The organism is Micromonospora sp. DSM 43699, from assembly GCF_055517075.1.
Map to the genome: position 1 here is coordinate 1 of NZ_JBTMMT010000056.1, position 43,867 is coordinate 43,867.

Here is a 43,867-nt window from a genome sequence, read left to right on the forward strand (position 1 = left end):
GGGTGGGGTATGCGTGGTGGGTGCGGGTGGTGGTGGTCGGTGGGGGGTTCTCGGGGCTCGCTGCTGCGGCGGCGTTGTGCCGGGGTGGGGCGCGGGTGCGGGTGCTGGAGGCGCGGGGGCGGGTCGGTGGGCGGGTGCTCACCCGGCGGCTGGACGACGGCACCGCGCTGGATCTGGGTGCGCAGTGGATCGGGCCGACCCAGGAGCGGATGGCCGCGCTGGTGGCCGGGCACGGGCTGACCACCTTCCCCTCGGCGGCACGCGGCCGGCCGGCGGTGCGCTGGGACGGACGGCTGCGGGAGGCCCCGCCGGAGTCGGTGTGGCGGACCGTGGAGCTGCTGGACGGCTTCGCCGCCGCTGTGGATCCGGCTGCGCCGTGGCGGGCGGCGCGGGCGGACGAGTGGGATCGACTCACCCTCGGCGCGTGGTTGACAAGCGCCGCGCCCGATCCGGTGACCGCCCGGTACGTGGGTCGGCTGCTCGCCGGTGGACTGCTGGCGGCAGACCCGGACGAGGTGTCGCTGTTGCAGATGCTGTTCTACCTGCGCAGCGGGGGTGGCAGCGGGTTGCTGCTGGGGATGGCCGGCGGTGCCCAGCAGGATCGGATCGTGGGCGGGCCGGCGGCTCTGGCCGAGCGGATGGCGGCGGCGCTGCCAGCGGGGACCGTGCTGTCCGGGGCACCGGTGCGGGCGATCCACCAGGACGATCTCGGCGTGGTGGCGTACACCGACGAGGGGGCGCACCGGGCGGACGCCGTGGTGGTGGCGGTGGCCCCGGCGCTGGCGGGCCGGATCACGTACTCCCCGGCGTTGCCCGCCCTGCGCGACGGGCTGACCCAGCGGATGCCGATGGGGGTGGCGCTGAAACTGCACGCGGTCTACCCGACGCCGTTCTGGCGGGCCGACGGGCGCTCCGGGGTGACCACGTCGGCCGACGGGCCGGTGACGGAGACGGTGGACAACTCCACCCCGGACTCGTCGCGCGGGGTGCTGACCGCGTTCAGCTACGGTCGACAGGCCCGTGAACTGCGCCGACTGTCGCCGGGCCAACGGCGGGCGGCGGTGCTGGCCGCGCTGGTGGAGTTGGTCGGCCCGGCCGCCGCCGCGCCCGACGACCTCGTCGAGTACGACTGGTCGGCCGACGAGTGGACCCGGGGTTGCTTCTGCGGGGCGCTGACACCCGGCTCGTGGCGAGACTACGGTCCCGCGCTGCGGCAGCCGGTGGGGCGGGTGCACTGGGCTGGCACCGAGACGGCGACCCCCTGGGCCGGTTACCTGGAGGGCGCGGTGCTGGCCGGCGAGCGGGCGGCGGCCGAGATCCTCGCCCACCCCACCACCTGAACCCCACCCCGCCGCCCGAAACCCGACCCACCACCTGCACCCCCGCGCGAGCCCCTGAATCCCGCCCCACTGCCTGAACCCCACCGGACCGGCCGGGTTCCGCCCCGCCACAACCTCGGCCGGCCCGGTCTGGGCGGATGTCGACCGTTGCGCCCTGCGCCGATCCACCAACCGGCACATATCGACAATCTTAAGTACAGCTATTGAAAGCTTTCTCCGTTCGTGACCTAATACCTGACAGTTCCTTTCGTCGCTCCCGCCGCACCCACACGGCATCCCCCAGGGAGGAAAGATGAACCGTCTCCGCACGGTCACGGGTACGCTGCTGGCGACCGCCACCATGGTCGCCAGCGCCACGCTCGGCGTCGTCACCCCGGCCGCCGCCGCCCCCGCCGGGCTGCCCGGCATGGACGTCTCCAGTTACCAGGGCAACGTCAACTGGTCCGCCGCCTGGAACAACGGCGCCCGGTTCGCCTACGTCAAGGCCACCGAGGGCACCTACTACACCAACGCGTACTTCGCCCAGCAGTACAACGGGTCGTACAACGTCGGGATGATCCGGGGCGCGTACCACTTCGCCCGGCCGGACACCACGACCGGTGCCACCCAGGCCAACTACTTCGTCGACCACGGCGGCGGCTGGTCGAAGGACGGCCGGACGCTGCCCGGCGCGCTCGACATCGAGTACAACCCGTACGGCGCGACGTGTTACGGGCTGAGCCAGAGCGCCATGCGCAGCTGGATCGCGTCCTTCGTCAACCAGTACCACTCCCGCACCGGGCGCTGGGCGACGATCTACACCACCACCGACTGGTGGACCACCTGCACCGGCAACTACAGCGGTTTCGCCGCCAACAACCCGCTCTGGATCGCCCGCTACGCCGGCACGGTGGGCACCCTGCCGGCCGGCTGGTCCACGTACTCCTTCTGGCAGTGGGCGTCGTCGGGCACCTTCCCGGGCGACCAGAACGTCTGGAACGGCACCCTCGACCGGCTCCGGGTGCTGGCCTGCAACGGCCCCTGCTGACCCACCCATCCTGATCAGCCCGAGCACCACCGACGCCGCAGCCGCCCCGCCCGCCGGCCGTGGGCCCACCAGGTCCGCGGCCGGCACCTCCCGTCACCCCGAGGAGCCCGCCATGTCCGTACCCGTGTCGCGGCGCAGTGTGCTGCGCGGCGCGGTCCTGCTCGGTGTAGCCGCCGGAGCGACCACGTCGCCCCCGACCGGCGGACCCGCCGCCCACGCCGCCACCACCACCCAGGTCGGCGGCCCGGCCGTCATCGGCGCCGCCGCCGGCCTTGTCGACCAGCCGGTCATCGCCAACTGCGCCACCTGGGGGGCCCGGCCGCCGTCGTCGCCGGTGGGCGTGGTGGAGAGCCGACCCAACAAGATCATCGTGCACCACACGGCGTTTCCCAACTCGACCGACTACAGCCTGGCCCACGCGTACGCCAACTCACGCGAGATCCAGGACCTGCACATGGACGGCAACGGTTGGCTCGACTCCGGGCAGCACTTCACCAACAGCCGGGGCGGCCAGCTCACCGAGGGCCGGCACGGAAGCCTGTACGCGCTGCTGCACGGACGGACCATGGTGCAGGGTGCGCACTGCGTGGGGCAGAACAGTCAGGCCATCGGCATCGAGAACGACGGCATCTACCTCGACGTGCAACCGCCGCAGGCGCTCTGGGACAGCCTGGTGGTCTTCTGTGCGTTCACCTGCCAGCAGTACGGCATCCCGGCCAGCCAGATCTACGGCCACAAGGATTTCGCCAGCACCCAGTGCCCCGGCCTGCTGCACGACCGGCTGCCCGAACTGCGGGCCGCCGTCGCCGCCCGACTCGGGTGATTGCTTATATAAGCCGTGGCTGATACAAAGGGCACCGTGCACGCCTTCGACGTCCTCGGCGACCCGGTACGCCGGCGCATCCTCGAACTGCTCGCGCAGGGCGAGCGGAGCGCCGGCGGGGTCTGCGCGGTCATCCAGGAGGAGTTCGGGATCACCCAGCCCGCCGTCTCGCAGCACCTCAAGGTGCTGCGGGACAACGGCTTCGCCACCGTCCGCCCGCAGGGCGCCCGGCGGCTCTACGCGGTCGACCCCGCCCCACTGCGCGAGGTGGACCAGTGGCTGGAGGGGTTCCGCCGGTTCTGGACGCCCGCGCTGGACGCCCTGGCCACCGAGCTCGCCCGAGGTCGGCGCGAACGGCTGTCGCACACCACGACGGACGACCCGACCGAGCACCGGAGCACCTCATGATCGAGACCACGCACCAGATCAGCGCCGTACGGCGGACCGTGGGCAGCCGCACCCTGGAGGCGGGCGAGGCACGCGTGCTGACCATCAGCCAGACGTACCGGGCCACGCTGGACGACCTCTGGGACGCCTGCACCAACGTCGACCGGATCCCCCGCTGGTTCCTGCCGATCTCCGGCGACCTGCGCCTGCACGGCCGCTACCAGTTCGAGGGCAACGCCGGTGGCGTGGTGGAACGCTGCGACCCGCCGAAGAGTTTCGCCGCCACCTGGGAGATGGGCGGCGAGGTCAGCTGGATCGAGGTGCGCCTCACCCCGGAAGGCGAGGATCGGACCCGGTTCACCCTGGAACACGTCGCCCACGTCGACGACGAGCGGTGGACCGAGTACGGCCCCGGGGCGGTCGGCGTCGGCTGGGACTCCGGCCTGCTCGGCCTCGCCGGTCACCTGGACCCCGACGGCGGGGGGATCACCCCCGAGCAGGCCGTCACCTGGATCGGCTCCGAGGACGGGCGGCGCTTCATGACGCTCAGCGGCGATGCCTGGGCCGAGGCCGACATCGCCGGTGGCACCGACCCGCAGGCCGCAAGAGCCGCCGCCGCCCGTACCATCGCCGCCTACACCGGCGCACCGCCGGCCTGACCCACCCCACGGGCGTCCCGGTCCGGCGGAAATCCGGGCGCGCGTTGTCGGTGCCGGCGGGGACACTGTGCGGCATGCCGATGCGCCGCGCCGAAGACGTCCTCGCCCTGCACCGCGCCGGGCGTCCGGTGAAGTACCTCTGCTTCTGGGGTCACCGGCCCCGGCGGGACGGCACCGTCGGCCAGAGCTGCCTGAGCCAGTGGTGGCCGGCCCCGTTCACCGTCGACGGGCGGCACTTCCCCACCGCCGAGCACTGGATGATGTGGCGCAAGGCGCTGCTCTTCGGCGACACCGAGGCCGGTGAGCGGGTGCTCGCCGCCGCCCACCCGCACCGGGCCAAGGCGATCGGCCGGGAGGTCCGGCACTTCGACCCGGCGGTGTGGGAGGCCGAGCGCTACGCCATCGTGCTGGCCGGCAGCCTGGCCAAGTTCGGCCAGCACGCCGACCTGCGGGCGTACCTGCTGGGCACCGGGGAGCGGGTGCTGGTAGAGGCCAGTCCGGTCGACCGGGTGTGGGGGGTCGGTCTGGCCGCCGACGACCCGCGCGCCGAGGATCCGGCCCGCTGGCGCGGGCTCAACCTGCTCGGCTTCGCCCTGATGGAGGCCCGTGGGGTCCTACGCGACGACCGACCGGCCCGCCCCGACCGGGTCGGCGACCAATCGGAGGCCCTGCCCTGCCCTGACCGAGCAAGCCGGGGCCGAGCCGAGCCGGTCGACCTGACCTGAGCGGGGCCCGCCCGGGGCGGTAACGTGCGGCGGCATGACCGTCCTGCCGTACGCGCACTGCCACTACTGCGGCGCGGCCTATCCGGCGGACGCCGGCTGGCCCCGTCTCTGCCCGGCCTGTGGGGAGACGGTGTGGCGCAATCCCACCCCGGTCGCGGTGGCGCTGCTGCCGGTCCGTACCGACACCGGCCTCGGCCTGGTGGTGGTCCGCCGGGACATCGAGCCGGCCCGGGGCCTGCTCGCCCTGCCCGGCGGCTTCGTCGAGTACGGCGAGGAGTGGTCCGAGGCGTTGGTCCGGGAACTGCGCGAGGAGACCGGGCTGGTGGACGAGGCGCAGCGGGCGCGACTGTTCGCGGTGCACGGCGCTCCGCACGGCGGCACCATGATGGTCTTCGGGGTGCTGCCGGAGCGGCCGGCGGCGGAGCTACCTGCGTCGACGCCCACCGAGGAGGCCACCGAGTGGCTGGTCCTCACCGAGCCGGTCGAGCTGGCCTTCTCCACCCACACCCGGGTGCTGGCCGACTTCCTCGCCGGCCAGCGGTGACCCACCGCTCCACCCGTCGGTCCGCTGATCCATCGGTCCGCTGACCCATCGGTCCGCTGACTCGCCAGTCCGCTGACTCGCTGCTGTACCGCCGATCCCCGCCGGGCGACGATGCTTCGACCGCACAGTCACGCACCGTAATTTCTATCGCTCCCCCTCACCACTCCACTGCGCGAGGTAGTTGGGGGTGGCGAGGCACGGAAGGAAAACACCTGCTCAGGGCGGTTCGGCCGCGATTCACCTGCCAGGATGCAGTGGAGCGACGGTTACGACGTTCACTGTGAGTAATGGATGGAGCCGATCAGGGCGGCAACACCGTGAGTCACGGAAGGGCAGTGGGTCAGACCCGGGCAGGCTGGGGAGCGAAGGGAGCGCTGGCCGCCAGGTCGGGGGCCGGGTCACCGGCAGGGTGCCGCCACAACCCCCGGGACCGCAGGATCGGCAGCACCCCCTCGCCGAACCAGTACGCCTCTTCCAGGTGCGGGTGGCCGGAGAGGACGAACTCGTCGATGCCCAACGCGTGGTACTCGGCGATCCGGTCGGCGACCTCGGTGTGGCTGCCCACCAGAGCGGTGCCCGCACCACCACGGACCAGCCCGACCCCGGCCCAGAGGTTGGGGGCGACCTCCAGCCCGTCCCGGCTGCCGCCGTGCAGGGCGAGCATCCGCCGCTGCCCCTCGGACTCGCTGCGCCGCAACCCCTCCTGGGCGGCCCGGACGTCGTCCTCGTCGATGCCGTCGAGCAGCCGGCCCGCCTGCGCCCATGCCTGATCGGCAGTGTCCCGGGCGATGACGTGCAGCCGGATGCCGAAGCGCGGCGTCCGACCGGCGTCGGTGGCGAGGGCCCGGATCCGGTCTAGTTTCTCAGCCACCTGGGCGGGCGGTTCACCCCAGGTCAGGTAGACGTCGCTGTGTCGGGCGGCGACCGGGCCGGCGGCGGTGGACGAGCCGCCGAAGTAGATCGGGGGCACTGGTTCGGGCAGTCGGGAAAGGCGGGCGCCCTCGACCCGCAGGTGCTCCCCGGTGTGGTCGACGGTCTCCCCCCGCCAGAGCGCCCGGACGACCCTCAGGAACTCGTCGGCGCGGGCGTAGCGGGCGTCCTTGTCGAGGAAGTCCCCGTAGGAGCGCTGTTCGGCGGATTCCCCACCGGTGACCACGTTGAGCAGCAGCCGGCCGCCGGAGAGCCGCTGGAAGGTGGCGGCCATCTGGGCGGCGAGGGTGGGTGAGAGCAGGCCGGGACGGAACGCCACCAGGAACTTCAGCCGTTCGGTGACCTGGGAGAGCATCGCGGTGGTCAGCCAGGCGTCCTCGCACCACGCCCCGGTCGGAGTGAGCGCGCCGACGAAGCCGAGTTGCTCGGCGGTACGGGCGATCTGCCCGAGGTAGGCGACGGTGGCGGGCCGGGCGCCGCCGGCGGTGCCGACCGCGACACCGTGACCACCGCCGACGATGTCGCGGCTGTCGCCGTAGGTGGGCAGGAACCAGTGGAAGGTCAGCGGCATCGGGGGTCCTCCTGAGGGATGGGACGGCGACCACGACAGGCTACCCATAAAACCTATCGGCTTGGTAGGTTACTGCCCGCCGCCGATCCCCGTCGGTGCGACCGCACCGTCCACCCCCCGAGGAGCCGACATGCCCACCCCGCCGAGGAGCGTGCGCCGCCTGGCCACCGCCCTGTTCACCGCCCTGTCGCTGGTCGCCGTCGGCGGGGTCACCGGCTGTGCCGACGACGCCGCCGACGCGGGCTCAGGTACCGGCCCGCTGCGCATCGGCTACCAGCGCTTCGGCGGCCTGAGCCTGGTCAAGGCCCGCAACGCCGCGCCGGACGCCCAGTGGTCACTGTTCGAGAGCGGTCCCGCCCTCACCGAGGCACTCAAGGCCGGTTCGATCGACATCGGGCAGGTCGGCGAGGCGCCCCCGGTCTTCGCCGCCGCCGCGAAGATCCCCTTCTCGGTGATCGGCACCTCGGCCCCGATCCCCCAGGGTGAGGCGGTGCTGGTCAAGGAGAGCAGCGGCCTGAAGACCTTCGCCGACCTGCGCGGTCGGACGGTGGCGCTGAACAAGGGCAGCAACGTCCACTGGCTGCTGGTCCGCCTGCTGGAGGCGAACAAGATGACACTCAGGGACGTCGACGTCAAGTACCTCAAGCCGGCCGAGGGACGACCGGCGTTCGACAACGGACAGGTCGACGCCTGGATCATCTGGGACCCGTACTTCGCCCTCGCCGAGCAGCCCGGGGTGAAGGTCCTCGCCGACGCCACCGGCCTGGCCAGCAACCGGGAGTACGTGCTGGCCGCTCCCGGGGTGGTGCGGGACCGCACCGACGACGTCCGCGCCTTCCTCAAGACGTACCGGGAGGTCACCGACTGGGGGATCGCGCACCCGCAGGAGCGCGCCGCGGTGCTCGCACCCGAGCTGAAGATCCCGCTGGACGTCACCACCCGGGCGTTGGCCCGCAGCGCCCGGCCGCTGGCCCCGGTCTCCCCCGCCGTCGGGGCCGAACTCCAGGCCATCGCGGACGGCTTCACCACCCTCGAACTGGTCCCCGGCCCGGTCGACATCTCCGGTCGGGTCGACGACCGGTTCAGCGCGGTGTTCCAGTGAGCAGCACCGTGCTGGTCACCGCGCCGCCGACCGCCGTCGCGGCCCCACCCGACGCCGGCCCGCGCCGCCGGCCCGGGGTCCGCTGGTGGCGGCTGGTCAGCCCGGTCGTGCTCGTCGCCGGTTGGGAGGCCGCCGCCCGCGCCGGACTGCTGGCCCCGGAGAAGCTGCCGGCACCGAGCCGGGTCCTCACCACCGGCGTACGGCTGGCCGGCGACGGCACCCTCGGCGTCCACCTGCTCGACTCGCTCACCCGGGCCGGTGTCGGGCTGCTCGTGGGCGGGGTGCTGGCGCTGGTGCTCGGGGCCGCCGCCGGTCTGCTGCGGCTCGGCGACGACCTGGTCGACCCGCCGGTGCAGATGGCCCGGATGCTGCCCCACCTGGGGCTCGTCCCGCTGCTGATCATCTGGGTGGGGATCGGTGAGTCGTTGAAGATCACCCTGGTCGCGCTCGGTGTCTTCTTCCCGATCTACTTCAACACCTACGCCGGCATCCGGGACATCGACGAACGGCTGGTCGAGGCGGCCCGCACCTGCGGACTCGGCCCCGCCGCCCGGCTACGGCACGTGGTGCTGCCCGGGGCGCTGCCGTCGCTGTTCCTCGGATTGCGGCTGGCGATCGGGGCGGCCTGGCTCAGCCTCGTCGTCGGCGAACAGGTCAACGCCCAGACCGGCGTCGGCTTCCTGATGATGGAGGCCCGCGAGTTCAGCCAGACCGACGTGGTGGTGCTGGGCCTGGTCATCTACGCACTGCTCGGGCTGGCGTCCGACGTCGCCCTGCGGGTGCTGGAGAGGAGGACGCTGACATGGCGGCGCGGACTACGGGCGACCTGACGGGCGCCACCGGCAGGGCGACCGGCCCGGCGGGCGAGGCCGACAGCCCGGCGGCCGAAGCGACCGGCCCGGCGGGCGAGGCGACCGGCCCGGCGGGCGAGGCGACCGGCCCGGCGGGCGAGGCGACCGGCGAGGGGGCGGTGCTCACCGCGCACGCGGTGCGGCGGGCCTTCGACGGGCGACCGGTGCTCGCCGGGGTCGACCTGACCATCGCCGCCGGTGAGGTGGTGGCGCTGCTCGGTGGCAGTGGCTCCGGCAAGAGCACCCTGCTGCGGGTCCTCGCCGGCCTGGACGCCGAGGCCACCGGCCGGACCGGACTGCGCGGCACCGCCGCGGTGGTCTTCCAGGAACACCGGCTGCTGCCCTGGAAGCGGGTCGGCGACAACGTCGCGCTGGGGTTGACCGGCCCCGACGTGCGCGCCCGGGTGGACCGGGCGCTGACCGAGGTGGGGCTGGCCGACCGGCACCGCGCCTGGCCGGCCGAACTCTCCGGCGGGCAGGCGCAACGGGTCGCGGTGGCCCGTGCCCTGGTACGCGAGCCGGACCTGCTCCTGCTCGACGAGCCGTTCGGGGCGCTCGACGCGCTGACCCGGCTGCGGATGCAGTCCCTGCTGCGCCGGCTGCGCGCCGAGCACGGCTTCGCCGCCCTGCTGGTCACCCACGACGTCGACGAGGCACTGCTGCTGGCCGACCGGATCCTGCTGCTCGACGACGGCGTCATCGCCGAGGAGATCCCCGTCGACCTGGGCCCCACCCCGCTGACTCCACGCCCCGGCGACCGCCCCGGCGACCGGCCCGCCGACCAGCCCGCCAACCGTCCCGCAGACCGGCCCGCCCGGTCCCCCGACCATCCCGCCTTCGGCGCGCTGCGCCGCCGCCTCCTCGACCGCCTCGGCGTACCCGCCGTCTGACCACCGGAGACCCGATGACCCGCTGGACACCCGACCCGAGCTTCTACCCCTCGCCCCGCGAGGCGGCCACCGCGCCCGCCGAGAAGCTGGCCTACGTCGCCGCGTTCGACCGTACGGCGCAGCGGCCCGACGCGATCGCCGTGCTCGACACCGATCCGGAGTCCGCCGACTACGGGCGGGTGGTCGGCTGGACCGACCTGCCGTACACCGGCGACGAACTGCACCACTTCGGGTGGAACGCGTGCAGCAGCGCGCTCTGCCCGACCGCCCCGCACCCGCACGTCGAGCGGCGTTACCTGATCGTGCCGGGGCTGCGGTCGTCGCGGATCCACGTCTTCGACACCCGGCCGGATCCGCGCGCCCCGCACCTGGTCAAGGTGATCGGCGCGGAGGAGTTGGCCGAGAAGGCCGGCTACTCCCGCCCGCACACCGTGCACTGTGGCCCGGACGGCATCTACCTGTCGGCACTCGGCGGTGTCGACGGCGCACAGGGCCCCGGCGGCATCGCCGTGCTCGACCACACCACCTTCGGAGTCCGCGGAGCCTGGGAGGCCGACCGGGGTCCACAGTTCCTGGCGTACGACGTGTGGTGGCACCTCACCCAGGACGTCCTGGTCACCAGCGAGTGGGGCACCCCGTCGATGATCGAGGACGGCATCGTCGGCGAGCTGCTGCTGGGGCGGAGATACGGGCACGCGATCCACTTCTGGGACCTCGCCACGCGCCGGCACGTGCAACGGGTCGACCTGGGCGACCAGTACCAGATGCCGCTGGAGCTGCGTCCCGCGCACGACCCGACGCAGTCGTACGGCTTCGTCGGGGTGGTGATCAGCGTCGAGGACCTGTCCGCGTCGGTCTGGTTGTGGCACCGCGACGGCACCGGGGCGGACGCCCCGTGGGCGGTGACCCGGGTGATCGACATCCCCGCCGAACCGGCCGATCCGGCTGACCTTCCCGACCTGCTCAAGCCGTTCGGCGCGGTCCCACCGCTGGTCACCGACATCGACCTGTCGGTGGACGACCGGTTCCTCTACGTCTCCTGCTGGGGCACCGGCGAGCTGCGCCAGTACGACGTCAGCGACCCGTTCCACCCGGTGCTGGTCGGCTCGGTGCTGCTCGGTGGCATCGTGGCGCGCACCGCCCACCCGGCCGCGCCGGACGAGCCGCTGGCAGGTGGCCCGCAGATGGTGGAGATCAGTCGGGACGGCCGGCGGGTCTACGTCAGCAACTCGCTCTACGGCTCCTGGGACGACCAGTTCTACCCCGACGGGGTGGGCGCCTGGCTGGCCAAGCTGGACGTCGACCCGGAACACGGCGGGCTCACCCCCGACGAGCGGTTCTTCCCGCACGGGGAGGAGTTCCGTGGGCTGCGGGTGCACCAGACCCGGTTGCAGGGCGGTGACGCCAGCTCCGACTCGTACTGCTTCCCGTGACCGGGCGGACCCTGCTGGCGCTGGCGGCGCTCGGCGCGTTCCACGGGCTGAACCCGGCGATGGGCTGGCTCCTCGCGGTCGCCCGGGGGTTGCAGCAGCGCCGCCGGGCGGCGCTGCTGGCCGCGCTGCCGCCGATCGCGGCGGGGCACCTGGCCTCGGTGGCGGTGGTCGCCGCGCTGGTCACCGCCACCCGGTCGGTCACCGCCAGCACCGCGCTGACGGTGACCGGCGGGGTGGTGCTTGTCGGTTTCGGGCTGTGGCGGCTGTTGTCGCAGCGGCACTTCCGCTGGGCCGGGATGCGACTGTCGGCGGCGCAGCTCGCGGGCTGGTCGTTCCTGATGTCGTCGGCGCACGGCGCCGGGCTGATGCTGCTGCCGGTGCTGCTGGCCGACCCGCCGTCGACCGGCGGGCACGCCGGGCACCTGGCGGCGGCGTCGGCCGGCGCGCTGCCCGGGCTGGTCGCGGCCGGGGTGCACACGCTGGCCATGCTGGGCGTCGCGCTGACCGTCGCGCTTGTGGTGTACGAGGTGCTCGGCGTCGGGGTGCTGCGCCGGGCCTGGTTCAACGTGGACCGGCTCTGGGCCGGGGCGCTTGTCGCCGCCGGTGTGGTGACGTTGGCCGCCGCGATCTGACCGAACGGCCGACCAGCGTCCACCGGCGGCCCTGCCCGACGGCAACTCCTACTGATTGAATAGGACTTGCCGTCGAGTCGAAGGAGTTCCGGTGTCGTCCACCCTGTCGTACGACGAGGCCGACCACGACGCCCGCCGGGCCCGGCAGTGGCTGGCCGGCCAGGCCCGGGGGGACGGAATGTCCCGCACCGAACTGATCGAACTGGGTACGGCGATGAGCGCCCTCGCCGCCGCAGCCGACGAACGGGGGCCGGTCGCCCTCGCCGCCGAGCCAGTCGGGGTGGACCCGGGCATCGTCAAGCCACTCGCTCCCGCACTGCTCACCCCCCTGGAGAGCAACGCCGAGATGCGCTGGGAGGCGATGGCCGGGCAGGGGTACGTGGTGCCGAACGACCGGTTCTTCGTCCGCAACCACACCCACACCCCCCGGCTCGACGTCGACAGCTGGCGGTTGCGGCTGTTCGGCGACGGCCTGCGCGGCGCACCGACCCGGGACGCCCCGGTCGAGTTCGACCATGCCGACCTGCGGGCGATGCCCGCCGTCGAGATCCCCGCCCTGGTCGAGTGCGCCGGCAACGGGAGGCACTTCTTCGCCGCCCAGCAGGACACCCCGGCCCCGGGGGTGCAGTGGCGGCTCGGCGGTGTCGGGGTGGCCCGTTGGCGGGGCGTGCCGCTGGCCACCGTGCTGCGTCACGCCGGGCTGACCGCCGACGCGGTGGACGTGATGCCGGAGGGCCTTGACCCGGCATACGTCACCGGGGGTGTCGACCTGGGCCGGGTTCGTCGTCCGCTGCCGATCGGCAAGGCCCTCGACGACGTGCTGCTGGCGTACGAGATGAACGGTGCGCCGCTGCCGCTGGACCACGGTTTCCCGGTCCGGGTGGTGGTGCCCGGCTGGATCGGCATCTCCTCGGTGAAGTGGGTCGGCGCGGTCGAGGTCTCCACCACCCCGCTGTTCTCCCCGTGGAACACCAGCCTCTACCGGATGCTCGGCCCCGGGCACCCGACCGGCGGTGGGCCGGTCGACACCCAGTCGGTCAAGAGCGCGTTCGAGCTGCCCTGGGACGCCCGGCTGGCGGCCGGAGTCGAGATCACGGTGACCGGTCGCTCCTGGTCCGGGGCCGGCCCGATCGACCGGGTCGAGGTGGACACGGGCGACGGGTGGCACCCCGCCACCCTGGTCGGGGCGGACCGGGGCGGGCCCTGGCAGCGGTGGTCGACGCGGTGGTGTCCGCCGACCGCCGGCCGGTGGACGTTGCGGGCCCGCGCGGTGGACGTGACAGGTCGGGGCCAGCCCGACCGGGCCGCGCGCAACGACCTCGGGTACCTCTTCGACGGGGTGGTCCGACACCCGGTGAAGGCGGTCTGACCCGCGCGTCGGCCGCCCGGGTGCGACGGGCGGCCGCCGTCGTCTCCGGGGTCGTCCCCCGCCGGGGCCTGGCGACGCCGGAGCCGCCACTACTCGGAGGCGGCGAGGTAGCCGCTCGCCTGGAGGTCGAACAACTCCCGGTAGGGTCCATCGGCGGCCATCAACGTGTCGTGGTCACCCTGCTGCATCAGGCGACCGTGGTCCATCACGAAGATCTGGTCGGCGTGCCGGACGTTGGCCAGCCGGTGGGTGATCAGCACGACCGTCCGGTCGGGACGCCGCCGCAGGTGTGCGAAGAGCGCGTGTTCGGCGCGGGCGTCGAGGGCCGCCGACGGCTCGTCGCAGATCAACAGTCGGGCGTCCCGGTAGAGGCCCCGGGCAGCCACCAGCCGCTGCCACTGCCCGCCGGAGAGGTCGTGACCGTTCTTGAACTCCCGGGCCAGCAGGGTGTCGTAGCCGAACGGCAGCCCGGCGATCATGTCGTGCGCGGCGGCCGACCGGGCGGCGTCCTCGACGGTGGGCCCGGCCGCGCCCGGGGCCCGGTCGTGCCGGCCGATGCGGATGTTCTGCCCGGCGGTGAACGGGAACCTCCACCAGTCCTGCGTCATCACCGCCACCTGGGCGGCGGTCGCCGCCGGGTCCAACTCCGCCACGTCGACCCCGTCCCACCGGATCACCCCGCCGGTGGGCCGGTAGAGCCCGGCGATCAGCTTGGCCAGGGTGGTCTTGCCGGAGCCATTCTCGCCGACCAGGGCGACCACCTCACCCCGGCGGACGGTGAGGCTGACCTCGTCCACCGCCGGGGCGTCGGTGTCCGGGTAGCGGAGGCTGACCCGGTCCAGCTCGATGGCGTCGAAGCCGGCGACGGGCCGCCCCTGCGCGGTGGCGGTACGGCTGTCGGCGCGGTCGAGGAAGTCCCGGTAGTCCTGGTAGTAGAGGGCGTCCTCGTAGAGGTTGTTGGTGGCGTAGACGGCGAGCGCGAGGCTGCTGCGCGCCGACTGGAGGGCGAGCAGGGCGGTCGCCGCCGCCGCCAACGCGACCATGCCGGTGAGCAGCAGCCCGCCGAGGACCGCGTAGACCGCGAAGGCGGCGATCCCGCCGACGGACATCCCGACCGCCCGGGTCCGGCTCTGCGCCCGGGCCAACCGGAGCAGCGCGGCGGTCTCCACGGTCATCATCCGGCGGAACTCGGCGAGCAGGAAGCCACGCATCTGGTAGGCCCGGACCTCGGCGGCGGTGTGTCGGTTGGCCATCAGGTGGGCCAGCATCCACATCCGCCGACGACGGTTGATCCGGGCCAGCATGTCCAGGTACTGCCGGCGGGCCATCCGCACCGCGGTCACCGCCTCCGGCACGGCGGCGAGCAGCAGGCAGGGCAGCAGCACCGGTTGGATCACGGTCACCGCGGCGGCGGTGGCCAGCACGCCCACCACCCCGGTGATCAGGTTGACGGTGTGGTCCACGATGGACGCCGCCTCGGCCATCCCCCGGTCCCGGACCCGGTCCATCTCCTCGGCGAAACCGGCGTCGTCGAAGGCGGCCAGCTCGACCGCCGTGGTGGTCTCGAACAGCCGCAACTCCACCGCATAGTTGATCTGCGGGATCAGCCGGGCCTGCGCCCAGCCGGCGGTGACGGTCAACGCACCCTTGGCGGCCACCGCCGCCGCGGCCAGGACCAGCGCGGGCAGCGCGGCGCGGACCCGGTCCGGGGTCGGGCCGGCGGCGAACAACTCCCGCAGTACGCCGGTGGTGGCGAGCAGGCCGAGCGTGGTCATCACCCCGGCGGCGAGATTCAGGCCGATCGCGACCAGGGTGTCCCGGCGGTTGGTCGACCAGGCCAGCGCGACGGCCTCGCGGACCAGCCGGGGCAGCCGGCGGGCCACCGCCTGGAAACTGGTGTGCGCGAACTCGGTGGCGTGGTGCATCCAGTCACCGTCGGCCAGCTCCGGCAGATCCAACCCGGCGGTGTCGGCGGACCCACCGGGCTCGCCGGGCTCGCCGGCAGTTGTCGAACGGCGGGGGCCGGTCACCGTCGCCATGGGTCCTCCCGGGCCGAAGGGGGGCGGGGCAGGGCGAGCCTACTGTCAGCGACGGCGCGGTGTCGTCACGTGTCCGGCGTGTCGTACACCTGTCGCATTGGCGTGTCGTCGACCCCGGTCGACCGCCGGCTGCGCCGGGTCGCGTCGCGTGGTCGCGCCCCGGGTGGCAGGCTGGAGGCGAACCGTCGGCGCACCGCGCGGGACGCCGACGACCGTCGTGAAGGAGAAGATCGACCCGATGGCTGCGAGTGTGACCACCACCGACGAATGGCAGGCGCTGCGCAAGCACGCCGAGACGATGCGCGGCACCCACCTGCGGGAGCTGTTCGCGGCCGACCGGCAACGGGGTGAGCGGCTCACCGGCGAGGTCGCCGACCTGCACGTCGACTACAGCAAGAACCTCGTCACCGACGAGACGATCGGGCTGCTCACCGCGCTGGCCGGGCGGGTCGGGCTGACCGACCGGGTCGCCGCCATGTTCGCCGGGGAGCACATCAACTCCACCGAGGACCGGGCGGTGCTGCACACCGCGTTGCGGCTGCCGCGCGACGCCGCGCTGACCGTGGACGGTCAGGACGTGGTGGCCGACGTGCACCGGGTGCTGGGCCGGATGGCCGCGTTCAGCGAGCGGGTCCGCTCCGGGCAGTGGCGCGGGCACACCGGCGAGCGGATCCGCACGGTGGTCAACATCGGCATCGGCGGCTCCGACCTCGGGCCGGTGATGGCGTACGAGGCACTCAAGGCGTACCGGGACGCGGGGATCACCTGCCGGTTCGTCTCGAACATCGACCCGACCGACATCCACGACAAGACCCACGACCTGGACCCGGCGAGCACCCTGTTCGTGGTGGTGTCGAAGACCTTCTCCACCCAGGAGACGCTTGCCAACGCCGAGCAGGCCAAGACCTGGCTGCTGTCGGGCCTCGACGCCGACGACGACGCGGCCATCGCGAAGCACTTCGTGGCGGTGAGCACCAACGCCGGCCGGGTCGCCGACTTCGGCATCGACCCGGAGAACATGTTCGGTTTCTGGGACTGGGTGGGTGGCCGGTACTCGCTGCCGTCGGCGGTCGGGCTGTCGGTGATGCTGGCGGTCGGGCCGGACCGGTTCCGCGAGCTGCTGGCCGGTTACCACGCCGTCGACGAGCACTTCCGCACCGCGCCGGTGGAGCGGAACCTGCCGGCGCTGCTGGGCCTGCTCAACGTCTGGTACGTCGACTTCCTCGGCGCGCAGACCCACGCCGTGCTGCCGTACTCGCAGTACCTGCACCGGTTCCCGGCGTACCTGCAACAGCTCACCATGGAGAGCAACGGCAAGTCGGTGACCCTGGACGGCACGCCTGTCGACCACCCGACCGGGGAGATCTTCTGGGGTGAGCCGGGCACCAACGGCCAGCACGCCTTCTACCAGCTGATCCACCAGGGCACCCTGCTGATCCCGGCGGACTTCATCGCGTTCAGCCAGCCCAACCACGACCTGGGCGAGATGCACGACCTGTTCATGTCGAACTTCTTCGCGCAGACCGCCGCGCTGGCCTTCGGCCGGACGAAGGAGCAGGTCGAGGCGGAGGGCACCCCGGCCGACGTGGTGCCGCACCGGGTGATGCCGGGCAACCACCCGACCACCTCGATCATCGCGCCGAAGCTCACCCCGTCGACGCTGGGCCAGCTCATCGCGCTCTACGAGCACATCGTGTTCACCTGCGGCGCGGTCTGGGACATCAACCCGTTCGACCAGTGGGGCGTGGAGCTGGGCAAGGTGATGGCCAACCAGCTCGCGCCGAAGCTGACCGGTGACGCGCCGGACCTGTCCGACGTCGACTCCTCCACCGCGGCGCTGATCCGCCGCTACCGTCGGGAGCGCGGCCGGGCCTGAGGTCCGCGCGGCTGTTCCCGGGCACCCCGGCAACGGCCATCGCCGAGATCCGTCGGGACGGCGGCCTGGTCACCCGACCCGGCCGCCGTTTCTTTCGGTACGGCTGGTCCAACCAGTTGACGGGTTGATGGGTACGCCGGCACACTGCTGCCGTGGCCTTCGTCCCCGTGCCCCGCAGCTCCGTTTCCGACCACGTCTTCGCCCAGCTCCGCGACGGCATCGTCAGCGGGGCGCACCAGCCGGGCGACCCGCTGCCCGGTGAACGCGAGCTGGCCGCCGCGTTCGCCGTCAACCGGCACGCCGTGCGGGAGGCGCTGCGCCGGCTCCAACAGCTCGGGCTGGTGCGGGTCAGCCAGGGCGGCGTCACCCGGGTGCTGGACTGGCGGGTGCACGCCGGCCTCGACCTGGCCCTGTCCCTCGCCCAGTCCGGCGACGTGCTGCCGGTGGAGAACCTGGTCCGGGACATGCTGGAGATGCGCGCCTGCGTCGGGGTCGACGCGGCCCGGTGCTGCGCCGCCCGGGCCACCGGGGCGGTACGACGGGTCGTGGTCGACACCGTGGAGGGCTTCGCCGCGCTCGCCCCGGACCTGTCCGCGATGGCCGAGGCGAACATCGCACTGTGGCGGCACATCGTCACCGGCAGCGGCAACACCGCCTACCTGCTCTCCTTCAACAGCCTGGTGGCCGGGGCGCTGGCCGTCGGCGAGGTGCCGCCGGCCCGACGCGCGACCGAACTGCTGGACGTCGCCGGGCACCGCCGGCTGGCCGCCGCGATCGCCGACGGCCGGGGCGACGACGCCGCCACCGAGGCACACACCCTGCTCACCGCGTCCCTCACCAGCCCGACCGGCTGACCGTCGGTCCCCCCACCGGTCGACCCGCACCACCCCCCCACCCGCCGACCCGTCCCGGGCGTCCACCCCCGCCGCCCGTCCCCCGGAAGGGAACGTCGCGCATGATCCCCGCCGTGCTCTACGCCGTACCGGCGTTCCTGCTGCTCATCGCCATCGAGGCGTGGTCGTACCGGTTCGCGCCGGACGACGACGAACGCGGCTACGAGCTGCGGGACACCACCACCAGCCTCACCATGGGCGCCGGCAGCCAACTGATCGGCTTCCCGTGGAAACTGCTCACCATCGGCCTCTACGTCGCGTTGTGGACCGTCGCTCCGGTACAGCTCTCCCCCACCAGCGTCGGGACCTGGGTGCTGCTGTTCCTCGCCGACGACCTGGCGTACTACTGGTTCCACCGCACCCACCACGAGGTACGCCTGTTCTGGGCCAGCCACGTGGTGCACCACTCCAGCACCCACTTCAACCTCTCCACCGCGCTGCGGCAGAGCTGGACGCCGATGACCTCGCTGCCGTTCTGGCTGCCGCTGGCGCTGCTCGGCATCCCACCCTGGATGATCTTCCTCCAGCAGTCGGTCAGCCTGCTGTACCAGTTCTTCCTGCACACCGAGCGGATCGACCGGCTGCCCCGACCGGTCGAGTGGGTCTTCAACACCCCGTCGCACCACCGGGTGCACCACGGCGCGAACCGCGAGTACCTGGACCGCAACTACGGCGGCATCCTGATCGTCTGGGACCGGCTCTTCGGCAGCTTCGCCCGGGAGGACACCGCCGTGCGGTACGGGCTGACGACGAACATCGGCACCTACAACCCGCTGCGGGTGGCCACCCACGAGTACGCCGCGATCTGGGCCGACGTCCGGCGGGCCGGTTCGTGGCGGCACCGGCTCGGGCACGTCCTCGGCCGCCCCGGCTGGCAGCCCGTCCGATGAGCCGCGCCCGCACCACCCGGCGGCCCGCCCGGGGCGGGCCGGCGTCCGGCGTGGCCGGTCGGTGGTGGCTGGGGGCGTTCGGGCTGGCCGCCGTCGTCGAGCTGACCGGGGTCGCCCTCGACGCGCCGGCCGTGCAGTGGGCGGCCAAGCCACTGCTCGCCCCGCTGCTGCTCGGCTGGCTGCTCGCCGCACGCCGGCGGTGGGACCCGGTGGCGACCGGGCTGGTCTGCGCGACCGCCGGTGACGTGGCGCTGCTGGTGCCCGGCACCACCGCGTTCCTGCTCGGGATGGGGTGCTTCCTCGGCACCCAGCTGGCTTTCCTGACCGCGTTCCTGCGCCACCGGCGACCACCGGCGGTGTCCGTCGCCGGCTGTCTCGCGCTGTGGGCCGCGGGCAACGCGCTGCTCTGGGGCCGGCTGGGTGACCTGCGGCTACCGGTACTCGGCTACAGCCTGGCGTTGACCCTGATGGCCGCCGCCGGCTGGGGGGTGTCCCGGCGGGTGGCCGCCGGTGGCGCGCTGTTCCTCCTGTCCGACCTGCTGATCGGGGTCGAGGCGACGGGCATCCGGCTGCCCGGCCACGGGCTGTGGGTGATGACCACCTACCTCGCCGCCCTGCTGCTGATCACCACCGGCTGGGCGGGCCGCCCACCGGCCGCCGACGCCCCCCGGGTCGGGCCCCGCGCCGACCCGGCTCAGCCGAGGGCGGCGACCAGGGCCTCCGGGGCCATCGTGGACGGGCGGTCGCTGACCTGACCGTCGCCGATCTCCACCAGCCGCCACCGGCCGTCGGCCCGCCACGCCAGGTCGGCGGTGACGAAGGGCAGGTCGAGCGCCGTCACCACGGCGGCCAGCGGCCCGAGGTCCACCGGCACGTCGGGCAGTTCCGTCGGGGTGTCCGGATGCGGGCCGGTGAGCACGCAGCGACCACCCACCCACCAGGTGCGGATCTCGACGCCGGACAGGGGTTCGAAGCGGCGCAGCACGAAACCACCGGCAACGTCGTCGTCGCGCAGTTCGCGTAGCCGGGTCGCGACCCGCCAGGCGGCCTCACCGTCGGCCAACTCCGGCACGAAACACGCCTCGTGCCAGTGGTGCTTGGCGGATTTGGTCCAGTCCCGCAGCACCGCCGGGCCGCTGCCCAACCCGGTACGGATGCGGTCGAAGTCGGCCCGGTCGACGCCGACCGTCCAGCGGGACTCCGGGGTGAGCGCCGCCGCCGTGGCGTACCACCCGGGCAGTTCGTGGGCCCGGCGGTACCGGTCGGCGTCGGTGCGCAGGGTGACCTGCCGGGCGCGCAGCGCCCCGGCGAAACCCGCGTAGCCGGTGGCGGAGAGCATCCAGCCCCGGTAGACCGCGTCGTCGGCGGCGGGCACGCCGGCGACCGCCCGGGTGACGTCCCGCCCCGCCGCGAGGGCGTCGTGGTCGACGACGGCGACCGGGTGACCGGCCTCCCGCGCGGCCTGCGCCTCCGCCACGAAGTGCGGGTCCGGTCGACGGGGACGCAGCGGGTCGGCGGGGACGATCAACAGCATCCCCGCATCCTCCCCCGGCCGACCCGCCCGCAACCACCGTCTTTTCCCGCGAACGCGGCACACGGATTTACCCGGAATGGGGGCACGAACGGTCACGCTGTCGGACAGTTCCGCAGCGTGGCGGTGGTCATCCCCACCCCGGGCGGTTGGTTTCGCTTGCGTGTGGGGTGGAGACTCTTCTTCGGTACCGACAAAGGGGGAGACCGTGTCCGACACCGACCGCCCGCAGCGACATACCCGAGCCGCCGTTCCCGCCGGGGTGACCGATCCGCTCCTGTGGCGGATGGCCCTCGATGTGATCGACGCGCACCATCCCGACCAGGGCGGGCGTTGCGACAACCTGCTGTGCGAACACCAGGAGTGGCCCTGCGACGCCACGCGCAACGCCCACCGGGCGCTGACCATGGCCGGCGACGTGACGACCGGCGTCGTCGACGACCGACGCACCGTACGGGAGCAGCCCGTTCGGCCCGCGCGGCGCGCGCGTACCGTCGAGGCGGCCTGAGCCGTCGACCGCCGTCCCCCTCGCCCCCGGCGGCTGGCGCACCGGACCGGTGAGGGGGACGCGACCTGCCTTCTCCCTGTCTCGCCCCCGGACCGCGCCGGTGGGCTGCCGAAGACCTGACCCGGCAGTCAGCCGAGGCGCTTGGCGGAGCGGATCGCGGTGGCCAGGTTCTCCAGCAGGGGCGCCGCCCCGGCGTACGAGAAGCGGGGCACCGCGTCCCACGGGGTCACCTGGCCGGCCTTGACGGCGGGTAGCTGCGCCCAGGTGGGCTTGGCCGCGAGGTCCTTGGCCTGCAACGCGGTGGAGCGGTTGTCCAGCAGGATCAGATCGGCCGGGAACTTACCGGCGTTCTCCCAGCTCAACGCCTCGAAGTAGTCGCCTGCTTCGAGCTTGGTGGGCACCACGATCTCGACGCCCAGCTCGGCGAAGTACATCAGGTCGGTGCTGACCTTGGGGTTGGAGACGTAGAACAGGTCGGGGCTGCCGGAGGAGGCCATCACCCGGATGCCCGGGTTGGCCTTGACCGCCGCCCGGACCTGCTCGGCGGCGGCCTCGAACCGGGCCTTGGCGTCGGTGACCTTCTTGGCCGAGAGGTCCGCCCCGAGCGAGCGGGCCAGTTCGGCGTAGCCCTCGATGGGCCGGGTCATCGGGGTACGGGCGGTGGTGATCGCCACGCTCGGCGCGAGCTGGAGAATCTTGTCCCGGCTCTCGTCCGGGACGTACCAGAGGGCGTCCGGGTCGTACATGTGGGTGACGAGCAGCTCGGGGCGCAGCGCGGCGTACTTCTCCACGTTGAACTCACCCCAGACGTTGCCCAGCACGGTGACCTTGTCGACGTCGAGATCCCCGGCCTGCGGGTCACGGGAACCGTCGGTGCGGGTGGTCTCGCCGAACACCCCGACGAGCTGGGAGTCGAGTCCGAAATCGACAAGCGCCGCGGCGACCCCGGTGAAGGCGACCACCCGGGTCGGCGCGGTGGCCGCGTCGACCTTGCGTCGGCGATCGTCGGTGAAGCTCCATGGGCCGGCAGAGCCGTTGGCAGCGGGCTTCGCCGGGTCGTCACCCCCGCCGCAGGCGGCGAGGAGGGCAGTCAGGGCGGCACCGCCACCGGCGGCGAGCAGGCCCCGGCGGGAGAGTCGGGGTGAGGACGAGGAAGGCAGCATGTGACGTCTTTCGATCAGGCCCGGACCGCGATGATCCGCGACGGCACGGTTAGGTTAACCTAACCTAAATCGCTGTCAACCGGCGGCGCGCGCCGCTCTCGTCCACCCGGAGCCGACCCTGTCCGTCACCCTCTCCACACCCACCGCCCCACCGGGGGTGGTGCCGTCCCGCCGGCGCAACGGGGTCCGGGCCGCCGGGCTCGGCCTCGGTCTGCTGCTGCTCGTCGCCGTGGCGGTGCTCAGCATCGCCGTCGGCGCGAAACAGCTCACCCTCGTCGAGGTCTGGCAGGGGCTGGTCACCACCACCTCCCCCGAGCACGCGGTGGTCCGGCAGATGCGGTTGCCCCGTACGCTGCTCGGTCTGCTCGCCGGCGCGGCCCTCGGGGTGGCCGGGGCGCTCATGCAGGCGCTCACCCGCAACCCGCTGGCCGACCCGGGCCTGCTCGGCATCAACGCCGGCGCCTCCGCCGCCGTGGCCACCGCCACCGCACTGTTCGGCGTCGCCACGGTGCGGGGGTGGATCTGGTTCGCCCTGCTCGGGGCGGTGGTCGTCACCGTGGCGGTGCACGCCGTCGGCGGCGGCCGGCAGGCCACCCCGGAACGGCTGGCGCTGGCCGGGGCAGCCCTCAACGCGGTGCTCTACTCGTACGTCAGCGCGATGATGCTGCTCGACGCGGCCTCGCTGGACCGGCTGCGGTTCTGGACGGTCGGCTCGCTGGCCGTCGCGGACTTCACCACCGTCGCCACGGTGGCACCGTTCATCCTGGCCGGCCTGCTGGTCGGGTTGGCCGGGGCCCGCCCACTCAACGCCCTCGCCCTCGGCGACGACGCGGCCCGCGCACTCGGCGCCCGACCCGCCCTGGTCCGGGCCGGCACGGTCACCGCGGTCACCCTGCTCTGTGGCGCGGCCACCGCCGCCTGCGGCCCGATCGTCTTCGTCGGCCTGCTCGTCCCCCACCTGGTACGCGCACTGACCGGCCCGGACCTGCGCTGGCTGCTGCCCTACGCGGCGGTGCTCGCCCCGGTGCTGCTGCTCGGCGCCGACGTGCTCGGCCGGGTTCTCGGCCGACCCGGTGAACTCCAGGTCGGCCTGGTCACGGCCGTGCTCGGCGGGCCGCTGTTCCTGCGTCTGGTGGCCCGCCGATGAAGAGCGCGCGACTCACCGCACCACCGGCCGGCACCCGCCCACCGGTCCGGGTGCTCCGGCTCGGCAACCGCTCGGTACGGTGGCACGGCCGGTCCCTGGCGGTCGGGTCGGGTGTCACCGCCCTGGCCGTCGTCCTCGGGGTGCTCGCGATCGGCGGCGGCGACTACCCGATGAGCCCCGCGGACGTGCTGCGCACCCTCACCGGCGGCGGCACCCCCGCCGAGGACTTCATCGTCGGCGAGCTGCGGCTGCCCCGGCTGGTCACCGCGCTCGGCGTCGGGGCCGCCCTGGCGCTCTCCGGCGCGATCCTGCAGTCCCTGGTCCGCAACCCGCTGGGCAGCCCCGACGTACTCGGCGTCACCCAGGGCGCGGCGACCGGCGCGCTGGTCGTGGTGGTGGCCGGCGGCGGCACCCTGCTGCTCTCCGGCGCGGCCCTGCTCGGCGGGCTCGGCACCGGCCTGCTGCTCTGGGCGGTGGCCGGTCGGCACGGCCTGCCCGGCTACCGGCTGGTGCTGGTCGGCATCGGCACCACGGCCATCCTCACCGGCGTCAACGGCTGGCTGCTCACCCGGGCCCCGCTGATGGACGCGGCCCGGGCCGTGCTCTGGCTCACCGGCAGCCTCGACGGGCGGGGCTGGGCGCAGGCCGTCCCGCTGCTCGGCCTGCTGGCGCTGCTGACGCCGGTGGTGGTCGGCGTCGCCCGGCCGTTGTCCATGATCGAGCTGGGGGACGACACCGCCACCGCACTCGGCGTGCCGGTGTCCCGGGTCCGGCAACTGCTGCTCGGCGCGGCGGTGCTGCTCGCCGCCGGGGCAGCCGCCGCCGCCGGGCCGGTCTCCTTCGTGGCCCTGGTCGCGCCGCACCTGGCCCGCCGGCTCACCCGGGCTCCCGGGCCGAACCTGGCCGCCGCCACCGGGATCGGGGCGGTGCTGCTGCTCGCCGCCGACCTGGCCGCCCAGCGGGCCATCGACGGCCACCAACTTCCTGTCGGGGTGGTCACCGGGCTGATCGGTGGGGCCTACCTGGTGTGGCTGCTCGCCGCGCGACGTCGCGCGGCACGGATCTGAGGAGGACGTGGTGACGCAGGAGAGTCGGCTGGGCGGGGTCGGGTTGACCCTGGCCTACGAGCGGCGGGTGGTGGCCCGGGACCTGTCGGTGGCCGTACCCGACCGGTCGTTCACGGTGGTGATCGGACCCAACGCCTGCGGCAAGTCCACCCTGCTGCGCGCCCTGGCCCGGACGCTGCGACCGGCCGCCGGCACGGTGTTGCTCGACGGTCGGGACATCCACTCGGTGCGGTCCCGGGAGGTGGCCCGTACCCTCGGGCTGCTGCCGCAGTCGTCGGTCGCGCCGGAGGGCATCACGGTGGCCGACCTGGTCGCCCGGGGCCGCTACCCGCACCAGGGGCTGCTGCGGCAGTGGTCGACCGAGGACGAGCGGGTGGTCACCGAGGCGATGGCCGCCACCGGCGTCGGTGAACTGGCCGGGCGGCCCGTCGACGAACTCTCCGGCGGGCAGCGGCAGCGGGTCTGGATCGCGATGGCGCTGGCCCAGCAGACCTCCCTGCTGCTGCTCGACGAACCCACCACCTACCTGGACGTCGCGCACCAGATCGAAGTGCTCGACCTGTGCGCCCGGCTGCACGAGGAGCAGGGCAGAACCCTGGTCGCGGTGCTGCACGACCTGCACCACGCCGCCCGGTACGCCACCCACCTGATCGCCATGCGCGACGGTCGGGTGGTGGCCCAGGGCGACCCGCGCGAGGTGGTCACCGCCGCCCTCGTCGAGGAGGTGTTCGGGCTGCCCTGCCGGATCGTCGAGGACCCGGAGACCGGCACCCCGCTGGTCGTGCCCCGGGCCCGGCGCAGGAGTCAGTCCGGGCCGGTGACCGCGGGGTAGTCGGCGGCGGTCAACGGGCCGGACGACAGCGAGCCGTCGGCCCGGGGCACCTCCAGCGGTCGGCCGCGCAGCAGGAACGACACCCCGGAGACGTCGGAGCGGCCGTCCAGGGTGCAGACGATCTGCCCGTACGCCAGCACCTCGTCGCTGCGGCCGGACTCCTCCCCCAGCGGCTCCACCTCGACCTGGGCCCGTCCGTCGACCAGCCGGGCACCCAGCACGTGCACCGCGCCGGGCAGGGCGGTGCCGAACCCGGCCGCCCGTTCGGCCCGGGTCGGCCCGGCCAGCAGGCGGCGTAGCTGCCCGTCCACCCCACCGACGGCGTCGACCTGCCGGACGGTACGGGCCAAGCGGCCGTCGCGGACCAGGCAGAACGCCTGTCCCACCCGGCCCGGGGCACTACTTGCGGCCGGGGCGGCCGGCGGCCCGAACGGCGGCTCGACGGCCCTGGGCCGCTCGTCGACGGGCACCCCGCACCCGGCGACCACCAGCACCGCCACCACCGGCAGCAGCACCCACCACCACCCCGCCGGAGACTGCCGCCGGCTCCCGGCCGGAGACGGCATCCACCGGCTCCCGGCCCAAGGCCGCATCCACCGGCTCCCGGCCCTGGGCGGCAGGTGGCCGGTCACGGTCGGCTCCCCGGCAGTTCCACCCGGAACCGGGCGCCGCCGCCGGGCCGGTCGCCGACCGAGGCCCGGCCGCCGTGCGCGGCGGCGTGCTGGGCGACCAGCGCCAACCCCAGGCCGGTGCCGTCCCCACCGGCCCGGTCGTGGGCCGCCCGGCCCCGGACGAACCGGTCGAAGACCACTTCCCGGTCGGCCACCGGCACCCCGGGGCCCTCGTCGTCGACCTCCACCACCCCGATTCCGTCGGAGAGCCACAGCCGCACCGCGACCGGGCCGCCGCCGTAGCGGACCGCGTTGTCCAGCAGGTTGACAAGCAACTGCGCGACACGTCTCGGGTCCACCGACCAGTCCCCCGGCCGGGGCGGGCCGGTGACGACAAGCGACTCGGGCAGCCCCCGCCCCCGGCACACCCCCTGGGCCAGCGCGACCACGTCGACGGACTCCCGCTGCACCGGCCGGTCGCTGCGGGCCAGCTCGATCAGGTCGTTGACCAGCTGCTGGAACCGGGTGATCTCCTCGCTGACCAGGCCGGCGGCGGTGGCCGTACGGTCGTCCAGGCTGTCCCGCCGCCGGGACAGCACGCTCGCCGCCGCCGAGAGCGTCTGCAACGGTGAGCGCAGCTCGTGGGCGACGTCGGCGGCGAACCGGCGGTCCCGTTCGATCCGCACCGCCACCTGGTCGGCCATCCGGTTGAAGGAGGTGGAGAGCCGGGCCAGGTCCGGGTCGGTGCCGGGGGCGAGCCGGGCGGTGACGTCCCCGGCCGCGATCTTCTCGGCGGCGTCGGCCACCGCCGTCAACGGGCGCAGCCCGTGCCGGGTGGCGTACCAGCCCAGTGCCGCGCCGGAGCCGGCCACCGTGACCGCCACCACGGTCAGCGCCAACGCCAGCACCTGGAACGTCTGCTCCAACTCCCGCAGCGAGGTGATCTCGTAGTAGCCTGTCGAGTCGGCCAACGGCACCCCGACCAGCAGCGCGGGCTGCCCGTCGACCCGGACCCGCTGCACCCCCGGCTCGCCGTCGGCGACCATCGCCATCAGCCCGGCCGGCACCGCGCCGGACGGACCCTCGTCGGCGGTCCGGGCGTACCAGCGGCCGTCGCGGTGCACGAGCGCCCGGCGGCTGCCGCCGGTGTCCAGGGTGCGCAGCACCTCGTAGACGTCCGGGGCGTCGGTGTCCAGGCCGGCCCGGACCACCGCCGCGTCGAAGTACGCCGCCCGCAGCGCGGTCCGCTCCCGCTCGTCGAGCAGCGAGCGACGCACCAGCTCGTACGAGATCAACGCCATCAGCGCCGACAGCAGCAGCGCGCCGATCGCGAAGGCGGCGGTGACCCGGGCCCGCAGGCCGAGCCGCCTCATGCTCCGAGCCGTCTCATCGTTGCAGTTTGTAGCCGAGGCCCCGCAGGGTGACCAGGTGCCGGGGATTGGCCGGATCGGCCTCGATCTTCTGCCGCAGCCGCCCCACGTGCACGTCTACCAGCCGCTCGTCGCCGGTCTCGTAACCCCACACCCGGCTGAGCAGCTGCTGGCGGGACAGCACCCGGCCGGCGTGCTCGGCCAGCTCGCAGAGCAACCGGAACTCGGTCCGGGTCACCGGCACGGTCTGCCCGGCCCGGCGCACCTCACCGGCCTCCGGGCTGATCTCCAGCGGGCCGAAGGCCAGCACCGGCACCACCGCCGAGGTCACCGACGAGGCCGTACGGCCCCGGCGGCGCAGCGCCCGCAACCGGGCCGACAGCTCCTTGATCGCTACCGGCTTGACCAGGTAGTCGTCCGCGCCCGCCTCCAGCGCGGCGACGATGTCGTGGGTGTCGTCCCGGGCGCTGACCACCACGATCGGCACGTCGTCGTCGCGGCGAAGCTGCCGGATGCACTCGAAACCGTCCAGACCGGGCAGCATCAGGTCCACCAGCACGTAGTCGGCGGCCTCCTGCCGCTGCGCCCGCAACCCCTCCTCCGCGGTGGCCGCCCCGCGCGCCAGGTAGCCCTCGTCCTCCAGGGCCAGCAGCAGCGCCAGACGGATCCGGTCGTCGTCCTCGATCACCAGTACGCCCGTCATCGGGAGATCGTGCCCGGTGCACGCCGACGATGACGAACCGGCCGCGGGGTACGCGGGATTTGTCACGCAACTGACATACGTCCGCGCGGCACCCGCCAACCTCGACGCACAGGCTGGGGACCGGACAGCGAACCGGAAGGAGGCCGATCGTGGGAGCGTCCCGCCCGGAGTGCACCGTACCGCTTGTGGAGGTGTGCGTCACCGACGACCTGGACCTGGCCGCGCTGGCCCGGTCCAGGGAGGTCTTCGACCGGCTGGTCGGGCTGCGCCCGGCACACGTGGTGGTCGACCTCTCACAGTGCCGGCACCTCGACGCCGCCGCCGTCGGGCTGCTGCTCGACGTGCACCGGCACCTGGCCCGCCACGGCGGCGTGCTGACCCTGCGGGATCCCAGCCCCCGGGCGTTGCGCGTGCTGAGTGCCGCCCGGGTGTCCCGGGTGCTGCCCATGGTCACCACCCCACGGGCCCTGCCGGTGGACGGCGGGCTGGTCCCGTCCGTCGTCCACCGGCAGCCAGCCGCGCCCCGGGTTCCGGAGCACAGCCGATGAGCGTGCCCGGCATCCTCGTCGCCGTCGTCGTCGGGCTCGTGATCGGCGCGTTGGGCCGGCTCGTCGTCCCCGGCCGCACCCAGGTCCCGCTCTGGCTCACCCTCGCCGTCGGCCTGGTCGCCGCGCTACTCGGCACCATCCTGAGCCGGCTGGTCGGCATCGACAGCGACGGCTACACCCTGCGGCAGCTGATCGTGCAGGTCGGCCTGGCCGGGGTCGCCGTGGCACTTGTCGTCGGCACCGCCGGTGGCCGTACCGAGCCCTGACCCACCGGATCCGGCAGTGGCCCGGCGCGCGGGGAGTCCGGTCGACCACCGCGCGTCGGGCCACGACCGCCGGAGAGCCGGCCTCGACCCCTGGAGGAGGAGACCGATGACCGTCGTACCGGACGACCCGCTGATGACGCTGATCTGCGACAGCTGCGGGACGGTGACGAGCGGCCCGGCCCGCGTCCTGCCCGACGCCGAGGTGGTCTGGACGTTCGTCGCCGAACAGGGCTGGACCGGTTCGCCGTTCGCCACCGGCCCGCACCGCTGCCCCCGCTGCGAACTGGTCCCCTCGCCGGCCCCGGCGGCCCGCACGCCACGCCGCGCCGACCCGCTCGGCGTGCTCGGCGTCGAACACCTGGACGACGTGGTGATCGTCACCGCCGCCGGTGACCTGGACATCGCCACCGGCGAGGACCTGCACGGGACGCTGGCGGAGGCGGTCGACGCCGACCGGCACGTGGTGGTCGACCTGGCCCGGGTCCACCTGATCGACTCCACCGCGCTCGGGGTGCTGGTCCGGGCCCGACAGGACACCAGGCAACGCGGCCGGCGGCTCAGCCTCGCCGGCCCGTCCCGGTTCGTCCGCACCGTGCTGCACACCATGCGGCTGGACCGGGTCTTCCCGGTCTTCGACACCCGCCGGGACGCGGTGGACTGGTCCCGGTCCACCCCGACCGACCGGCCCCGGGAGAGGAGCACGGCATGGTGATGCCGTGGCCGCTGCCCGACGACAACTGGTTCCGGCCGGAGCCCGAACCACCCGGGCCGCCCGGTGACGACGTGCGGCTGGCCGCCGAGGTGGCGTACCGGATCGTCGGCGGGATCGGGGTGCGCGCCCGGCGGATCACGGTCACCGTGCAGAACCGGGTGGCGATCCTCGGGGGCGTCGTCCCCGACGTCGACACCCGGCAGCTCGCCGGCCAGGTCGCCTGGCAGGTGCCGGGTGTGGTCGACGTCTGCAACGCGCTGCGGCTGTCGGCGAAACGCTGACCGCCCCGCTGCTGGCGGGCGGTCAGCGGGCGGTCGGCGTCAGCGCGGGGCCGGGGTCAGCGCGGGGCCGCCACGTGGGTCGGCGGTTGCGGACCGAACGCGGTGAGGAACCGGTCCCGGAAGGTGTCCATCCGCCACACCGGCGCGTCCGCCCCGGGGCGCAGCCCTTCCTGCCAGCCCCAGCCGGCCACCCGGGCGAGCACCGCCGGGTCGCGGGCGACCACGGTGATCGGCACGTCCCGGCTGGCGTCCGGGCCGGTGACCAGCGGGGACGGTTGGTGGTCGCCGAGGAAGACCAGCACCAGGTCGTCGTCGCCGTACGTCTGGACGTAGGAGATCAGGCTGTTCAGCGAGTACTCGATCGCCCGGCGGTAACCGGTGCGCACCTCGGTGGTGCTCCGCCCCACCACGTCCCTGGGGTTGAACGCCACCGACGTCGGCCGGCGGTAGATCGACCCGTCGCCGACGTGCTCCCAGTCGAGCATCCGGGGGATCGCCGCCCACGGGGAGTGGCTGGAGATCAGCGGGATCTCCGCCATGATCGGCGCGCGGTCCGGGGCGCTCCGTTCCCGGCGCTGGAAGGTCGACAGGGTGTACTGGTCGGGCATCGGCGCATAGCTGAACTGCGGTCCACGGTAGTCCAGTCCCGCCGCGTCGTGGTAGCGGTCGTAGCCGAAGAACGCCCCCTCCGGCCAGGGCGAGGTGGCCGCCGGCATCACCGCGACGGTCTCCCAGCCGGCCCGCCGGAACGCCCCGTTGAGGGTGAGCCGGTCGCTGGCCAGCAGGCTGTCGTGCCGTTGCTGGTTGTCGATCCACAGGCCGGACAGCAGCGTGTCGTGGGCCAGCCAGCTCCCCCCGCCGAAGGTGGGTGAGGTCAGGAAGCCGCTGCGGGCGGTGAAGCCGGCGGCGGCCAGGCGGCGGGTGCCGCCGTCGAGCACCGCGCCGACCTGACCGGCGAACTCCGGGTCCTCGACCGCGTCCCGGCCGTAGCTCTCCACGAAGGCCAGCACCACGTCCTTGCCGCGCAGCGCGGTGAGCAACTGGTCGCCGGGAGTGTCGCGGAAAGCGTCCCGGGTGACCTGGGCGGCGAACTCCCGCCGGTCCCGCAGCCCCGCGCCGACCTGGCCGACGTGCTGCCCCACCAGGGTCGCCGTGCCGGAGTCGGCGACCGGCACGCCGAGCGTCGCGGCGGCCACCCAGAGAGCGGTCAGGCCGGCGACCACCCGTACGGCGGCCCGGCGGTGCCCGGTCGCCTCCCGGGTCAGCCGCAGCACCGACCGGGTGGTCAGCACCAGCAGCGCCACCACCAGGGCAACCAGCCCCACGGCGGCGGCGACCGCGCCGCCGGTGCCCACCGAGTCGGTCACGAAGGCGTACCCGTCGTCCAGCAGCACCCAGTCGAGGACCAGGTCGAACGGGCGGGCTAGGCTGGCCGACATGCCCAGGTCGAGCACCTTGACGATGGCGACCAGCCCCAGCGCCGCCCCGACCGGCACCGCGACCAGCCGACGCGCCCGGCCGGGCAGCGCCAGCAGCAGGCCGGCGGCGATCAGCCCCTCGATCGGTACGCGCAGGAACGCCATCGGGGTGAGCTGGTCGAACCGGTCCGGTGCGGTAAGCACCGCCAGGATCAGCAGTCCGGCGAGCACGGTGGTCACCCGGCCCGCGACCGTGCGCCACCGCCCCCGCCCGGCCGTCACCGACACGGCCTCGCCCGTCGGAGTCGGCGCGTCGCCGGCGGGCTCGGCGGTCAGACCCGGGCCAGTGGCATCGGCGGTCAGACCCGGGCCAGTGGCATCGGCGGTCGGAGCCGGGCCGGCGGGCTCGGTGGCGGTCGGAGCCGGGCCGGCGGGCTCGGTGGCGGTCGGAGCCGGCGCGTCGTCCACCGTGGGCTCGGTGGCCGGGGGCGGCCCGTCGCCGGCGGGGTCGGCCCTCGGGTCGGGCCGGCCGGCCGGGGTGGCGGGCTCGCCGGCCGACGTGCTCCGGTGACGCAGACGTGACAACAACGACACTCCGAATGGTCCTTCCTGGGGAGGGTCCCGGCGGTGCGGCCGGCCGGGTCGGCGGTGCGGCCGGCCGGGTCGGCGGTGCGGCTCAGACCGGTTGGTGGGCGACGAACGGCCGGTCGGCGACGGCCTCGACCCGGGGACGTACCGACGATACGGGCGGCAGCGCCGCGACCGACGACACAGACGGCAGCGCCGCGACCGACGACACCCGTGGGACGGGGATCGACGTGGCAGGGCGGGCGGGCCGGGCGGGCCGGTGCCACCAGAGCCAGCCGACGTCGTGGCCGAACGACTCGACCAGCAGCGCCAACGCCACCGCGGCCAGCACGGCGGTCACCGGCCGGGCCAGCACGTCGGCGGCGACCACGAGCAGCAGGACGCCCTGCGCGGCGGCGACCACCTTGCGCCAGTAACGCGGCGGCAGGCTCCCCCGTAGCCAGGGCAGCAACCCACCGGCGACGACGAAGGCGTACCGCAGACCGCCGATCGCGAGCACCCACGGCCCCACCGCCGGTGCCACCTGGACGCTGAGCACCAGGATGAGGAACGCGTCGACCTCCATGTCGAAGCGGGCGCCGAGCGCGCTGACCGTGCCGGTGCGTCGGGCCACCCAGCCGTCCACCGCGTCCAGGGCGAGCGCCACCGCGGTCATCGGCACCAGCACCCCCAGCGGGGCCGCGCCGTCGAGGTTGGCCACGACCAGGGCGGTCACCCCCCCGACCAGCACCCCCCGGGCCAACGTCACCTGGTCGGCCGGCCCGAGCCGGTCGACACCACGGCGGCGCAGGCCGCGCCGCAACGCCACACAGGTGACGACGCCGTACGCCAGGCCGGCCAGCCAACCGGCGACGTCGAGCCCGACGGTCGCGGCCAGCCCGACCAGCAGGACTGTCTGTACGGTCAGGCCGAGCACCGGACCGGTTCGAACCCTGGACACCCTGCCTCCGTGTTTATGATCGACGACCTCGGTAGTGGGTACGCAGGACACCGTCGTTTCGTTCGGTTCCCCGGCAGATGAGGAGAAACCCGCGTGATCCGCGATGCCCAGGCCTTCTGGCTCCGCTCCCCCGGCGTCGGCGAGCTGAGGACGGTGACACTGCCCGCTCCCGGCCCCGACGAGGTGCTGGTCCGCAGCCGCTACTCCGGGGTGAGCCGCGGCACCGAGACGCTCGTCTTCACCGGCAGCGTGCCGGAGAGCCAGTACGCGACGATGCGTGCCCCGTTCCAGGAGGGCGACTTCCCCGCCCCGGTCAAGTACGGCTACCTCAGCGTCGGCGTGGTCGAGGCCGGTCCGGCGGCGCTGCGCGGTCGGACGGTGTTCTGCCTGCACCCGCACCAGAGCGCGTACGTGGTGCCGGCGTCGGCGGTGACCCCGGTGCCGGACGACGTGCCGGCGGCCCGTGCGGTGCTGGCCGGCACGGTGGAGACGGCGGTCAACGCGTTGTGGGACGCCGCGCCGCTGGTCGGCGACCGGGTCAGCGTGGTCGGCGGCGGGATGGTGGGGTGCAGCGTGGCGGCCCTGCTGGCCCGCTTCCCCGGGGTCCGGGTCGAGCTGGTCGATGCCGACCCGGCGCGGGCGGCGGTCGCCTCGGCGTTGGGTGTCGACTTCGCCCTGCCGGAGGCGGCCACCGGTGGGCGGGACCTGGTGGTGCACGCCAGCGCCACCGCCGCCGGGTTGCAGCGCAGCCTGGACCTGCTCGCCCCGGAGGGCACCGTGGTCGAGTTGAGCTGGTACGGCGACCGGCCGGTCGAGCTGTCGCTGGGCGGGGCGTTCCACTCCGGCCGGTTGACCGTCCGCAGCAGCCAGGTGGGCACGGTCTCCCCGGCGCGGGCGTCCCGGCGTGGCTTCGCCGACCGGATGGCGCTCGCCCTGGAGCTGCTCGCCGATCCGGTGTTCGACGCGCTGCTGACCGGGCGGTCCCCGTTCGCGGAGCTGCCCGACGTGCTCGACCGCCTGGCCTCGGGCGCACTGCCCGCGCTGTGCCATCTGATCACCTACGACGAGGAGACACCGTGTTCAGCGTGACCGTACGGGACCACATCATGATCGCCCACAGCTTCCGGGGGGAGGTGTTCGGGCCGGCGCAGAAGCTGCACGGGGCGACCTTCGTCGTCGACGCCACCTTCCGCCGCCCCGAGCTGGACGACGACGGCATCGTGGTGGACATCGGCCGGGCGACCGACGAGCTGAAGGCGGTGCTGGCCGACCTGACGTACCGCAACCTGGACGACGAGCCGGCGTTCGCCGGGCAGAACACCACCACCGAGGTGCTGTGCCGGACCATCGCCGACCGGCTGGCCGAGCGGGTGCACGCCGGTGGGCTGGGCGCGGGCGCCCGGGAGCTGGCCGGGGTCACCGTCACCCTGCACGAGTCGCACATCGCCTGGGCCAGCTACGAGCGGTCGTTGTAGCCCGTGCCGGCGGTGCACGTCGTCCTGCCGGGGGACATCGACGACCCGGCCACGCCCAGCGGCGGCAACGCGTACGACAGGCGGGTCTGTGCCGGGCTGGCGGCGGCCGGGTGGGCGGTATGCGAGCACGGGGTGCCCGGGGACTGGCCGTACCCCGACGAGGCGGCACGGGCGCGGCTGGCCGGGGTGCTCGCGGCCCTGCCGGACGGCGCGCTGGCGCTGTACGACGGGTTGGTCGCCTCGACCGTGCCGGAGCTGCTGGCGGCGCAGGCCGGCCGGCTGCGCCAGGTGGTGCTGGTGCACATGCCGCTCGGTGACGACGCCGAGGCGCGGGCCCTGCCGCACGCCGACGCGCTCGTCACCACCAGCGGCTGGACCCGGGAGCTGCTGCTGGCCCGGCACCCGCTCGACCCGGCCCGGGTGACGGCGGCCACCCCGGGGGTCGACCCGGCCGACCCCGCCCCGGGCTCGACCGCCGGCACCGCGCTGCTCTGCGTCGCGGCGGTCACCCCGGTCAAGGGGTACGACGTGCTCGTCGACGCGCTGACCGGGCTCGCCGACCGGCCGTGGACGTTGGACTGCGTCGGCGCGCTGGACCGCGATCCGGCCTTCGTGGCAGCACTGCGGCGGCGGGTCGACCGGGACGGGCTGGCCGGGCGGGTGCGCTGGCACGGGCCGTTGACCGGGCCGGCGCTGGACGCCGCGTACGCCGGGGCGGACCTGCTGGTGCTGCCCTCCCGCGCCGAGACGTACGGGATGGTGGTGGTCGAGGCCCTGGCCCGGGGGATCCCGGTGCTGGGCACCACCGCCGGCGGGGTGCCCGAGGCGCTGGGCAGGGCCGCCGACGGCACCGCGCCCGGGGTGCTGGTGCCGCCGGGCGACCCGGTGGCGCTGGCCGGGGCGCTGCGCCGCTGGCTGCACTCGGCCGAGCTGCGCGACCGGCTGCGCCGCGCGGCCCGGGACCGGCGGGCCGACCTGCCCGGCTGGCCGGCCACCGTGACGACGATCTCCCAGGTGTTGGACGGAGTGAGGACATGACCGCGTACGCCACCGAACCGTTCGCCGACTGGCTGCGGCTGCGGGAACCCGCCGACGCCGACGCCCGCAGCCGGGAACTGGTCGACCTGCTCCGCGACCGGCTCACCGGTGCCGGTGGGCCGGACCTGTCGCCGGCCGGTGAGGGTGGGCCCGGCATGCTGGTGGCCGGTGCCGGGTCCGTCACGTCGCTGCGCGGGGACCGCCCGTGGGTGGTGCACGACCTGGGCAGCGGCACCGGCTCGATGCTGCGCTGGCTGGCCCCGCTGCTGCCCGGCCCGCAGCGCTGGGTGCTGCACGACCGGGATCCGGGTCTGCTGGAGCGGGCCGGCGCGGGTGTGCCGGTCGCCGCCGACGGCAGCCCGGTCGAGGTGATCACCCGGCAGGGCGACCTCACCCGGCTGACCGGCGCCGACCTGGCCGACGCCGACCTGGTCACCGCGTCGGCACTGCTGGACATGTTCAGCGCCGACGAGATCGCCCGGGTCGTGGCCGCCTGCGCGGGGGTCGGCTGCCCGAGCCTGTTCGTGCTCTCCGTGGTCGGTCGGGTGACGTTCGACCCCGCCGACCCGCTGGACGTCGAGATCGCCGCCGCCTTCGACGCCCACCAGCGACGTACCCTCGACGGCCGGGTGCTGCTCGGGCCGGATGCCGCCGCGGCGGCCGTCGCGGAGTTCACCCGGCAGGGGGTGCCGGTGACCGTGCGGCCGAGCCCGTGGCGGCTCGGACCGGACCGGGCGGCGCTGCTCGTGGAGTGGCTCGACGGGTGGCTCGACGCGGCCGTCGCGCAGCGCCCCGACCTGGCCGACCGGACGGCGGCCTACGCGCGGCGGCGGCGGGCCGAGGCGGCGGCCGGTCGGCTCACCGTCACCGTCGGCCACGAGGACCTGCTCGCCGGGGTGGAATGAACCCGTCCGCCGGCCGGTACGTGAGATAAGGACGAGATCTTCTCGAGGAGGAACCGCGTGTCACCGGACGCCACCGGCACATCGCCCGTTCATGCTCGTCGGCGCGTGGCCTGGGCCTGGGTGAGCAACCTGGGTGGGGTGGGGCTGGTCGCGGTGCTGCTGTGGTGGCTGGGCACCGGCCCGGCCCTGGCCGGGCTGCGGCGGATCGACACCCCGGCGGTGCTGGGCGCGCTGGCGTTGGGCGCGCTGGCCACTGTCGGTTGCGCGTGGCGGTGGCGGCTGGTCGCCGGAGGGCTGGGCATCCGGCTGCCGCTCGGCACTGCGGTGGCCGACTGCTACCGGGCGGTCTTCCTCAACGCGACGCTGCCCGGCGGGGTGCTCGGGGACGTGCACCGGGCGGTGCGGCACGGCCGGGAGGCCGGTGACCTGGGTCGGGCCGTCCGGGCGGTGGTCTGGGAGCGGACCGCAGGACAGGTGGTCCAGGTGGTGCTCGCGGCGGGGCTGCTGCTGGCCCTGCCGTCGCCGGTGCGGCCGTACCTGCCGATGGCGGTGGCCGTGACGGTGTCGGTCGGGCTGGCGCTGCTGGTGCTGGTGCGGGCGCTGCCCCGGTCCGGGCCGTCGCGGCGGGCCCGCGCGGTGCGGGCCGCCACCGCCGACGTGCGGGCCGGGCTGCTGGGTCGACGCACCGGGCCGGGGGTGCTTGTCGCCTCGACGGTGGTGGTCGGCTGCCACCTGGCGACGTTCGTGCTGGCCGCCCGGGTGACCGGAGTCACCGCACCGCTGACGGTGCTGGCGCCGCTGACCCTGCTGGCACTCTTGGCGATGGCACTACCCGCCAACGTGGCCGGGTTCGGTCCGCGTGAGGGCGTCGCCGCCTGGGCGTTCGGCGCTGCCGGCCTGGGCGCCGCCGAAGGGGTGGCCACCGCCCTGGTGTACGGGGCGCTGGTGCTGGTCGCCGCCCTACCGGGTGCCGCCGTGCTGGTGCTGCGGGGTCGCCCGTCCGCGCTGCGCGCACGGCCGGGTGACCGTACGGTGGGGACCCAGGGTGGTTCCTCACCGGTACCCGCTGCCGGGCTGGCCGGCAGCGCCTGACAGAGGAGACACATGTTCGACGCACTGCCGGCAGCGACGGTCCGGACACAGGTCACGGTCCCGCTGCGGTTCCCCGACGGGTACACCACCACGGCCCGGGTCTTCTCGTTCGACGGGCTGGTGGACGGCCGGGAGCACCTGGCGTTCGGGCTGGGCGACTGGGCGGGCGCGCTGCGCCGGCACGCGGCGGGCGGGGCCGCGCCGCTGGTCCGCCCACACAGCGAGTGCCTGACCGGGGACGTCTTCGGCAGTCAGCGCTGTGACTGCGGCCCGCAGCTGCGCGAGGCGGTCGAGCGGATCACCGAGGCGGGTGGCTTCCTGCTCTACCTGCGCCAGGAGGGACGCGGCATCGGCCTCTACCCCAAGCTCGACGCGTACGCCCTCCAGGACGCCGGGCTCGACACCTACCAGGCGAACGTGGCGCTCGGCCACGACGAGGACGAACGGGACTACCGGGCCGCCGCGCAGATGCTGGCGGTGCTCGGGGTGCCGGAGCTGGTGCTGCTGAGCAGCAACCCGGACAAGGCCGAGCAGTTGACCCGGCTGGGCGTGGCGGTGGCCGAGGTGGTGCCGACCGGGGTGTTCCTGTCCCCCGCCAACGCCGACTACCTGGCGGCGAAGGCGAGCCGGGCCGCCGCCCGGGCCGTCGACCTGCCGTCGTTGAACTGAGATGGGTGTCGTGTCGGCCGGGACGACGGACACCGCCGTCCCGGCGTCGACCGGGCGGCCGTACGTGCTGCTCAGTTGCGCCACGTCGATAGACGGGTACATCGACGACGCCACCGAGCAGCGGCTGCTGCTGTCCAACGCCGAGGACATGGACCGCATCGACGGCGTCCGGGCCGGGTGTGACGCGATCCTGGTCGGCGCGGGCACGATCCGGGCGGACGACCCCCGGCTGGTGGTCCGCTCGGCGCGGCTGCGGGCCGCCCGGCAGGCCGCCGGATTGCCGCCGTCGCCGGTGAAGGTGACCCTGACCGCACGGGGACTGCTGGACCCGACGGCCCGGTTCTTCACCGTCGGCGACGCCGAGAAGATCGTCTACTGCGCCGGCCCCGCGGTGGAGAAGACCACCGAACTGCTCGCCGGGTCGGCCACCGTGGTCGACGCGGGTGACCCGTTGGATCCGGCCCGCGCCCTGGCGGACCTGGCCGGTCGGGGGGTGGAGCGACTGATGGTGGAGGGCGGTGCGACGGTGCACGCCCGGTTCCTCACCGCCGGCCTCGCCGACGAACTGCACCTGGTGGTCGCCCCGTTCTTCGTCGGCGACCGCCGGGCGCCCCGGTTCGTCGGCGACGGCGCGTTCCCGTGGCACCCGGGCCGCCGGGCCAGGATCGCCGAGGTACGCCAGATCGGCGACGTGGTGCTGGTGCGCTACGCCCTCTCGGAGCGTTGCGTCGACGGGCTGCCGGGATGAGCGACAATCCCTGGATGCGGTGCGAATCGTGGCGGGAGATCCTGTCGGCCCAGCTCGACGGGGAGGAGACCGCCGAGGAGCGGGTAGCGGTCCAGGCGCACCTGGACGGGTGCGCCGACTGCCGGGCGTGGCACGAGGTCGCCGCCATGGTGACCCGACGGGCCCGTACCCGGGTGGTGACGGCGGCACCAGACCTGGCCGGTACGGTCCTGGCGGAGACGATCCTCGCCGCCGTGCCGCCGCCGCGCCGACGGCTCGTCGACAGGTGGCGCGGCGGGCTGACCAACGGTCTGCGGGTGGCCCTGGGGCTGCTCGGCGCGGTCCAGCTCGCCCTCGGGCTGGCCCAGGTCGGCCAGGGTGTCAACGCCGAGCACCTGCACCCGACCGGGCAGCACCTGTGGCACGAGTCGGCGGCGTGGAACGTGGCGGTGGGCGCCGGCTTCCTCTTCGTCGCGGTGCGCCGTACCCCGCCGGCCGGGTTGTTGCCGATGCTCAGCGCCTTCGTCGCGACCCTGGTCCTGCTGTCGGTCAACGACCTGGTCACCGCACAGGTGGCGGTGCCCCGGCTGATCAGCCACGGGTTCCTGGTCGGCGGTTACCTGATCACGGTGCTGTTGTTCCGGCTCGGTCCGCGTCCGACCGGCCCGCCGCAGGGCCGACGCACCGGCCGGTCGCGGTGGCGGTTGCGGCTCGACGAACTCGACGAACCCCGCCGGATGGCGGCGCAGCCGTACGGCGCGCAGGCCCGCGACCGCCGGGCGGCCTGAGGCCCCGGGGGCGCACCGGTTCAGTCGAGACCACGGATGAGGTGCGGCTCGGTGTCCGGGTCGGACCAGTCGCACTGTCCGCGCTGGTTCGCCCGCCCCCAGGCGTCCAGGGCGGAGGGTGCCCGGACCGCCTCGGCCGACCGGCCGGTGCGGGGGTGGCCGGGCCCGGGTCGGGTCTTGTCGTCGGGGCTGTCCGTCAACGCGTCCCCCATGTCGGGACACCTCCCATCGTGGCACCGGCACCGGGCCGGTCACCTTCGCCGTTGCCAGGTCGACGATCGCCGTTGCCAGGTCAACGATCGAAGCACCCGTCCGGCGACCGGACCGGAATCCCGGCCCCCGTCGACCGGCCGACCTCGCCACCTGTGGTGATGGGACAATCACCGCGACCCTGGAGGTGCGGTGAAGTACCTGATCCTGATCAGCCACAACGCGCAGGCTCGTGACCTGTGGCAGGCCATGTCCGACACCGAACGGCAGCTGGGCGTCGAGGCCCACACCACCCTGGTCGACGAGCTGACCGCGACCGGTGAGCTGCTCGCCTCCGAGGCGTTGGCCGACCCGGCCACGGCCCGCCGGGTCCGGGTCGACCGGGGTCGGACGACCGCCACCGACGGCCCCTTCCCCGAGGTGAAGGAGTATCTCGCCGGTTTCTACCTGGTGGAGTGCGACAGCATCGAGCGGGCGGTGGCGCTCGCTGCCCGGGTGCCGGAGGCGCGGCTCGGCCTGGTCGAGGTGCGGCCGGTCCTCGCCGCCGGCCGCCCGGACGCGTGACCGCCACGCCGGCCGTCGAGGACCTGCTGCGCGAGCACGCCCCGCAGGTGCTCACCACCCTGGTACGCCGGTACGGCGGCTTCGACACCTGCGAGGACGCCGTCCAGGAGGCCATGCTGGCGGCGGCCGTACAGTGGCCGCGGGAAGGGCTGCCGGCGAACCCCCGGGGCTGGCTGACCACTGTCGCCTCCCGCCGTTGGACGGAGGCGTGGCGCAGCGACGCCGCCCGCCGGCGCCGGGAGCGTACGGTGGCCGCCCTGACCGGTCCGGGTCCGGTCTCCGCCGTGGACGACACGCTGACGTTGCTGATGCTCTGCTGCCATCCGGCACTGACCCGGGGTTCGCAGGTGGCGCTCACCCTGCGGGCGGTCGGCGGGCTGGGCACCGCCGAGATCGCCCGGGCGTTCCTGGTGCCCGAGTCGACCGTCGCGCAACGGATCAGCCGGGCCAAGCAGCAGATCCGGGCCGGTGGCACCGAGTTCCGGCTGCCCTCCCCCGGTGACCGCCCGACCCGGATGGTCGCCGTGCTGGAGGTCCTCTACCTGATCTTCAACGAGGGCTACACGGCCACTTCGGGTCCGGTGTGGGACCGGAGGGAGCTCACCGCCGAGGCGATCCGGCTGACCCGGCAGCTGCACCAGCACCTGCCCGACGATCCTGAGGCCACCGGCCTGCTGGCGCTGATGCTGCTCACCGACGCCCGCCGGCCGGCGCGGACCCGGCCGGACGGATCACCCGTCCCGCTTGCCGAGCAGGACCGGTCCCGGTGGGACCGGGCGGCCGTCGCCGAGGGGGTCGCGCTGATCACCCGGACCCTGGCGGACGCGCCGCTCGGGCCCTACCAGGTCCAGGCCGCGATCGCCGCCGTGCACGACGAGGCACCCCGCGCCGAGGACACCGACTGGCCGCAGATCCTCGGGCTCTACAACCTGCTGCGGCGCGTCGCGCCCGGCCCGATGGTCACGCTCAACCGGATCGTGGCGGTCGCCATGGTGGACGGGGCGCGGGCCGCACTCGCGGAACTGACCGCCGCCCAGGCCGATCCCGTGCTCGCCGGCAACCACCGGACGCACGTCGTCCGGGGGCACCTGCTCGACCTGCTCGGCGACCGGGCGGCGGCCAGGCGGTGCTACCTGCTGGCCGCCCAGGGGACCCGCAACGTCCCGGAGCAGCGTTTCCTGCGACTGCGCGCGGCCCGGCCGGCCTGAACACCGCGATCCACCTCCGCCACCACCCCGGACACCAGCGCGCTCACCCGGTCGGCGCGCCGAGCTGGCGGGGCCGTCGCCGGGTGATGTCCCCGGCCCGGATGTCGAAGTCGGCGCGGTGGTCTCGACACAGGGGTGGAAGTCGTCGCACCCGTTTCAGGAGGCAGCCGTGAAGTACCTGATCATGATCACTCACACCCGGCAGATCCGGGACACCTGGCAGGACATGTCCGACACCGACCGCGAAACGGGAGTCAGGGCGCACGCCGCCCTGGTGGAGGAGCTCACCGAGTCGGGTGAGCTGATCGTCGCCGAGGCGCTCGCCGACCCGGGGCAGGCGAAGAAGGTTCTGGTCAGTGACGGGCGGGCGGTGACCACCGACGGCCCGTTCCCTGAGGCCGGGGAGCACCTCGCCGGGATCTACCTGGTCGACTGCGCCAGCATCGGGCAGGCGGTCGGGCACGCCGCCCGCATCCCCGAGGCCCGCTTCGGCCTGGTCGAGGTGCGCCCGGTACGCGAGGCCGGTGGCCCCGACATGTGAGGTCCGCGACGGGCCGGCGGCCCCGATAGGTGCCGCCGGCCCCTCCACGGTACGAGCCCTCCGCCGTCGCCCCGCCGAGTGTGGGGAGGTCGACAGCGGGTAACCCGCTCGACGACGCCCGCCCCCGACGCCCGCCCCTCACCCGGGCCGGGAACTGCTATCCGTACACCAAAGCTATTGCAGTTAGCTTTTTGCCTAGCTACGCTAGCTTCATGACCGAATCCCGGAACGCCCTCCAGCCGGCGACCCGCTTCCTGCACCGCGCGGAAGGTCGCATCGCGTACGACCTGCAGGGCAGCGGCCCGCTCGTGATCCTCGTGCCCGGAATGGCGGAACTGCGCACCTCGTACCGCTTCCTCACCCCGGCCCTGGTCGCCGCCGGCTACACCGTGGCCACCACCGACCTGCGTGGTCACGGTGACAGCGACACCACATTCACCTCCTACGGTGACCGCGAGACGGCCGCCGACATCAGCGCCCTGATCGACGAGCTCGGCCGGCCGGCGACAGTCGTCGGCAACTCCCTCGCGGCGGGTGCGGGCGTCATCGTCGCGGCCGACCACCCCGAGCAGGTCTCCGGTCTCGTGCTGGTCGGCCCGTTCGTGCGCAACCCGAAGATGCCCCCGGGCATGCGGAGCCTGTTCCACGCGATGACGTCGCCGCTCTGGGTGGCCACCGTCTGGAAGGCCTACCTGCCCTCCCTCTACGCCGGCACCAAACCCGCCGACTTCGCCGAATACCGCGCGGCCGTCATAGGCAAGCTCCGCCAGCCCGCGTACGGCAAGGCCTTCTCGCGCACCGCACGACAGACCGACCACGATGTCGCCGAGGTACGACTCGCCGAGGTGGACACGCCGGTGCTCGTCGTCATGGGCGACCGTGACCCCGACTTCAAGGACCCGGCGGCCGAGGCGGCGTGGATCGGCGAGACCCTGCGTGGCGAGGTCGTCATGGTGCCCGACGCCGGCCACTACCCGCACTCCCAGCGACCCGAGCTCACCACCCCGGCCGTGCTCGCCTTCCTCGGGCGGGTGCACGCGGGTGCCTAGGGCCGGCCTCACCACCGCCGTCGTCGTCGAGCGTGGCGCCCAACTGCTCGAAGCCCACCCCACCGACGAGCTCACCCTCGCCGCGCTCGCCGAGAGCCTCGGCGTACGCGTCCCGTCCCTCTACAAGCACGTCGACGGCCTTCCCGGGCTCCGCCGCGGCATGATGCTCCGCGCGAAGGGCAACCTCTCCGCGGCGCTCGCCCAGGCGTGCATCGGCCGGGCCCGTGCCGATGCGGTCCGCAGCCTGGCCGCCGCCTACCGGGCGTGGGCGCGGGAGAATCCGATGCAGTACCCGATGACCATCCGCGCGCCCGAGCCCGACGACACCGAGGACCAGCTCGCGAGCGGGAGCGGGCTCGACGTGATCTACACCGTCCTGGCCGGTTACCGTCTCGTGGGCGACGACGCGATCGACGCCACGCGGTTCCTGCGCTCCGTCATCCACGGCTTCGTCAGCCTGGAGACCGCCGGTGCCTTCAAGCTCACCGCCGACCTCGAGCGCAGCTACGACAGGACGATCGACAGTGTGGTGACCGCCCTCGGGACCTGGCCGCGCTCATGACCGCCCGCACCCCGCCACCGGCCACCCCGGTGCCGGTCCTCTACCGGGCCGAGGGCGCCGTCGTCGCCGCGGCGGCCGTCGCCCTCATCGTGCTGACGGGCTTCGCCTGGTGGTGGCTGCTCGCCCTGTTCCTCGTCTTCGACCTCCCGATGCTCGGCTACCTGATCGACAACCGCGTCGGGGCGATCACCTACAACCTGGCACACAACTACGTCGCCCCCTGCGCGCTGCTCGCCGTCCACGGCATCGCCCTGGCTCTCGGCGGGACCGGATGGCCGCTGCTCGCGCTCGTGGCAGGTTGCTGGCTCTTCCACGTCGGAGTGGACCGGGCAGTCGGCTACGGCCCCAGACCCCTGCACTAACCCCCCACCCC

The 43,867-nt window shown here is 74.1% G+C and carries 48 protein-coding genes and 1 pseudogene; 39 read left to right on the forward strand and 10 right to left on the reverse strand.

Annotation, left to right across the window (positions count from 1 at the left end):
- The first annotated feature begins 2 nt into the window (after nt 1–2).
- The 7 genes from AC0AIB_RS23230 (at nt 3) to AC0AIB_RS23260 (ending at nt 5,505) form a co-directional block, all read left to right on the forward strand.
- Complete coding sequence (locus AC0AIB_RS23230) at nt 3–1,340, forward strand: flavin monoamine oxidase family protein (RefSeq protein WP_465097476.1); 1,338 nt, start codon at nt 3–5, stop codon at nt 1,338–1,340.
- A gap of 292 nt (nt 1,341–1,632) precedes the next feature.
- Complete coding sequence (locus AC0AIB_RS23235; RefSeq protein ID WP_465097477.1) at nt 1,633–2,367, forward strand: lysozyme; 735 nt, start codon at nt 1,633–1,635, stop codon at nt 2,365–2,367.
- A 112-nt stretch (nt 2,368–2,479) separates the two neighbouring features.
- Entirely contained in the window at nt 2,480–3,190 is a 711-nt protein-coding gene (locus AC0AIB_RS23240; RefSeq protein WP_328347622.1) for a peptidoglycan recognition protein family protein, read from the forward strand.
- Nucleotides 3,191–3,226: 36 nt separating this feature from the next.
- The gene (locus AC0AIB_RS23245; protein ID WP_465097494.1) at nt 3,227–3,598 is read left to right on the forward strand and encodes an ArsR/SmtB family transcription factor; all 372 of its coding nucleotides are present in this window, start codon (nt 3,227–3,229) and stop codon (nt 3,596–3,598) included.
- Nucleotides 3,595–4,236, forward strand: coding sequence for an SRPBCC family protein (locus tag AC0AIB_RS23250; protein WP_328347624.1), 642 nt, complete (start codon nt 3,595–3,597; stop codon nt 4,234–4,236). The genes AC0AIB_RS23245 and AC0AIB_RS23250 overlap by 4 nt, the downstream gene beginning before the upstream one ends.
- Nucleotides 4,237–4,310: 74 nt before the next feature.
- Nucleotides 4,311–4,961: an NADAR family protein gene (locus AC0AIB_RS23255; RefSeq protein WP_328347626.1), complete on the forward strand. Its 651-nt coding sequence runs from the start codon at nt 4,311–4,313 to the stop codon at nt 4,959–4,961.
- 34 nt (nt 4,962–4,995) lie between these two features.
- Nucleotides 4,996–5,505, forward strand: a complete 510-nt coding sequence (locus AC0AIB_RS23260) for an NUDIX domain-containing protein (RefSeq protein WP_328347628.1) — start codon at nt 4,996–4,998, stop codon at nt 5,503–5,505.
- Nucleotides 5,506–5,845: 340 nt separating this feature from the next.
- Here AC0AIB_RS23260 and AC0AIB_RS23265 read toward each other — a convergent pair whose 3' ends face one another.
- A complete protein-coding gene (locus tag AC0AIB_RS23265; RefSeq protein WP_465097478.1) occupies nt 5,846–7,006 on the reverse strand; it encodes an LLM class flavin-dependent oxidoreductase in 1,161 nt (386 codons plus the stop codon).
- A 130-nt stretch (nt 7,007–7,136) separates the two neighbouring features.
- Between AC0AIB_RS23265 and AC0AIB_RS23270 the strand changes: the two genes are divergently transcribed.
- From AC0AIB_RS23270 to AC0AIB_RS23295, 6 genes are all read left to right on the forward strand, one after another.
- Entirely contained in the window at nt 7,137–8,108 is a 972-nt protein-coding gene (locus tag AC0AIB_RS23270; RefSeq protein ID WP_465097479.1) for an aliphatic sulfonate ABC transporter substrate-binding protein, read from the forward strand.
- Nucleotides 8,105–8,938, forward strand: a complete 834-nt coding sequence (locus AC0AIB_RS23275) for an ABC transporter permease (protein WP_328347634.1) — start codon at nt 8,105–8,107, stop codon at nt 8,936–8,938. Before AC0AIB_RS23270 ends, AC0AIB_RS23275 begins: the two co-directional genes overlap by 4 nt.
- Nucleotides 8,911–9,849, forward strand: a complete 939-nt coding sequence (locus tag AC0AIB_RS23280; protein ID WP_465097480.1) for an ABC transporter ATP-binding protein — start codon at nt 8,911–8,913, stop codon at nt 9,847–9,849. The genes AC0AIB_RS23275 and AC0AIB_RS23280 overlap by 28 nt, the downstream gene beginning before the upstream one ends.
- 14 nt (nt 9,850–9,863) lie before the next feature.
- Complete coding sequence (locus AC0AIB_RS23285) at nt 9,864–11,282, forward strand: selenium-binding family protein (RefSeq protein ID WP_465097481.1); 1,419 nt, start codon at nt 9,864–9,866, stop codon at nt 11,280–11,282.
- Nucleotides 11,279–11,914 carry a hypothetical protein gene (locus AC0AIB_RS23290; protein ID WP_328347638.1) on the forward strand — a complete coding sequence of 212 codons (636 nt, stop codon included), beginning with the start codon at nt 11,279–11,281 and terminating at the stop codon, nt 11,912–11,914. Before AC0AIB_RS23285 ends, AC0AIB_RS23290 begins: the two co-directional genes overlap by 4 nt.
- A gap of 91 nt (nt 11,915–12,005) precedes the next feature.
- Entirely contained in the window at nt 12,006–13,283 is a 1,278-nt protein-coding gene (locus AC0AIB_RS23295) for a molybdopterin-dependent oxidoreductase (protein ID WP_465097482.1), read from the forward strand.
- An 89-nt stretch (nt 13,284–13,372) separates the two neighbouring features.
- Here the strand turns inward: AC0AIB_RS23295 and AC0AIB_RS23300 are convergent, their stop codons facing one another.
- On the reverse strand, nt 13,373–15,322 hold the full coding sequence (locus tag AC0AIB_RS23300; protein ID WP_465097483.1) for an ABC transporter ATP-binding protein: 1,950 nt from the start codon (nt 15,320–15,322) through the stop codon (nt 13,373–13,375).
- A 238-nt stretch (nt 15,323–15,560) separates the two neighbouring features.
- Here AC0AIB_RS23300 and pgi point away from each other — a divergent pair, with 238 nt between their 5' ends.
- The 4 genes from pgi to AC0AIB_RS23320 all read left to right on the forward strand — a co-directional run bounded on the left by pgi (nt 15,561) and on the right by AC0AIB_RS23320 (nt 19,736).
- On the forward strand, nt 15,561–17,198 hold the full coding sequence (pgi, locus tag AC0AIB_RS23305) for a glucose-6-phosphate isomerase (protein ID WP_328347644.1): 1,638 nt from the start codon (nt 15,561–15,563) through the stop codon (nt 17,196–17,198).
- Nucleotides 17,199–17,350: 152 nt separating this feature from the next.
- On the forward strand, nt 17,351–18,052 hold the full coding sequence (locus AC0AIB_RS23310; RefSeq protein WP_328347646.1) for a FadR/GntR family transcriptional regulator: 702 nt from the start codon (nt 17,351–17,353) through the stop codon (nt 18,050–18,052).
- A 101-nt stretch (nt 18,053–18,153) separates the two neighbouring features.
- Nucleotides 18,154–18,981 (forward strand): sterol desaturase family protein, encoded by an 828-nt coding sequence (locus AC0AIB_RS23315; protein WP_465097484.1) that lies wholly within the window; start codon nt 18,154–18,156, stop codon nt 18,979–18,981.
- Complete coding sequence (locus AC0AIB_RS23320) at nt 18,978–19,736, forward strand: lysoplasmalogenase (protein WP_328347650.1); 759 nt, start codon at nt 18,978–18,980, stop codon at nt 19,734–19,736. The genes AC0AIB_RS23315 and AC0AIB_RS23320 overlap by 4 nt, the downstream gene beginning before the upstream one ends.
- Here the strand turns inward: AC0AIB_RS23320 and AC0AIB_RS23325 are convergent.
- On the reverse strand, nt 19,676–20,515 hold the full coding sequence (locus AC0AIB_RS23325) for an ATP-grasp domain-containing protein (protein WP_328347652.1): 840 nt from the start codon (nt 20,513–20,515) through the stop codon (nt 19,676–19,678). The two genes, AC0AIB_RS23320 and AC0AIB_RS23325, sit on opposite strands and share 61 nt — an antisense overlap.
- A 205-nt stretch (nt 20,516–20,720) precedes the next feature.
- On the opposite strand from AC0AIB_RS23325, the gene AC0AIB_RS23330 reads away from it, so the two are divergent.
- Nucleotides 20,721–21,020, forward strand: coding sequence for a hypothetical protein (locus AC0AIB_RS23330; RefSeq protein ID WP_442930753.1), 300 nt, complete (start codon nt 20,721–20,723; stop codon nt 21,018–21,020).
- Between the two features lie 128 nt (nt 21,021–21,148).
- Here AC0AIB_RS23330 and AC0AIB_RS23335 read toward each other — a convergent pair whose 3' ends face one another.
- A complete protein-coding gene (locus tag AC0AIB_RS23335; protein WP_465097485.1) occupies nt 21,149–22,183 on the reverse strand; it encodes an ABC transporter substrate-binding protein in 1,035 nt (344 codons plus the stop codon).
- Nucleotides 22,184–22,394: 211 nt separating this feature from the next.
- Here AC0AIB_RS23335 and AC0AIB_RS23340 point away from each other — a divergent pair, with 211 nt between their 5' ends.
- Genes AC0AIB_RS23340 through AC0AIB_RS23350 form a run of 3 tightly spaced genes read left to right on the forward strand, consistent with a single transcriptional unit; the run spans nt 22,395 to nt 25,229 of the window.
- On the forward strand, nt 22,395–23,330 hold the full coding sequence (locus AC0AIB_RS23340; protein ID WP_442930816.1) for a FecCD family ABC transporter permease: 936 nt from the start codon (nt 22,395–22,397) through the stop codon (nt 23,328–23,330).
- Nucleotides 23,327–24,397 carry a FecCD family ABC transporter permease gene (locus tag AC0AIB_RS23345; protein ID WP_328347658.1) on the forward strand — a complete coding sequence of 357 codons (1,071 nt, stop codon included), beginning with the start codon at nt 23,327–23,329 and terminating at the stop codon, nt 24,395–24,397. The genes AC0AIB_RS23340 and AC0AIB_RS23345 overlap by 4 nt, the downstream gene beginning before the upstream one ends.
- Before the next feature lie 43 nt (nt 24,398–24,440).
- The gene (locus tag AC0AIB_RS23350) at nt 24,441–25,229 is read left to right on the forward strand and encodes an ABC transporter ATP-binding protein (protein ID WP_328348821.1); all 789 of its coding nucleotides are present in this window, start codon (nt 24,441–24,443) and stop codon (nt 25,227–25,229) included.
- On the opposite strand, the gene AC0AIB_RS23355 is transcribed toward AC0AIB_RS23350, so the two are convergent.
- The 3 genes from AC0AIB_RS23355 to AC0AIB_RS23365 form a co-directional block, all read right to left on the reverse strand.
- A complete protein-coding gene (locus AC0AIB_RS23355) occupies nt 25,202–25,744 on the reverse strand; it encodes a GerMN domain-containing protein (RefSeq protein ID WP_328347660.1) in 543 nt (180 codons plus the stop codon). The genes AC0AIB_RS23350 and AC0AIB_RS23355 overlap by 28 nt on opposite strands.
- 113 nt (nt 25,745–25,857) lie before the next feature.
- Entirely contained in the window at nt 25,858–27,213 is a 1,356-nt protein-coding gene (locus tag AC0AIB_RS23360; RefSeq protein WP_328347662.1) for a sensor histidine kinase, read from the reverse strand.
- A gap of 13 nt (nt 27,214–27,226) precedes the next feature.
- Complete coding sequence (locus AC0AIB_RS23365) at nt 27,227–27,913, reverse strand: response regulator transcription factor (RefSeq protein WP_328347664.1); 687 nt, start codon at nt 27,911–27,913, stop codon at nt 27,227–27,229.
- Nucleotides 27,914–28,062: 149 nt separating this feature from the next.
- On the opposite strand from AC0AIB_RS23365, the gene AC0AIB_RS23370 reads away from it, so the two are divergent.
- From AC0AIB_RS23370 to AC0AIB_RS23385, 4 genes are all read left to right on the forward strand, one after another.
- On the forward strand, nt 28,063–28,461 hold the full coding sequence (locus tag AC0AIB_RS23370) for an STAS domain-containing protein (RefSeq protein WP_465097486.1): 399 nt from the start codon (nt 28,063–28,065) through the stop codon (nt 28,459–28,461).
- Entirely contained in the window at nt 28,458–28,727 is a 270-nt protein-coding gene (locus tag AC0AIB_RS23375) for a GlsB/YeaQ/YmgE family stress response membrane protein (RefSeq protein ID WP_328347668.1), read from the forward strand. The genes AC0AIB_RS23370 and AC0AIB_RS23375 overlap by 4 nt, the downstream gene beginning before the upstream one ends.
- Nucleotides 28,728–28,833: 106 nt before the next feature.
- On the forward strand, nt 28,834–29,439 hold the full coding sequence (locus AC0AIB_RS23380; RefSeq protein ID WP_328347670.1) for an STAS domain-containing protein: 606 nt from the start codon (nt 28,834–28,836) through the stop codon (nt 29,437–29,439).
- Complete coding sequence (locus AC0AIB_RS23385) at nt 29,433–29,720, forward strand: BON domain-containing protein (protein WP_328347674.1); 288 nt, start codon at nt 29,433–29,435, stop codon at nt 29,718–29,720. Before AC0AIB_RS23380 ends, AC0AIB_RS23385 begins: the two co-directional genes overlap by 7 nt.
- Nucleotides 29,721–29,776: 56 nt before the next feature.
- On the opposite strand, the gene AC0AIB_RS23390 is transcribed toward AC0AIB_RS23385, so the two are convergent.
- Nucleotides 29,777–31,723: a sulfatase-like hydrolase/transferase gene (locus tag AC0AIB_RS23390; RefSeq protein ID WP_465097487.1), complete on the reverse strand. Its 1,947-nt coding sequence runs from the start codon at nt 31,721–31,723 to the stop codon at nt 29,777–29,779.
- 217 nt (nt 31,724–31,940) lie between these two features.
- Nucleotides 31,941–32,666: pseudogene (locus tag AC0AIB_RS23395) on the reverse strand (CDP-alcohol phosphatidyltransferase family protein); the annotation flags it as partial.
- A 93-nt stretch (nt 32,667–32,759) separates the two neighbouring features.
- Here AC0AIB_RS23395 and AC0AIB_RS23400 point away from each other — a divergent pair.
- Genes AC0AIB_RS23400 through AC0AIB_RS23435 form a run of 8 tightly spaced genes read left to right on the forward strand, consistent with a single transcriptional unit; the run spans nt 32,760 to nt 39,360 of the window.
- Nucleotides 32,760–33,755, forward strand: a complete 996-nt coding sequence (locus tag AC0AIB_RS23400) for a zinc-dependent alcohol dehydrogenase (RefSeq protein WP_328347678.1) — start codon at nt 32,760–32,762, stop codon at nt 33,753–33,755.
- Nucleotides 33,743–34,141, forward strand: coding sequence for a 6-pyruvoyl trahydropterin synthase family protein (locus AC0AIB_RS23405; protein ID WP_328347680.1), 399 nt, complete (start codon nt 33,743–33,745; stop codon nt 34,139–34,141). The genes AC0AIB_RS23400 and AC0AIB_RS23405 overlap by 13 nt, the downstream gene beginning before the upstream one ends.
- 3 nt (nt 34,142–34,144) lie before the next feature.
- The gene (locus tag AC0AIB_RS23410; RefSeq protein WP_465097488.1) at nt 34,145–35,179 is read left to right on the forward strand and encodes a glycosyltransferase family 4 protein; all 1,035 of its coding nucleotides are present in this window, start codon (nt 34,145–34,147) and stop codon (nt 35,177–35,179) included.
- Nucleotides 35,176–36,084, forward strand: coding sequence for a class I SAM-dependent methyltransferase (locus AC0AIB_RS23415; protein ID WP_328347684.1), 909 nt, complete (start codon nt 35,176–35,178; stop codon nt 36,082–36,084). The genes AC0AIB_RS23410 and AC0AIB_RS23415 overlap by 4 nt, the downstream gene beginning before the upstream one ends.
- A 57-nt stretch (nt 36,085–36,141) precedes the next feature.
- Complete coding sequence (locus tag AC0AIB_RS23420) at nt 36,142–37,176, forward strand: lysylphosphatidylglycerol synthase domain-containing protein (protein WP_465097489.1); 1,035 nt, start codon at nt 36,142–36,144, stop codon at nt 37,174–37,176.
- A 12-nt stretch (nt 37,177–37,188) separates the two neighbouring features.
- A complete protein-coding gene (locus AC0AIB_RS23425) occupies nt 37,189–37,845 on the forward strand; it encodes a GTP cyclohydrolase II (RefSeq protein ID WP_328347688.1) in 657 nt (218 codons plus the stop codon).
- Nucleotide 37,846: 1 nt separating this feature from the next.
- Nucleotides 37,847–38,593 (forward strand): RibD family protein, encoded by a 747-nt coding sequence (locus AC0AIB_RS23430; RefSeq protein WP_465097490.1) that lies wholly within the window; start codon nt 37,847–37,849, stop codon nt 38,591–38,593.
- Nucleotides 38,594–38,607: 14 nt separating this feature from the next.
- Nucleotides 38,608–39,360, forward strand: a complete 753-nt coding sequence (locus AC0AIB_RS23435; protein WP_442930817.1) for a zf-HC2 domain-containing protein — start codon at nt 38,608–38,610, stop codon at nt 39,358–39,360.
- A gap of 20 nt (nt 39,361–39,380) precedes the next feature.
- Here the strand turns inward: AC0AIB_RS23435 and AC0AIB_RS23440 are convergent, their stop codons facing one another.
- Nucleotides 39,381–39,572 carry a hypothetical protein gene (locus tag AC0AIB_RS23440; protein WP_328347694.1) on the reverse strand — a complete coding sequence of 64 codons (192 nt, stop codon included), beginning with the start codon at nt 39,570–39,572 and terminating at the stop codon, nt 39,381–39,383.
- Nucleotides 39,573–39,762: 190 nt separating this feature from the next.
- Here AC0AIB_RS23440 and AC0AIB_RS23445 point away from each other — a divergent pair, with 190 nt between their 5' ends.
- The 6 genes from AC0AIB_RS23445 to AC0AIB_RS23470 all read left to right on the forward strand — a co-directional run bounded on the left by AC0AIB_RS23445 (nt 39,763) and on the right by AC0AIB_RS23470 (nt 43,856).
- Entirely contained in the window at nt 39,763–40,134 is a 372-nt protein-coding gene (locus tag AC0AIB_RS23445; RefSeq protein WP_328347696.1) for a YciI family protein, read from the forward strand.
- On the forward strand, nt 40,131–41,342 hold the full coding sequence (locus AC0AIB_RS23450) for an RNA polymerase sigma factor (protein ID WP_465097491.1): 1,212 nt from the start codon (nt 40,131–40,133) through the stop codon (nt 41,340–41,342). The genes AC0AIB_RS23445 and AC0AIB_RS23450 overlap by 4 nt, the downstream gene beginning before the upstream one ends.
- Nucleotides 41,343–41,511: 169 nt before the next feature.
- Nucleotides 41,512–41,883 carry a YciI family protein gene (locus AC0AIB_RS23455; protein ID WP_465097492.1) on the forward strand — a complete coding sequence of 124 codons (372 nt, stop codon included), beginning with the start codon at nt 41,512–41,514 and terminating at the stop codon, nt 41,881–41,883.
- Between the two features lie 212 nt (nt 41,884–42,095).
- On the forward strand, nt 42,096–42,932 hold the full coding sequence (locus AC0AIB_RS23460) for an alpha/beta fold hydrolase (protein WP_328347700.1): 837 nt from the start codon (nt 42,096–42,098) through the stop codon (nt 42,930–42,932).
- A complete protein-coding gene (locus tag AC0AIB_RS23465) occupies nt 42,925–43,494 on the forward strand; it encodes a TetR/AcrR family transcriptional regulator (RefSeq protein ID WP_465097493.1) in 570 nt (189 codons plus the stop codon). Before AC0AIB_RS23460 ends, AC0AIB_RS23465 begins: the two co-directional genes overlap by 8 nt.
- Nucleotides 43,491–43,856 carry a DUF4260 family protein gene (locus AC0AIB_RS23470; protein WP_328347704.1) on the forward strand — a complete coding sequence of 122 codons (366 nt, stop codon included), beginning with the start codon at nt 43,491–43,493 and terminating at the stop codon, nt 43,854–43,856. The genes AC0AIB_RS23465 and AC0AIB_RS23470 overlap by 4 nt, the downstream gene beginning before the upstream one ends.
- Nucleotides 43,857–43,867: the final 11 nt, after the last annotated feature.

Excerpts from the sequence above, each read along its gene's own strand:
- AC0AIB_RS23345 (WP_328347658.1), top strand. The coding sequence starts at position 23,327 with ATGAAGAGCGCGCGACTCACCGCACCACCGGCCGGCACCCGCCCACCG.
- AC0AIB_RS23430 (WP_465097490.1), top strand. The coding sequence starts at position 37,847 with ATGGGTGTCGTGTCGGCCGGGACGACGGACACCGCCGTCCCGGCGTCG.
- pgi (WP_328347644.1), top strand. The coding sequence starts at position 15,561 with ATGGCTGCGAGTGTGACCACCACCGACGAATGGCAGGCGCTGCGCAAG.
- AC0AIB_RS23315 (WP_465097484.1), top strand. The coding sequence starts at position 18,154 with ATGATCCCCGCCGTGCTCTACGCCGTACCGGCGTTCCTGCTGCTCATC.
- AC0AIB_RS23260 (WP_328347628.1), top strand. The coding sequence starts at position 4,996 with ATGACCGTCCTGCCGTACGCGCACTGCCACTACTGCGGCGCGGCCTAT.
- AC0AIB_RS23435 (WP_442930817.1), top strand. The coding sequence starts at position 38,608 with ATGCGGTGCGAATCGTGGCGGGAGATCCTGTCGGCCCAGCTCGACGGG.
- AC0AIB_RS23380 (WP_328347670.1), top strand. The coding sequence starts at position 28,834 with ATGACCGTCGTACCGGACGACCCGCTGATGACGCTGATCTGCGACAGC.
- AC0AIB_RS23280 (WP_465097480.1), top strand. The coding sequence starts at position 8,911 with ATGGCGGCGCGGACTACGGGCGACCTGACGGGCGCCACCGGCAGGGCG.
- AC0AIB_RS23415 (WP_328347684.1), top strand. The coding sequence starts at position 35,176 with ATGACCGCGTACGCCACCGAACCGTTCGCCGACTGGCTGCGGCTGCGG.
- AC0AIB_RS23270 (WP_465097479.1), top strand. The coding sequence starts at position 7,137 with ATGCCCACCCCGCCGAGGAGCGTGCGCCGCCTGGCCACCGCCCTGTTC.
- AC0AIB_RS23385 (WP_328347674.1), top strand. The coding sequence starts at position 29,433 with ATGGTGATGCCGTGGCCGCTGCCCGACGACAACTGGTTCCGGCCGGAG.
- AC0AIB_RS23265 (WP_465097478.1), bottom strand. The coding sequence starts at position 7,006 with ATGCCGCTGACCTTCCACTGGTTCCTGCCCACCTACGGCGACAGCCGC.
- AC0AIB_RS23300 (WP_465097483.1), bottom strand. The coding sequence starts at position 15,322 with ATGGCGACGGTGACCGGCCCCCGCCGTTCGACAACTGCCGGCGAGCCC.
- AC0AIB_RS23320 (WP_328347650.1), top strand. The coding sequence starts at position 18,978 with ATGAGCCGCGCCCGCACCACCCGGCGGCCCGCCCGGGGCGGGCCGGCG.
- AC0AIB_RS23365 (WP_328347664.1), bottom strand. The coding sequence starts at position 27,913 with ATGACGGGCGTACTGGTGATCGAGGACGACGACCGGATCCGTCTGGCG.
- AC0AIB_RS23240 (WP_328347622.1), top strand. The coding sequence starts at position 2,480 with ATGTCCGTACCCGTGTCGCGGCGCAGTGTGCTGCGCGGCGCGGTCCTG.
- AC0AIB_RS23325 (WP_328347652.1), bottom strand. The coding sequence starts at position 20,515 with ATGCTGTTGATCGTCCCCGCCGACCCGCTGCGTCCCCGTCGACCGGAC.
- AC0AIB_RS23440 (WP_328347694.1), bottom strand. The coding sequence starts at position 39,572 with ATGGGGGACGCGTTGACGGACAGCCCCGACGACAAGACCCGACCCGGG.
- AC0AIB_RS23285 (WP_465097481.1), top strand. The coding sequence starts at position 9,864 with ATGACCCGCTGGACACCCGACCCGAGCTTCTACCCCTCGCCCCGCGAG.
- AC0AIB_RS23375 (WP_328347668.1), top strand. The coding sequence starts at position 28,458 with ATGAGCGTGCCCGGCATCCTCGTCGCCGTCGTCGTCGGGCTCGTGATC.
- AC0AIB_RS23235 (WP_465097477.1), top strand. The coding sequence starts at position 1,633 with ATGAACCGTCTCCGCACGGTCACGGGTACGCTGCTGGCGACCGCCACC.
- AC0AIB_RS23360 (WP_328347662.1), bottom strand. The coding sequence starts at position 27,213 with ATGAGGCGGCTCGGCCTGCGGGCCCGGGTCACCGCCGCCTTCGCGATC.
- AC0AIB_RS23470 (WP_328347704.1), top strand. The coding sequence starts at position 43,491 with ATGACCGCCCGCACCCCGCCACCGGCCACCCCGGTGCCGGTCCTCTAC.
- AC0AIB_RS23250 (WP_328347624.1), top strand. The coding sequence starts at position 3,595 with ATGATCGAGACCACGCACCAGATCAGCGCCGTACGGCGGACCGTGGGC.
- AC0AIB_RS23425 (WP_328347688.1), top strand. The coding sequence starts at position 37,189 with ATGTTCGACGCACTGCCGGCAGCGACGGTCCGGACACAGGTCACGGTC.
- AC0AIB_RS23335 (WP_465097485.1), bottom strand. The coding sequence starts at position 22,183 with ATGCTGCCTTCCTCGTCCTCACCCCGACTCTCCCGCCGGGGCCTGCTC.
- AC0AIB_RS23460 (WP_328347700.1), top strand. The coding sequence starts at position 42,096 with ATGACCGAATCCCGGAACGCCCTCCAGCCGGCGACCCGCTTCCTGCAC.
- AC0AIB_RS23255 (WP_328347626.1), top strand. The coding sequence starts at position 4,311 with ATGCCGATGCGCCGCGCCGAAGACGTCCTCGCCCTGCACCGCGCCGGG.